We start from the raw sequence: 53,996 nt of genomic DNA on the forward strand, positions 1-53,996 counted from the left end.
CCTTAAGGTGGCACAATTCTTAGAAAGCCATCCGCAGATTCTGCAGGTATCCTATCCAGGGTTAGAGAGCAGTCCTTACTATAACCTGGCGAAAAAGTATTTCCCTAAAGGCCCTGGCGCAATACTGTCCATCCGCCTTAAAGGAGGCCTGGAGGCGGCCAAGAAGGTGTTGGAGAGGGTCCGCATCTTCGATTACATGGTAAACGTAGGAGATGCAAAGTCCTTGATCGTACATTCCGCAAGCTCCACACATTTTGGACAGTCAAAGGAACAAAGGGAAAAAGCAGGAGTTTATGATGATACCCTTCGTTTGTCCGTGGGCATTGAAGATGCGGAGGATCTTATCGAAGATTTGAGGCAGGCATTGGATTCTCTATAGAGGAATATTGGAAACAAAATCCATTAAAGTAATTCCCGGGACACGTTAGAAAATTCGGTGAATTCAAGGAGAAAAAAGTTGACAAATTCAGAATATACAATATACTTACTATAAAAGAAACAGACATTTCTTGCATTGGGGATGATGATGGATGTATATTGTGGCTTACCGCTTGTTAAATTTACTGAATGACTGTGAGTTTGGTTCTACAGAGGCGCATATCGCGAAAAGTCTGCTGGATATGATATATGAGGTTGAATTTTTACCCATTGACCAGGTCGCGGCAAAATGCCACATTTCCAAGTCAACACTTTCTAAATTCATAAAGCGCCTTGGCTTTGAGGATTACAAAGAGTTTAGGGATAATGTGAGGAATGAGAAGAAAAGAAGCAGATATACCGGAAACGAACAAAAATTGTCGATGAACGAGTTTATTGAAGCACAAGGAATAGAACGATATTTGAATGTGCTTTCCGGGGATATTAATAATTTCCTGTCCGGAATTAATATGGAGCAGATTCAAAAACTGGCAGAGGCTATTTATGAATATGATAAAATTGCTGCATTCGGAGCCGTTTATTCGGAAACGGTTGCTATGGATTTTATGTATATGTTTGCTGAGGAGAGGAAATATATAAAAACAAATCTTTTTGATATAAAGCAGGAACAATTCATTAATCAGGCAGACGAGGATACTCTGATTATTATATTCTCCAATTCAGGCCAGTATATTTATAGGGATGGGATGAAAGCCTTGAATTCATCCAAGTTATTTATCAAAAAAACGAAGGGCAGGATCGCGCTTATTACATCGAATAAAGAGGCGGCATCTGATCCCTGTATCACGTATCCGGTCTTATATCATTTAACCACGGTTGTGCAGAATCATCTGATGATTGAACGTATCGTCGTGGATTTAATTGTGGACAGCTATAGAAAAATCAGGAAAGAGAAAAGAGAAAAATAGTTAAATCGAGAAAAGACAGACTTTCATGAAGAGTCTGTCTTTTTTGTGAGAAATGACCAAATTATGTTTGAACAATTAAGGGGAAGTTGCTAAAAAAGTTTCCAAAAAGCGAAATTCAAACATTTTTAAAGTGTTTTTATTTATAATAAGTCTCAAGTTATTATGCATAATAAATTGTAAATTTCAGTCATGAAAGGAGTCAGAGATGTTCGAGGGTTATTAATGACCGTTAAATGATGGGGAGGGTGACATAGCCAATAAAAAGTTTTTGGAGACGTTAGGAGGAAGGGATATGTATTATATTATTGCTTCACATGGGGAATATGCTGTGGCTTGTAAAAAGAGCTGCGAAATGATTACCGGAGCAGCACCCCAGTTTTCAGTAGTGACATTTACAGAAGAAATGACGAAAGAATCGGTTGAGAATGCCTACAGGGAGATTATAGCGGAAAAAGGAGAAGAACAGTGTCTGGCGATTATTTCTGACATAAAGGGGGGAACGCCTTATAATGCAGCAATTACCATAAGACATGAGTATCCAACGATTGCACTGGTATCAGGATTATGTCTGGGTATGATGATTGCATTGAATATAGGTGATACGTTAGAGAGTGCGATCGAACAGTCAAGAGAAATAATTACCGGAGAAGGGGTATCCGCCGCAAAACAGCCAAAGGAAGCTGTTGGATCTGCTGAGCCGGTGGAAAATAACGGGATTGTGAATTTCAGGCTGGATGAACGTCTGATTCACGGCCAGGTGGCAACTTACTGGACACGTACCCTTGGCGTCACAAGAATTATGATAGTAGACAACGACATCTTGAGCGATGAGATCAGCAAAAAGGCTCTGCAGGCAGCGGTTCCTTCCGGTATCAGGCTAAGTGTCCTGTCAGTAGCTTCTGCAGCGAGGAAGCTGAACAAAGGTGCTTACACAGGACAGAGAGTATTCCTCATTGTAAGGAGGACGAATATAATCCGTGAACTGCTTGAAGCAGGGGTCAAAGTAAAAGAAGTAAACATTGGAAACATGGGAGTGAAAAACGGACGGAAACAAATATTTAAGTCCGTTTACTGCACGAAGGAAGAAATTAAGGATATTCAGGATATAGAGAAATCCGGCGTGTTAGTATATGCCCAGATGGTACCGAATGACGATAAGAAGAAATTTACATCTTTTATAAATTAAAAAGGAGGCATAGGGAATGGGAATTCAAGTGTGGCAGATAATAGTATTGACATTATTAGCTTTCTTTTTTATTTGTGAAGGCTTATCTACATCTATATTTGCAAACCAGCCGGTTATTATTGGGACGATCACCGGTATTGTTATGGGGGATATAGGAACCGGTCTGGCAGTAGGAGCGACTCTTCAGCTGATGATCCTTGGAGTAGGTACATATGGAGGGGCATCCATACCTGATTATGTGACTGGTGCGATGATTGGAACCGTATTTGCAATCACATCAGGAAAGGGAATGGAGTTTGGTATGGGACTGGCGGTGCCTGTAGGACTTTTGATGGTTCAACTGGACGTCCTTGCAAGATTTTCCAATGTGTTCTTTTCCAAGAGAGTCGAGGCTGCGATCGAAAGAATGGACTTTAAGGGGATGGCAAGGAATACATGGCTGGGAGCTTTTTCGTGGGGGCTTTCCAGAGCGATACCAGTTTTCCTGATGCTGATTTTCGGACAAAATCTTGTAAATGCCATTACAGAACATATGCCGGAATGGCTAATGAGCGGCCTGTCAGTTGCAGGAGGACTGCTTCCTGCAGTGGGTATTGCAATCCTTTTAAGATATCTTCCTGTTAAAAATTATATCGCTTATCTACTTATTGGATTCATTGCAGCAGCGTATTTAAAAGTGCCAATGGTTGGGGTGGCAATCATGGGAGTTGCACTGGCAATCATCGCATTTAAGCAGGAGGCGGCGAAAAACCAGAACGTTGTTGTAGTAAATCAGGGTGCAGTTCAGGAGGGATTGTTAGATGGAGAATATGAAGACTAATCAGGAAAAGATTACAAGCCAGGATATAAATCGTGTAAGCAAACGATGGATTCTGGCATCACAGATCACATGGAATTATGAAAAAATGATGGCAATAGGCTATCTGTATTCTATACTCCCGGTCTTGCGTAAATTATATAAAAAAGAAGATGACTTAAAAGCAGCAATGAGAAATCATGTGCAGTTTTTTAACACGACTCCCCATATGGGCGGATTTATACTGGGTATTGATATTGCCACAGAGGCGGAGGGAAGAAACAGCAGTACAGATGGGGTCGAAACAGCAAATGGCATTAAAACCGGTCTGATGGGGCCTTTTGCAGGCGTTGGCGATACCATATTTGGAGTCCTGATACCAACGATTTGCGGTTCTATAGCCGCTTATATGGGACAGCAGGGTAATGTAACAGGTGTCGTGATCTGGTTATTGGTTAATATAGCAATCATGGCATTCCGTTATTTCACAGTAGGTATTGGATACAGAGAGGGAACAAAATTAATTGCCTCAGCAAAAGATAAGCTGGATGCATTGACAAGTGCGGCAACACTGCTTGGCATTACCGTGGTCGGTGCTTTGATTCCGACTGTAGTAAACGCGAATATTACAGCAACTTTTACATCAGGAGATGTCACTTTGGCAGGACAGGACATTTTAGATCAGATCATGCCAAGCCTTGTTCCTGTTCTGATTGTAGCTGCAATCTATGTTTTACTTGGAAAGAAAAAGATGACCTCTACGAAGGCAATCTTAATTGTTATGGCGGCATCCATCATTTTTGCAGCAATTGGATTTTTAGGATAGACAGACAACATACCATTCCCGGCAGAGGGCAGAAAAGTTCCGGTCTGGGAATGGCAGAACATGAAATGATACAGTAAGGAGAGAGATTATGGGATTAGAGTTTTTTAACAAATCAAAAAAAATTATGGAACAACTGGAGGCAGCTGAACAGGAGCACATTCATGAGGCGGCAATGTTGGTTTCTGATTCTATCAGAAATGGAGGAATCCTGCAGGCATTTGGAAGCGGGCATTCCTATGCAGGTGCAATTGAAGTATGCGGAAGAGCCGGAGGATTGATCCCAAGCAAGCTTATCCGTGACAAGGCAGAAGGAATGTATGAGAGTGTGGAAGGAAATGCACCGTTTTTAATGCGCCAGGTGAACATAGGAGAGAATGATATTTTCATACTGATCTCTAACTCCGGCAGAAACCCGTTTGCAATAGAAATGGCTGATTACATAAAGAATAAAGGAAACAAGCTGATAGTAGTAACTGCGCTGGAGGTATCAAAAGGTTCAACCTCCAGACATTCTTCCGGTAAGCTTTTATATGAGTTCGCAGATGTGGTTTTGGATAACCATTCCACATTTGGGGATGCTGCCTTGGAAGTTGAAGGGCTGGACTGCAAAGTCTGCGGAACCTCTTCATTCAGCACATGCCTGCTTCTGCAGCAAATGATTTATGAAGCGATACAAGATATGATGGCAAAAGGATATGAGCCTCCGGTTTATAAGAGCGCTAATATTGACGGAGGAAGAGAGTTTAATAATGCTTTTGAACAGAAATATGCAGATAGAATCTGGCATATTTAAAAACAAAGAGTTATAACGGCGGTTGAAGAGGCTGACGGGTTTTTGGTAAAATGAAATTCTGAGAGTATGAGGTGATTATGAAACATTCGGTATTAGAAGTATGTGCAGATTGTGTGCAGTCTGCGGTAAATGCGGATAACGCAGGAGCAGACAGGATTGAACTTTGCAGCAATCTGGTAATCGGCGGTGTGACTCCTGGAATGGCACTGTTTAAGCTGGTAAAAAAATATACGGATGTAAAAGTCCGTGTCCTTCTGCGTCCCAGATACGGTGATTATTGCTATAATGCTTATGAATTTGAACAATTAAAAGAAGAAGTGCAGATGTACCGTGAATGTGGAGCCGACGGTGTGGTAATGGGAATCTTAAGTCCGGATGGGCGGCTTAATGAGGAAAGAATGTCCGAGTTGATAAAACTAGCCGGAAACATGGATACTGCACTGCACAGAGCATTTGATGCCTGCATAAACCCAATGGAAACGATGGAACAGGCAGTTTCTTTAGGAATGAATACCATTTTGACTGGCGGACAGTGTGGAAATGCATGGGACGGCAGAGATTTGTTAAAAGAGCTTTATGAGAAAAGTGCAGGAAGAATCGAAATCCTGGCAGCAGGAGGAATTAATGCTGAAGTAATGGAAAAGTTAATTCCGCTTACCGGAATCACCTCTTATCATATGTCCGGAAAAATTGAGGTGGACAGCATGATGACATATCGAAAAGCAGGAAATAGCATGGGGCTTCCTGAAAGAAATGAATATGCCCTTTGGCAGACATCAGAGGAAAAAGTAAGACAGGCTGTTCTGGTTTTAAAAAATATTTAGAATAAGGAAAGCGGAATAGAATTCCGGCAGGGGCTGTGTGCTGATTATTTAGCACACAGCCCTTTGAGTTAATAACAGATTGCGAATAAATGGCGATTCAAAGGATGTCGTAGACAGGATTGCTTTTTTATATAAATCTGAAAAAAATCAATTTAAATATACTGGATTTAAAGCGAAAATACCAAGTGGGATTCAGGAAATGTTTTCATATATAAAAAAATGACCATCTTTGCAGGAAATAAAATATTTGCTATAATAAAAATGACCATAGTTCAAGAAGCTCGTCGCGACGGATATATGGAGCTGCATATAAATGATACCGGAAAGAGGAAAAGGGATGAAAAAGCCTTCTAAATTATCTGTTCGTATGTTTCTGCTGTTACTGCTATGCGTGGTCATGCCTTTGGCAGGGACCTGTATTTACGTACGAGTCAGTATGGAACATTTCATCCAGGATAAGCTGAGTGAAAAAGTCATTCAGAACATCTCAAGAGGAGAGCGGAATATCTGTGATAATTTACAGAGCATTGCCGCTTTGACCAATGTCTTTGTCTATGACGAGGAGCTGCAAAAGCGCATCACAGATCCCAATACGTCTGAATATGACAACACGAAGTACTTTGACCAGATGATACATAAGCTGAGCATTGCCAGCGGATTTGATTTCGTTCAGGATATGAAGATCATTCTGTTCGATGATTACAGCAGGATTTACTCCAACTGGAGCATGAATTACCAGGATTACCAGTTTCTCCTGGATCAGGATTGGGTGAAAAAAAGCAGGGAGAATAATGGGCATATAGTATGGGCCATGTTTAATCCGGCCTATATCATTGGTGAACAGAAAGACCAGACCTATATTTCTCTGGCGAAATCCCTTCTAAAGGATTATTCGACGGGAAACGTCATAGGAACGCTTATCATCAGCATTGACCAGAAGAAATTCAGCGACCTTTTGATGGAATACGCCTATGCCGGTGACATGGCCTATGTCTGTGTGGGAGAAGGTACCGTGCTTTTGCAAAATGACGCCCAGGGGCTCATTCACGATGAGGATATCAGGAATCTATACCGGGAGACGGAGAAGAAAAAAAGCGGGAACCTGCGGTATCAGTCTGCAGGAGGAAACTTTCTTATAAGCTATTACACCATACCAAAGCCGTGGGTGTTTAACGATCAGCAGATGAAAGTTTTTCATTTTACCAATTATCAGGAAGTGACCAATCAGGTGGAAATGATCGGGCGCAGGATGAATCTGATCATCCTGATCGTCATATGCGCGCTGGTCTTGATTCTGTATCTTTCCATCAGGATGCTGGTAAAGCCCATTGTCAAACTCAGCGGCCAGATGGAAAATTATACGCTGGACATGGATTTAAAAGATATCGATATGAAGCGGTCCGATGAGATCGGCCAGTTAAACCGCTCCTTCCGGCAAATGTCCATTAACATCCGCCATTTGTTCGAAGAGCTTAAAAACGAGCATGAGATAAAGGAAAAATACCGGTATGAATCTCTGCGGGCTCAGCTAAATCCCCATTTTCTATTCAATACCTTATCAACCATCCGCTGGATGGCGATCATAAGAGGTGCGGACAATATCGTAGATGGAATCGACGCCTTGGCCCATATATTAAAATACAGTATGAGCAGGGAAAACTGCCTGGTAACGGTGGCGGAAGAGGTGGAGAACATCAGGAATTATCTTTATATCCAAAACTGCCGCTACGGAAATCATTGCAGGCTGGAAATGGATCTTGAGGAAGACATCTTGAATTTGAAAACAGCTAAATTCATCCTTCAGCCCATTGTAGAAAATGCTATCATCCATGGATATGACAAGGAAAGGGAGGAAATCCTGATCCGGATTTACGGATCGGCAGAGGAGGACAGCCTTAACATATATGTGGAGGATGACGGAGTAGGCATTTCTCCCAATGTCATCAGGCAATTTGAGGCCTCCAGAGAGGGCCGGATAAAGGAAAGCAAGCTGACAGGCATCGGAATCAAGAATGTGGATGAGTATATCCGAATTACCTTTGGCAATAAGTATGGGCTGACCATAGAAAGTCTTAAAACAAGAGGGACGGTGGTATTGTTCACACTTCCGGTAATCAGAGAGGAGAAGTCAGGGGATGAAAAGGGTGATGATTGTAGATGATGAGGTTTTGGTGCGCCTGGGAATCCAGTCATTGATCAAATGGGAAAACTATGGATACCAGATTGTCTGTGATGCATCGGATGGGGACGAGGCACTTCAAAAGATCAGACAGTACCAGCCGGATATCGTACTTACGGATTTAAAGATGAGCCCGGTGGATGGCTTTGAGCTGATCTCTGTGTGCAGGGAAAAATATCCTCACATCCAGTTTATTGTCTTAAGCAGCTATAATGATTTTGACAATGTAAGAAATGCCATGAAAATGGGGGCGTTTGATTATGTTTTTAAATTGACGGTGAAGCCGGAGGAACTGCTGAAAGTCATGGATGAAGCCACCTCCTCAGGAAAAGGGACCGACACAGTCCAGGAAGCCTCTGCACTGGCGGAACGGAATTTGGAAGTCATAAAAAGGGGATTGTTTAAAAGAATTTTAAACTCTGAAACCTTTTTGAAGAAATATTTAGAAGAACTGATGAGGCTGCCTCTTTCCGTAAATTTTGACCATCCATTCCATATCCTCTCCATTACCATCGATGATTTCAAGGTGGTAAGAAAAAAGGGGGATTTTATGGATTTGGAGCTCCTGATATTTACCATGGAAAATATCCTTAGTGAATTGTTCAACCGCCATCACCGTGCAGAAGTGTTCCAATATGGGGAATATGATTTTGCCGTGGCAGTAAATCCGGAAGAAAATCAGGACCATAAGGCCTTTTTTACAGCAATGGAGAAGGAGTTTGGCATCTTTTCCAGCTGTGCAAGACAGTATTACGGCCTGGAGGTAAGCGGAGCATTAAGCAGGGAATGTACGGGGATCAAAGGGTTAAAGGATGCCATTGCTCAAAACCGGGATACGCTAAACATGCGCTTTTTTTCGGAACCTGGAAAGCTTCATCCATACGGGAGGAATGTTAAGGAAGAGGCGGTTCTTCCGCCCGAGTTTCACAGCTCTGTTTTAGAACGTCTGGCGGCGGAACACGATTTTTTCGGGATGAGGAAGTTTCTGGAGGAATTATTTAAATTTCTGAATGAAAAGAACCGGTGGGAGCCTGAGGAAATCCGCTATCTTCTGAGAAGGGCCTATGGAACCCTGGCAGCCTCCTTTGCCCGCAGCCGAGCAGATATAGATCTGTTCCTGGATAAGAACGGAATAAACATGGAGGCTTCCATCAATGATTATACATATCTTGAAAAAATCAGACAATCCGTATTGGAATTGTTGGAACAGTATAAAAAGGAGTATGAGTCAAACAGCGGCAGAATATTGAGAAAAGAGGTTGCCGAAGCAAAGAGCTTTGTCCGGAGCCATATGAAGGAAGAACTCCAGGTTGCAGAAATTGCGGCTATGGTGAACATGAGCGGCAGTTATTTTTCCCACATATTTAAAAAAGAGGAAGGGATCAGCTTTGTGGAATATGTATACCGGGTGAGGATGGAGCATGCCAGATACTTACTGGAAAGCAGCGATTTAAAGGTAAATGAGATCGCAGATGAGGTTGGTATCTTTAATCCCAATTATTTCAGCACCCAGTTTAAAAAGAGCGTGGGACAGTCTCCTTTGGAATATCGCCAGGCCTGGTTAAAGAAAGCGGAGGAAAATAGCAGGATCTGAAAGAAAAATAGCAGGATTTTAAAGTATTGGTAAAAGAAGAAACCAGTGGAGCCGGAAATCGAAAGAATTGAAAGAAAGACAGCAGACAGAGGGATATCACTTGTCTGCTGTTTTTGCTATAGTATAAAAGAAATCAAAACTATTGGAGGAAGGTACAATGAGAAAATGGAAAAAGTTAGGGGCACTCGGCATGGCATCTCTAATGGCAATGTCAGTGATGGCCGGCTGCCAGAGCGGCCAGAAAACAGAACAGGTAACTGCGTCCTCGGAGACGGCAAAAACAGACGAATCAAAAACAGAAACGCCAAAAGCAGGAAATGGAGAACCTGTGGTTTTGCGGATGTGGGGAGGCGTTCCTGCGGAAGCAGGTCCTCAGGCTGTTTGTGATAATTTTAACCAGCTTTACAAGGACAAAGGGATACAGGTAGAGTACGAACGGTTTGTAAATGATGATACGGGAAATTTAAAGCTGGAAACAAATCTTCTCTCAGGAGACGGTGTGGACCTTTATATGACATACAGTACGGATGCACTGACTAAGCGTGCGGAAGGAAATATGGCACTGGATCTTTCGGAACTGATTGCCCGTGATGATTTCCAACTGACAAAATATTTCGGGACCCTGGCGGAGGCGTATTACATAAACGGAAAGCCTTATTCCATTCCTACAAAGCTGGATCAGTACGGAATCGTATTAAATGAAGACATGTTTGAAGCGGCTGGGATAGAGATCCCCACAGAATGGACGTTTGACGAATTCCGTGAGATCGCTAAAAAGCTGACTCATGGAGAAGGACAGGATAAGGTTTACGGCATGTTTTGGAATTCCCAGCAGGATCTGACCTATCTTTTCACTTACCTGGTGGCCCAGACAAGCGGCGGAGATCCTATGTATAAAAATGACAAGGAAACCAGCTTTGATGATCCTGTGGTGCTTAAATCCGTAGAACTGATCAATAACATGATGAATGTGGATAAAACATCTCCTACTCATACGGATTCTGTGACCCAGAAGCTGTCTCAGGAAAGCATGTTCCTGACAGGAAAATCTGCCATGACGGTGGGACCGTGGATTGTAAGAAGTATTAAGGACCAGGCCAGTTATCCTCATGACTTTAAGACGGCATTCGCTCCTTATCCGGTGGCGGAAAAAGGGCAGAGAAATTATACCCAGGGAGGCTATGGGGATCATCTGTGCATCAATCCCAAGTCCCAGAACATTGACGCCGCATGGGAATTTGCAAAATGGTACGCCACCGAGGGAATGCTTCCCGTAGTGGAAGGAGGCCGGGTGCCGGCTTCCAATACTTATAATGCCCTTGAGGTAACAGAGGCGTTTGTCATGGGAGCCGAGGATTATTTAGATGCGGAAACCACCCAGAAGATCCTCATAACACCGGCAGACAATTACGCGGTTCCTTCTATCATCAACCATATTGCAGAGGTAAAGAAAATCGCGGTGGAAGAACTGGAAGGGATCTTTATCGGAAAGCAGACGGCGGAGGAAGGCATGAAGAAGGCCAAAGCCAGAGCTGATGAGCTTTTGCAGAAATAATCAGAGAAAAAATTCCCGGGGCTGCTTTCCATTACCCGGCCCCGGGAAAATAAAAAGAAGAAAGGAGGGAACCACTGAACATGAAGAAAATCAGGCTTAGCAGACAGTTAAAGGTGGATTTAACCGGCTATGCTTTCATTCTGCCCAATATTGTGGGTGTTTGCCTTTTTACCTTATTTCCCATGATCTTTTCCCTGATCATCAGCTTTACAAGCTGGGATTATACCAAAGGGATCGGCAACTGGGATTTCATCGGCCTTAAAAATTTTGTTGATATGTGGCAGGATGAATGGTTTACCAGTTCCCTGATTAACACCATCATTTTTGCGGTAGGAGTGGTGCCGTTGACCGTTTTCCTGGCACTGGTTCTGGCGGTCATCATTGATAAATACTGCGTTGCCAGACTTCCCATGAGGCTGGCGCTTTTTATGCCCTACATATCCAATATCGTAGCGGTTGCCATTGTTTGGGTGATGATGTATTCCCCCTGGGGGCCATTTACCCAGATGGTGAAGTTATTTGGAGTGGAGAATCCTCCCCAGTGGCTTGGAGATACAACCTGGGCTTTGCCAGCGCTGATGCTCATGACTGTATGGTCGGGAGTGGGATATGCCAATATGATCTATACATCGGCACTTCAGGGACTTCCTCAGGATGTTTATGAGGCGGCGGATATTGACGGAGCAGGAGAGATTCAGAAATTCTTTAAGCTTACGATCCCGTTTTTGTCACCCACTACCTTTTTCCTGATCATTACTACGTTCATCACCTCGTTCCAGGTGTTTGCACCCATACAGATCATGACTAGAGGCGGCCCCGGAACGGCCACCAATGTGTTGGTTTACTATATTTATACCTCGGCCTTTACCTTCTACAAGATGGGATATGCTTCCGCCATGTCGTGGATATTGTTTTTGATCCTCTTTGGCATAACCATGTTCCAATGGGCAGGGCAGAAAAAATGGGTCAGCTATTAAGAAAACACCCTGCGGGTATACCTGTATGCCCAAAGGGTATGGGCAATAAAGAAGAAACACCCTGCGGGTATACCTGTATGCCCAAAGGACATGGGCAATAAAGAAGAAAGGAGGCGCCTGAAATGAAGAAACATCAACGGACCATCCTTAGGGTCCTGTTTACCGTAGTCATAGGGGCTTTGGCTGTCTCCATGGTTACCCCGTTTTTATGGATGCTTTCGGCATCAATGAAACTTCCCCTGGATGTCATGAAGCTGCCGATTGAATGGATACCAAAATATTTTTATCCTGATAATTACAAGAAAGTGTGGAATGTGGGAGGCCTGGCAGTCAGGGATTACCATTTTAGCCTGGCATACTGGAACTCCATAAAGATCGCCGTCATCAATTTGACGGGATCAGTGCTTACCAGCACGCTGGCAGGGTACGCCTTTGCAAAAATAAAGTTCAGAGGACGGAATATCCTCTTCCTGATCTATCTGGCGACTATGATGATCCCCAGTCAGGTGACCCTGATCCCCAAGTTTGTCATGTTTAATAAAATGGGGCTCACTGGAACCCATTTAACCCTGATTCTTCCGGGTTTGATCACCATTACAGGCACATTTCTCATGCGCCAGTATTTTATGCAGATCCCGGATGAACTGAGAGAGTCGGCAAGGGTAGATGGGGCCCACGAGTTTCTCATATGGCTAAAGATCATGGTGCCTATTGCTAAGCCCAATATGGCATCTCTTGCAATGGTGGTGTTCCTGTGGAACTGGAACAGCTATCTGGAGCCGCTGGTATTTTTAAGCGATTGGCGATTGTATACAATTCCTATTGCCCTTACGAATTTTATAGAAGAAAGTGTGACGGAATATAATCTGGTCATGGCGGCAGCGGCCTCTGCCCTGATTCCTGCTTTTCTCGTATTTTTACTGGGGCAGAAGTTTCTTGTCAAAGGCCTGGTGGCTGGCGCAGTGAAAGGATAAGGTTGAGAAAATGAAATATATAACGGAAAATAAAAGAGAAATACCTGTAATACGTGAGGTGGATGTGCTGGTGCTGGGGGCAGGGCCGGCAGGAGTCGGGGCAGCGGTTGCAGCGGCAAGAGAAGGCGCTGTGACCATGCTGGTGGAGCAGGCAGGAGATGTGGGAGGAATCGCCACGGCAGGACTTATGAGCCACTGGACAGGAAGTACGGAAGGGGGATTTTACGAGGAAATCCTGAGCCGTTCGGCAGAGTTTTCAGGGGGAGGCCGGCAGATCATTAATCCTGAGCGCTTAAAGACGGTTTTACTCCGTATGCTTATGGAGGCAGGGGTTAGTCTCAGGCTGTATACCTTTGCCAGTGATGTTATTATGGAGGGAAATGTGATAAAAGGAGTGATCCTGGAAAGCAAATCTGGCAGAGAGGCTGTTCTTGCGAAGATCGTCATTGACGCCACAGGAGATGGTGACATAGCCGCAAAGGCCGGGGCTCCCTATTTTATGGGCAGAGAAGGCGACGGACTCATGCAGCCGGCTACGATCATGTTTAAGGTCGCAGGCGTGGATGAGGAGCGTGGAGTTTTCCCTGGCGGCTTTGAAGAAAGCTTTGACCTTCCTGACGGGGATTTGCAGGAGCTTGGGAAGAAACACCTCCCCAGTCCGGCGGGGCATGTGCTCCTGTACAAGACAACACTTCCCGGGGTGGTCACCTGCAACATGACGAACTGCACCGGGGTGGACGGTACAAGGGCCGAAGATCTTACAAAAGCAACCCTGGTCTGCAGAGAGCAGATGGACGAGATCGTTGCTTTTCTCAGAAGATTTGTCCCGGGCTTTGAAAACTGTTATATCATCAGCTCCGCCTCCCTTGTGGGAATCCGGGAAACCAGGCATTTTAAGGGAGAAGAGACCATTCGTCCGCAGGATATCCTGGAGGCCAGGGTATTTGACAATTGGGTGGTAGCAAAGGCCAGCTTCAATTTCGACGTGCACAATCTGACGGGCAATGGACTGGATGAAACTGGCTGTCAAAAGCATTTTCCGCAGGAAAAAGGATATACCATCCCCTATGGCTGTTTCGTGCCTCTGGAAATTGATAATCTGTATCTGGCGGGAAGAAATATTTCAGGAACCCACATGGCCCATTCCAATTACCGCGTTATGCCTATCTGTGCCAATATGGGGCAGGCGGTGGGAATTGCGGCAGCCATGTGTGCCGATTCCGGTACGGCGCCGAGAGCCCTTGAAGTGAAAAAGGTTCAGAGCCGTCTCATAGAACTGGGGGTGAGCCCGTGAAAACATATCATTATGACTTTGTCGTAGTGGGGGGCGGTATGTCCGGCATCTGCGCAGCAATTGCTGCTGCAAGAAGAGGCGTGAAAACAGCTTTGATCCATGACAGACCAGTTTTAGGCGGTAATGCCAGCTCCGAAATCCGGATGCATATCTGTGGGGCTGACCATCACATGTCGGTTCCAAATGCCCGGGAAACAGGAATATTAGAAGAAATACTTCTGGAAAACAAGCGGAGAAATCCGGAGATGGTGTATCCGATTTTTGATTCTGTTCTATGGGAAAAGGTGCATTATCAGGAAAATCTGACCCTTTATTTAAATACACATATGACGGAGGTTCTGTGCGATGGTGACAGGATCGAGGCAGTATGTGCCCTGCAGATGACAACGGAGAAAACCTTCCGCATTCTCGGTACTCTGTTTTTAGATGCCACGGGTGACGGCGTTCTGGGAGCTAAGGCGGGAGCGGAGTACCGGATCGGAAGGGAAAGCAGCTCCCAATATGGAGAGTCCCTTGCTCCGGAAAAAGAAGACCCCTATACCATGGGGAATTCCCTCATGTTCAAGGCTCGGGATATGGGGCATGAGGTGCCCTTTATAAAGCCTTTTTGGGCCAATACCTATACTGAGGAGCAGCTTAGGCTGCGGGATCACAGCGATGTCACCTCCGGATACTGGTGGATCGAGCTGGGAGGCGGAGAACGGGATGTGATTTCCCATGGAGAAGAGCTTCGGGATGATCTGTTAAAGGCTGTATTTGGAGTATGGGATCATATAAAAAACGGCGGAGAACACGGTGCGGAGTGTATGGAACTGGAATGGGTGGGGTTTCTGCCTGGAAAAAGGGAAAGCCGCCGGCTCATAGGTGATTATGTGCTGACAGAAAAGGACTGTCTGGAGAGCCTCCGGTTTGATGACGCTGTAGCCTATGGGGGCTGGCCTATGGACATTCATACAGTAGAAGGCTTTTTAAATGAGAACGATGATCCAACGGTCTGGAACCAGGTAAACGGCATATATACCATTCCCTACCGATGTCTGTATTCAAAGAACATCCGGAACCTGTTTTTAGGAGGCAGGGCAATCAGCTGTTCCCATGTGGCATTTTCCTCCACAAGGGTTATGGGAACTTGCGCGGTCGTTGGTCAGGCGGTAGGTACGGCCGCTTCCATGGCAGTAAAAAGGAATCTGGGGCCGAGGGAAATCCTTGATTGTGTGGGGGAACTGCAGCAGGAGCTTTTAAAGGATGACTGCTATATCCCCTTTATTACCAACCAGGACCCTGATGATTTCGCCAGGCAGGCAGTGGTGACAGCAACTCACCATATTCCAGGATGTGAGCCGGAAAAGGCGGTAAACGGAGTGGCGAGAACGGTGAATGAAGAGTCAAACTGCTGGCGTGCTGCCATAGAAGACCGCCCTTCCCTGCTTCTATCCCTGCCAGAGAAGACGCCCATCCGGGAAATACGTCTGGTGCTGGACTCCAATTTAAGCAGGGAGATTACTCCTTCTATAAACCAGGGTGTGCTATCCAGACAAAAGTCTGGGCCGCCGTCTGAGCTTTTAAAGGAATATGAAGTTGACATCCTTCTGGAAGGTGAGGTTGTGGAGCATATGGCGGCCCAGTCCCATGGACAGAGGCTTCAGCAGCTCTTTATTGACGGAACGGTAGGAGATGCCATCCGGATCAGCCCAATTTCTACATACGGCAGCAGGGAAGCAGGGATCTTTGAAGTGAGGATCTATTCCTGCAAATAAATTTCTTGGCATAATTGAATTCTGGGTTTAATTGATTCCTTAGTATAATTGATTTCTTAGTATAATTGATTCCTTCGATTAATTGATTCCTCCCGCAAGGGTACTTGATTATTTTAGAAAAATTCAGTACACTTAATTCAAATCCTAACGTTCCCAGGGTAATTGTCATCGGTATCCGGTATCATCTTAAGGAGAATGAACCCTTAGGGGCCCTGAAATGAAATAAGATTTGGAGGCAATCAATGAGACCAACGAATGAGAAATTAAAACAAGCTATTTTGGATGCGGGGAAGCAGGAATTTTCAACTCAGGGATACCAGAAAGCATCCATGCGCAGCATCGCGAAATCAGCGGGGGCCACAACCGGTGCTGTCTATATTTATTTTACTGATAAGCAGGCGTTATTTCACGCACTTGTATCAGAGGCTGCAGAACAGCTTAAGGCTCAGTATAAGGAACAGCAGCGGCAGTTTTGGGATCTGGATGTGAATCGTCAGATCGAAAACCTGGATCAGCTTGCGAAACAGGATCAGAATTGGTTAATTGAATATGTTTATGATCACTTTGAAGCGTTTAAATTGATTTGTTGCTGTTCTGCAGGGACAGTTTATGAGAATTATATCGATCAGCTGGTCCAAATTGAAGTGGAAGCCAGTCTTACCTTTATTGAGGGACTGCAGGCGGAAAGAGGTAAATCGTTAAGGATCGATAAAGAGCTGATCCATATTGTCTCCAATGCTTTGTTTTCAGGCATTTTCGAAACGGTGATTCACGATATGCCTCGGGAAAAAGCCAGAGAATATATCGAACGGCTGTATGTTTTTTATGAAGCCGGTTGGTTTAAACTTCTGGAAATAGAATTATAATCAGAGCCGTGCGCGCTGATTCCCAGTGAGGAACGTGATATTTTATGATCTGCATCGCAGAGAATAGAATTTTACGTTCCTTTTTTTGAGTAAACGATAAGAAGGGCTTACCATTAAATCCCAATATTTTCATATTATTTCTTGACAAAAGTCATAATTAGAATTAAAATATCAGTGTTATCTAAAGAAATTGAGGCTCGGAGTATATGATTGCTCCGTTTTTTCACACACTGAAGTTAGTCATATCTAACTAAAATCAAATCAAAGGAGGTCACTGATAAAATGAGTAGAGGAATCAGCGGTAAACTGAGTATGAAAGATATCATTATAGCATCTGTTTTAGGGGTGATTTGCATTGCGATCCGCTTTCTTTTTATGATCTTAGGGGGCATTCTCCCTGTTGCCTGGTTTGCTTCCCATATGTTTGATGCTATTTTCATTGGCCCGGTTTATATGTTGATTGTAGCAAAAACCAGGAGAACAGGCCCGGTTTTTGTGATCAGCGTAGTCACGGGAATTATATTTATATCAGCGGCAATTTCAATCATTGTTTCAGAAATCATTGCTGGTATTTTAGCAGAACTGGCTCTTAGAAAAGGGCAATTTGAAAATAAATTCTGGATCATGGTTTCTTATGTTCTCTTTTCTTTTGGATTTATTGGTGATTTCTATTTATTGTGGTTCCACAAAGAGTCCTTTTTGAAATATTCGGAAAATTTTATGAATGCCGAATATCTTGAAGCATTAAGCCGGCTGGTCTCCGTACCGACAATGGTCTTTATTATCATCAGCATTCTGATTGGCTCTTTAGCCGGTGGTTTTTTAGGCTTTAAACTGATGAAAAAACACTTTGTGAAGGCAGGAGTTGCTAAGTAATGTATGGAAAGAGCAGGGGATTGGATCCCCGGATCGGCATGATCCTGATCATTTTGTCAGTGGTTATTGTATTTTCCCATACAAAACTGTACATAGAATGGATTTTTATGTCCGGCATTTTATTTTTAATGGATTGGTTCGGGGTCAGAAAAACCATGTTTCAGATTTTGATCAGTTATCTGGTCTTATGTGTCATACAGGTTTTGGTAATTCCTAATGTAAATGTCACCTTGGCCAGTATGATATCGGTATTCGTTTACTTTAAAATGATTTTTCCATGTGGTGCGGCCGTAGCCCTGTTTTGCGCAACAACGCCGGTCCGGGTTTTGCTGGAAGCTTTCCGGAGAATGCATATTCCATTATCTATTTCAGTATCGGTAGCAGTGTCTGCCAGATATTTCCCCACGCTGAAAGATGAACTGACTTCAATCTGGAATGCCATGCGTTTACGCAATATAAAAGGACTGGAGCAGAAAATAGAGAGTATGTATGTACCTCTTTTAATGAGCGCGGTAAAGACCGGTGAAGAACTGGCACAATCGGCCATTGTCCGGGGGATAGAAAATCCGGCCCCTAAGACTTCGATTGTTGAGATCCAGATCCGGTCATTGGATGTTCTGGCACTGATGTATTTCCTGGTGCTGGCAGTTGCTGCAATTTGGGTGTGGTAGAAATTCATGGGGAGACAAAATGATTCGTATTTGTGATGTGACGTTTACATATGAAGGAGAAGAAAAGGCCAGTCTGCTTCATTGCAGCCTGGAGGTTGGGCAGGGAGAGTTTGTTTTGCTCTGCGGGAAAAGCGGATGCGGGAAAACTACGCTTACAAAGCTGATCAATGGACTGGTTCCCACACAGATTCCTGGGACTTTAAGCGGCTCGGTGTGGATTAATAACGAGAATACGGCCGATCAGCCAACCTGGAAACTGTCAGAAACAGTAGGTTCCGTTTTTCAAAATCCCAGAACTCAATTTTTTAATTTAGATACGACCAGTGAAGTTGTATACGGAATGGAAAATAAGGGAGTTCCCAAAGCTGCCATTATGGAACGAATGCAACAGGTTGTGGCAGAATATCATCTGCAGCCATTGATGGAGAAAAGTGTCTTTGAGCTGTCAGGAGGAGAAAAACAGAAAATTGCCATTGCTTCCGCATATATGGAACAGCCGGAGATTTATGTGCTTGATGAACCTTCCGCTAATTTAGATCAGGAAGAAATACTGCGGCTGCAAGGATTATTAAAACAATTAAAAAAGCAGGGGAAAACCATTGTGATTGCGGAACACAGAGTCTGGTATCTGGCTGATCTGCTGGACCGGGCACTTTGGCTGGAAGAGGGGGCTATTGCAAAAGAATGGAGCCAGGATGAATTTAAGGCTTTGACCCCTGAACAGTGCTCAATATGGTCAATCCGTTCGGTTAATCCGGTGGAAGTTTATGAAGAATGGGTTCAGATCCAGAGCAGTGACGGTCTGATGGTGAAAAATCTTGCGGTTAAAAGAGGACAGCGTATTTTATGGAAAAACCTTTCTTTTACTGCATTGAAAGGAACCGTGGCAACTATTTGCGGCAAAAACGGAGTGGGAAAAACTACTTTGGTTCAATGTTTGTGCGGCCTTAGAACGTGTAAACAGGGTGAGCTGTATCTGGAGGGCAGGCGGATGAACCGGAAACAGCTTTGCAAAAACAGTTTTTTAATTATGCAGGATGTCAATCATCAGCTTTTTTCTGACAGTGTGCTGTCAGAAGCTATGCTTGGAAATGGTGCTTCGGAAAATGAGGCAATAGAAGTTCTGAACACCATGGGGCTGAGCGGGTTTTTAGAAAAACACCCTATGGCTTTATCAGGAGGACAGAAACAGCGGCTGGCAGTAGCCACGGGATGCTTAAGCCAGAAAGAAATCATTGTTTTTGATGAACCAACCAGCGGTCTGGACCTGGATAATATGAAACGGGTGGGAGACTTAATCAATATGTTATGTGAAAAGAATAAAATTGTCATTGTCATTACCCATGATTTAGAATTTATCAATTATTTAAGGGCAACAGTGGTTACAATCGGCTAAGCCGGTTGACAGCCATAATCGTTAGTTATAACTAGATAACTAAATGCAAACGACAAATTATGGTTCTAATCAGCAGTATCGGGACTGGATACAGATTGTAAAAGGAGATTTGATAAAAAAATAACAGAAACTCAAAAGGCGTTCAGAACCTTGCCGTAAGTATGGCATACCAGCAGGTATGTTATAAGGCGAGGGTTTGAACGTCTTTTATTTTTGGGGTGAAGAGTCAGGAGGAATTATGTGAATATTAAGCCGTTTCAAGAAGAATGGATGAGTGCTTATGAGGGTGGAGCAAAGTATAGCGCCTGGCAACTTCATTTTGAAGCACTTGGGGTTGGTTTGTTGGTCAAGCAAAAACGGTCATCAATCACAATAGCTTTATCAGAAGCTGGTGCATACATTGCGCCTCCAATGACCTTGGCAGAAATGAACCCTCAGATGGCCGCCAGAATGCCAGATGTTTTTTGTTCCTTCAACAATCATATATTATAGTGGAAAATGTCATAAAAACAAATGAAATATTAATATTTTTTATTTATTATATCATATATATGCAGTTATAATACTTATGGTTAATAAAAAATACTTAAAATGTTACAATTAAAAAGGAGGATATTTATGAAAAGGTTATTAAGTGTTTTACTGGCATCTGCCATGATCTTAGGTCTGGCAGCTTGTAATAAGGCGGAGAACGGTGCAGAACCTGCTCCGGCTACAGCGAATCGTACGGAAAGCAGTGAAAAGGAGAATACCACTGGAACCGTTACGGAGAAGCAGTCTGAAACTGTTGATAATAGCGCACTGAGCGGTAAGGTTGTTATTTATACCTCCATGTATGAGGACATCATTGAAAACATTGATTCCAAGCTGGAAGAAGTATTTCCTAACGTGGATGTTGAATTTTTTCAGGGAGGAACCGGTACGATCCAGCAAAAGGTTGCAGCTGAAAAGGATAGCGGCAAGCTCGGCGCAGATATCCTGATGGTTGCTGAACCTGCCTATGCATTGGAGCTTATGGCAGATAATTACTTACATCCGTATAAATTTTCTGAGACGGACAAGCTGATTGGAGAATATGACAAAGATGGTTATTGGTATCCGGTGCGTATTCTGAATATGATTCTGGCATACAATCCTGAGATTACGAATAAAGAGGATATACCGAATTCATTTGAAGATTTTGCGAAAGATACTGCAATGAAGAGTTCTCTTTCCATGAGCAATCCTCTTACCTCTGGCAGTGCATATGCATCCATAGTAGCACTTCATTCCAAATATGGGGATGATTATTTTAAAGAATTGGGCGCACAGCAGGTCATGGTAGAGTCTGGGTCTGTCGCTTTGACGAAACTGGAGACAGGCGAATGTAAAGAAGTCATGATTCTGGAAGAATCTGTTCTTAAAAAGAGAGAAGAAGAGGGCTCCAAGCTGGAGGTCATCTATCCTGCAGATGGTACCATATCAGTGTCATCTCCTATCATGATAATCAATGATGAGCACAGTGCGAATGGAAATGCTGCTGTGGCAGAAGCAGTAGAGGAATGGTTTTTGTCCGTAGAGGGACAGGAATATATCGTTAAGGGCTGGATGCATTCCGTTCGTACTGATTATCCAAGTGCACCTTATGATGCTCTTGCTACGGCAGATATTATCAAATCAGCAATGCCGATCGATTGGCAGAAGTGTTTAAACGAGAGAGAAGCTCTCCGTTCCTTATTCCAGGATAATGTTCAGATTCCTGAGAAGAAATAAGCAATAAGGAATTTAAATAAACAAAAAGTTATCCGATAGAATTGATGCAAGGTGCGGCTGCGCAGGATCTGCCGCACCTTCTACATAATCCAAAGGACGGTGACAGGAGTTGTCAAAAGATAAAAAATTTTATTTTGATATAAAATGGTTCATTATTCTTGGTATTATATCGTTTCTTGCCATATTTCAGCTATTTCCTTTGGGATATCTGATCTATCGCTCTTTATTCCCGGATGGAAGCTTTTCGCTCATGGGAATAGGCCGTATCTATTCAGTCCCCAATAATTTAAATTCTTTGCGAAATACATTGATCTGTGCAGGTGCAGCGATGTTTTTTGGAGTGCTGATCGCATTTCCCCTGGCTTGGCTGGTGGGAAGAACCAATCTATATTTTAAAAAGTTTTTCCGTACCCTGTTTGTTATGACCTATATGGTGCCTCCCTATGTAGGAGCTATGGCATGGCTGAGACTCTTAAATCCCAAAGTAGGCACTCTGAACGTAATGATCAAGGAAGTATTGCATTTAAGCGAGAATCCTTTCAACATATATTCCATTGGCGGGCTGATCTGGGTGCTGACCACGTTTTACTATCCATATGCATTTATAACGATCTCCCGTGCAATGGAGAAAATGGACCCCTCGTTAGAGGAAGCCTCACGCATTAGTGGAGCCTCACCCCTTGGAACCTTGCTTCGTGTTACTTTACCACTCATGATTCCAAGCATCATCGCCTCGGCTCTTTTGGTGTTTGTATCAGCAGCCAGTTGTTATGGGATTCCGTCAATCATCGGGGCACCAGGCAATATCTATACGGTGACGACAGCTATTGTAGATTATGTATCCATCGGTTCGGAACAGGGGCTGACCGACGCAACTAATCTGGCTGTATTTCTGATGGTTATGGCCCTTCTGATACTGTTTGTTTCTAATTTTGTGGTAGGGAAAAGAGATTATATCACAGTATCCGGTAAATCAACCAGACCGAATATTGTGGATTTGGGAAAATGGAGGTTTTTAATTACTGCCCTGGTATCAATTTTTGCGGTCATTGTGGTAGTGATTCCATTCGTTTCCGTATTTATGACCTCTTTTACTGTTAATATGGGAAAACCTCTCTTTGAAGCAGGCAATTTTACGTTCAAGAATTGGCATAAGATTGTTACAAATAAAACCATTGTCAGTTCTCTGAAAAATTCGGTATTGTCAGCGATTGGAGCAGCGAGCTTTGGAATGGTGGTATGTCTGGTAATGGCATATTTATTAAAACGTACTACCGTGAAGGGGAAGGAGATACCGGATTTTCTGATTACGGTAGGATCTGGAACTCCCAGCGTGGTTATCGCCTTAGCGCTTATCATGACGATGAGCGGAAAATTCGGCATCAATATCTATAATACCCTGACGATCATGATCATAGCCTATATGATTAAATATATGCTGATGGGGATGCGGACTGTGGTATCGGCGTTTTCGCAGGTGAGTCCATCCCTTGAAGAAGCAGCACAGATATCAGGTGCAGGCTGGATAAAACGGCTGGTTGATGTTGTATTCCCGCTGATTGTGCCATCTATCGTAGCCGGCTGGTTTCTTATTTTCATGCCTTGTTTTTATGAGCTTACCATGTCAAATCTGCTTTATTCCAGCAAAACCAAGACCCTGGGTGTAGCGCTCTATAAGTTTCAGACAGAGACCAGCCAGCAGACTGCATCCGCGATGGCTGCAGGGATATTATTGGTGGTAATTATCTTAAATGTAGTTCTGGATAAACTGACGAAGGGGAAGTTTTCAGTATAGGAGAGGAGCAGCAGAATATGTCTGTTATCAGTATGAATCAAGTTACCAAAAGCTTTGGTGACGTACAGGTTTTAAAAGAGTTCACACAGGAATTTAAGGACGGGGAATTTATCACACTGTTAGGACCTTCCGGGTGCGGTAAGACCACAATGCTGCGTATGATAGCGGGTTTTGAGAAGCCGACCACTGGCACAATCAAGATTGATGACCGGGTGGTAAACAGCACGGATACCTTTGTTCCTCCGGAAAAAAGAGAGATTGGGATGGTATTTCAATCCTATGCGGTATGGCCGCATATGAATGTGTTTAACAACGTGGCATATCCTCTCAGAATACAGAAGCTTCCAAAATCCGAGATAGAACAGCGGGTAAAAATTGCGTTGGAAACCGTACATCTGTCTCAGTATGCCGACCGTATGCCTTCTCAGCTGTCAGGAGGGCAGCAGCAGCGTGTGGCCCTGGGGAGGGCCCTGGTCGCTGAACCGAAATTATTGCTGCTTGATGAGCCTTTGTCCAATTTAGATGCGAAGCTGCGTGAAAGTATGCGCTATGAAATCAAAGAGATTCAGAAAAAGCTGAAGATTAATATTGTTTATGTGACTCATGACCAGATTGAAGCAATGACAATGAGCGACCGTGTATTTGTAATAAATAAAGGTGTGGTACAGCAGGTAGGTTCGCCTATTGATATTTATAGAAACCCTGCAAATCAATTTATTGCAGACTTCGTCGGTAAGGTGAATTTTCTGAAGGGTATATCAAAGGCCGGAGTGATTCAGTTAAAAGGTACAAACGCTGAATTGAAGTATGATGGAGAGCTGACAGGGGATGTGATTGTATCCGTGAGACCGGAGAATATCTCCATTGTGGAAACTGGAGAGCAGATTCGCGGGCAGGTGGAGACTACGTTTTTCCTGGGTGATGTGACTGATTGTCATGTAAGAGCAGGTGATGCAAGTATAAGGGTGATATCGGATTCCCATTCCTATGATACGTTAGAAACCGGTCAGGAAGTAAGGCTGAGTATAAAGGATTATCTGATTTATCAGGATATGGGAGATGATGATTTTAACAAGATATTGACATGAGAGTGAGAAAAGGAGGTTTGCCGGATGAGTCTCGATATGCAGGCCCAACATATAATAAGATTAGTAATAGCAGGGATTTGCGGAGGCGTGATCGGGTATGAGAGGCAGCACAGAGGCAAACCAGCAGGACTTAAGACCCATGTAATCATCGCAATGGCATCCGCGCTTATGATGCTGATTTCCAAGTACGGCTTCACTGATGTGACAGGTGCCTGGGTACGGGTAGATCCGTCACGGATCGCTTCTGGTGTAGCTACGGCCATTGGATTTCTTGGTTCGGGAATTATATTTTATAAAGATAAAAAAAGCGTCAGCGGTGTTACCACCTCGGCAGGCATCTGGGCTACGGTGGGAGTTGGTTTGGCAATCGGTGCAGGACAATTCCTCATAGGGATATTTACCGCCGCATCCGTATTATTTGTAGAATTAGTCGTAGGGCATCACATGTCAGCTGCACAAAAAAAGAGAGGAATGCAGTCAATGTATCTGGAGCTTCGGGCGAAACCGGCAGATATAGCAGATATAAAGGAATATATCCGTGAGAATGGCAAGATACTATCCTCGGAATACCATGCCGACGAGGATACAGATATGGGGATATTATCTATGTTTTTCGAAATAGCGATTGACAGCGCGGATATAATACCGGCTGACAGGGAGATAACGGTGCTCAAAATGACAGAAGGAAAACTGAAAAATGAGAATTAAGAAAGTACAGGAGAGAGCTAATTGCATCTCTCCTGATATTTTGTGGGTGACATTCCCACGATTTTTTTAAATTGGTTGCTAAAATAAGTAGTATCAGAATAGCCGACGGAATCAGCCACTTCATACACCTTCAGCCGCTGATCTTTTAACAACTGCATGGACATCTTGATCCGGTAATAGATCAGATAATCGGTAAAGGTATAATTTGTCTCTTTTTTAAATATTCTGCTTAAATATCCCTCACTGATATCCAAATATCGTGCTACAGTAGTAAGGCTGATATCTTCCCGGCAATGGGAATCGATATATTTGATTGCTCCTGCAATATATTTATTGAATGTATGCTCGGAAAGCGGGAGATTGGGAACGGAGAGCAATGTACTTTCACCTGATGATGCATGGATTTGATTTTTGATATTGTCTATCACAGTTTTAACGGAGTTTTCCAGGTCTCCATTTTTCAAAGGCTTTATGAGATAATCTTTTACCCCTAGTCTGAGCGCGCTTTGTACATAGTTAAAATCATTGTATGCAGTAAGCATGATGATATGGGATTGGCTGCCGGAATCCTTCAAGGCCCTGACCATTTCTGTACCGTTCATGCGGGGCATTTTCACATCGGTGATAATGATATCAGGAGAAAGGTCAAGAGCCATCTTTAACCCTTCTTCTCCATTGGCGGCTTCTCCGACCAGTACACATTCCAAGGATACCCAGTCAGTCGTCAATATAATTCCTCGCCTGACTGGAGTCTCATCTTCTATTACAATTATCTTATACATACATTAACTCCTTTTCACTGGGATATGTATTGTGACAACGGACCCGCCTTCTTTTAAATTACTAGCAGAGATATCATAGTTGTCAGCATAATATAACTTTAATATCTGTATGACATTATATAATCCCAGATGTCCGCGTTTCTTGACCACTTCTTTCTGATTCAGCCAATCCAGCATATCTGCATTGATGCCACTGCCATCGTCAGACACAGAGACTGATAAGATGTCTGCTTCGCCGCCTTTTTGTATTTCGGCATAGATACATATATAACCATTTTCAAATCCTTCCAGGCCATGAAGAATGGAATTTTCTACCAGAGGCTGCAATATCATCTTAGGAAGCAGGCAGTCATAAATTAATTTTGGTATTTCTTCCGCAAACACAAATTGTCCGGAAAATCGGATTTTTTGTATTTCCACATAATATCGAATAATCTCTAGTTCCTGACGCAATGTGACAAATGGCTGTGAAGAGATAGAGTGCCTGAGTATTAATGCCAGATTCTCTGCTAATGTAGTGACTTCATTGCTTTGGCTGATTTTCGAGAGCCATTTGATGGAATCAAGTGTATTGTATAAAAAATGTGGATTTAGCTGTGTCTGGTATAATTTCAGCGTGGTTTCGTCAAGGTTCTTTTGCCTGGTGACTGCAGATTTTATATATTGATCAAGCTCTGCTGCCATATAATTAAAGCTTTGGGAGAGCCTGCCAAGTTCATCCTTCCTATTTGTATGCATACGGATGCTTAAATCTCCTGTTATTACTTGCTTCATTGCCTGATCCAAACGATTGATGGGCCTTGATATGCTGCGGCTAAAAAACAAGGATACCACAAAACAGAGAAACAGGCATAGAAGTGTAATGACCATTGTGATCAAATACATCATATTAATAGAAGTTTTACTGATCTGCGCCTGCTTTTGTAATAATATAGCATAGTGATATTGAGAACTCTTATAACTCTGGTATATATAGCGTTCCGTATGATTTTTGCCCCGCCCATGATCCAGCATAGATACTATATTCGAATTGTCAGTAAGCGGGCGTGAAGTGTAGATAGGTTCCAATAAGGAATCAAATATCATCAGGCAGTCGGAGGCAATATAATCATTGCTTAAGAGATGTGCGAAGCTGTCTTTATTGAAATTTAAGACAATATATCCGGCTGCAGTACCCTGGCTGTTAAGAAGGGGCCGTGCGATTTGATATAATATATTGGTATTCCTGCTGACAAAAGAATCTGTCTTGTAATATACCGTATCAGAGGTGAGAGAGAGCTTCTTGAGAAGTCCCCAGTACAAGGGTAAAGCGGCCGGCACTTCTTCGTTATCAGAAGCTAATAAGAGGCAGCCATTCGCGTCATATAAGCTTATAGTCGCATAACCATAGATCTTATTAGCAGCCTGATATAATAAAATATATAAATCTTTTTGCAGATAAGGGTCTGCTGCTCCGGACATAAAACGGCAGGTGGTATCATCCTTTGTCAAATCCTTGAAGATATCTTCGCTGATGGAAAATATTTCATCCATATGACTTTTGATTTGGTCCATCTGTAATTCGAGTTCCGATTCTGTACGATGTATTAGAGATTCATCCAGTATGCGTACGATAAATATATTGGAAAATATAATTGGTATCAGCGATACCGCCAGGCAAGATAAAAAAATATGATATTTAAATGGAAGACTGAGAATAAATTGCTTCGTATTTTCACTACCTTTCAGGAATGTTCGTGTTAAAATGATTGTTCCATCCTATCAGCATGATCTTATACTGCTTCATGATCTCGTTAAAGGGAAGCGTAAACTGAGGCAGCTCTGAGAGAGGACGAAGGCCATCAGGGGCAGAAATATCTGTTCTAGCCGGACGCAGGTGGTTGTTGTCAGATAAAAACAAGGCTACATCTTCAGAAGAGATGAAGTCTATAAAAGACCTGGCAGTGTCGGTATTGTTGCATTCGTTACTTATGGCAGAGCCATAAGTAATGATAAATGTACCTTCATTGGGATAGATATAATTGATATCGGGATTATTCTTTGTCAGGCTATAGGCATTATCTTCAGAAGAAATTCCCAGATACATATGTCCTGTTTCAATAGAAGTATTAAGGGTCTGGTTAGAGTCGTATGTTTGATATTCAAGATTTTCTACCAGTTTTTTTGTATATTCACCGATATTGCCGATGATGTTGTTGGATATTAATAATGCATAAGCAGAAATTTCCGAATCATTGGGACTGATAAATGCGACCTTGCCTTTCCATTGATCTGACAACAGACTTTCAAAACCAGTAGGTACTTCCTCGGAAGTAACCAGCCGCTTGTTGTACATGATCACGACAGGCAGATGATAAAGAGGGATCCATGCTCCGTCATTTACAATCTCCGGGTTGCTGTCAAAGGCTGAGATTTCAACATGATAGGGTAACCACGCAGTACGATTAAGCTCCAGCATCACGGAATCTATTGCAAATACGACGTCAATAGTATTGGAGAGAGCACCTGACTGGATACAATCGGCAAGGTCAGTAGAGGAACCCGTGATTACTTTAATAGAAAAACCGGTTCTTTCCATGAATTCTTTGATAATGGGCTTATATATGGACTCATCGGCAGATGTAAAGACGATCAAATCTGCTTTTATATCTGAGGAAGAGTCGGTCTTGGTTTGACAAGCGCTTAAAAGCAGCAATACCGCTAAGTGCAGACAGATATATTTTCGTATTCTACTTGTACCGATGTGTATCCCCTCCCATTATCAATACAGATATCATAATATGACATAATATACTGCAGATCGCATAATCTTACATCCTTATTTTACCAAAGAGGGTCCTGTTTTGCAATCTGTTTGCCATTATTAAATAAAATGTATAACTTTGTCATATTAGCTGTTTTCCTTTGCCGAACTGCGTCAGGGCTGGATGGCTGACTGGGTTCAGAAAGAGCCAAAGCTTCATTATACAAAAATCGGCGGATGTCTGATCCATCCGCCGCCTGAAATGTTAACGATTTAACCTGTCAAATTATAATGATTGTTCCATATCCAGGATGTTTGCAGACAAGGTACTTCCCTTACGCAGCTCCTGACGTGCTGCCTGTATCAGGGAATCCATTTTTTCAAGCCCTTCTAACAAGCGCTTTTCTTCCTCGCTGGTGTCCAGTACTTTGCTGATTCCGCCGTTTTTTATAATGATCCGCTTGTCCGCCATAAGGGCCAGAAGGGGGTCATGGGTTGCCATTAAGACGATCTTATCGGAGGAGATCAATAGCTCAAGAGCCTTTTTACGGTCAATTCCGGCATTTTCGATTTCATCGATAAGAACAATGGGAGAAGAGCTTAAAATAGCAGTATCTGCGATCATCAGGGCTCTGGACTGTCCTCCGCTTAAACTGGTGACAGGAGTGGTCAAGTCAAATTTTTCACCTGCCAGATGATTGGCGGCAAGGATGATCTGTTCAATTACAGTCTGGGGGTTTTCCACCAGACGGCTTACGGCATGCATCCTTAAAAATTCTTCTACCGTAAGGTCCATGACAAAATTCATGTTCTGGGACAACTGCGCCACCAGCCGGTTGTTGGAGGAGAAACGCCATTTATTATCCGGTTTCCCGCCATTGATCAAGATGCTGCGGCCCGTAGGCGTATCCTTTTGTGCCGCCCATTCAATATCTGCCAAAAGGCGGCTTTTGCCGGACCCTGTAGGTCCTACGATGGAAATGATCTGAGAGGTTTCCGCCGTAAGCTCTGAAAATCCTTCCGGATTGCCGGATTTGTCATGACCCGGCAGAATTGTCATGGAAAGGACCCGGTTGCTTTTTTCAAGCCCCAGAAACGCACTCATCTGTTCTAAGTAAACAGGAAGATTGGACAGGAGCTTTTCCTTGTCAATGGCCTGGTCCTCTAATTCTTCCTCAGTAAAATGCTCTAAATATTCCCGGAAGGTCTTATCCCCATACCCGGCAATATCCAGCCTGTTTTGTTCAAAGTATGCGCTTACAAAGGGATATTCTTTAAGAAGCTGGTCTAAGCTTAATTCCATCATGTCTTATCTGCCCCCAAATTGATTTTTTTAACGTTTCCCATCTGAAATGCTTCTCCGATCCTTGTTTCTCCAAGACAATAGGAGCAGAGGGCGGAAGGCATGGGGAAGCGAAGCTGCATGCCCTGGACGGACTCGATGTTCTGGTTTTCATCATAGAGAAGGCTTCCCAGCTCGTAGGCTCCCTGCCCGGTTAAGCCGTTTACATGCATGGTAACGGCACGGGGGTTTATGGAGCTTACGCAGGAGGCGAAAACCTCACGTTCTGCCTGGGAAACGATATCCCCTTTTGTGATCACCACAAAATCAGCGGATTTTAACATGGGACCGATCTTTTTCGGGGTATTGATGCCGGAAAGATTGTCGATGACGCATACTCCCTTGATTTCCTTTAAATAGGGGGAACAGCGGTTGCAAAGACCGGCGGATTCTGTGATGAGTAAGTCCAGCTTTTCCTCATTGCCCCAATTTACCACCTCCTCAATATTGGAAGCAAAGAAATGGTCTGGGCATAAAGCACCGGAAAGTCCCTTTTTTACCGGTATACCGGCTTTTTCATAGGCAGCGTCGTCATCTGTATAAAGACAGTCAAATTTGACAACACCTACCTTTATATTTCTGCTCTGATAAGATGCGATGGTTTTTAATATCACAGACGTCTTCCCGGAGGAAGGGGGGCCTGAAACAATGATCAGATTCATAAAGCCTCCTTTTCCGCTGCCTGATAAAACAGCCGTTCTGTAGTCTTAATAAGCTCTCCGATATCATGGCTGTGAATATAATCCCAGCCAAGCCACATGAATTTCTGATCTGGTTTTAAGTGGTTGTCTACCAGCGGATTGGTAGAAGGAAATTTTCCGTTAGAGGAAAGGATTTCACCTATTTCTTTGGAATACAGGAAGTCCACAAATGGTTTAACCTTCTCCCTGTTCTTTGTACTTGCCAAGAGGAAAATCGGACTGATGATCGCACCATCCTTTGGCCATACGGGCCGGAGGGGACTTTTCTCATCTGCCATGCTGGCAAAAAAGTAAGGGGAAATCGTAACGGCAGGAACCTTATTTCCATCCTTAGAAATATGGGATTTTACCATCTGGGCCGGATGCATGCTGCGCAAAAGAGCCTTTCCCATTTTTTCAATGCCCTCATCCCCATAATACCGGTGGATGTGCAGCAAAAATGCGTTAAACATGTCCAAGTCCTTCATTGGCATGCTGACGCTGTTTTCAAATTCAGGCTTCATTAAATCCGCCCAGCTTTCGGGAAAAGGACGGTCTCCTAAAACAGCGGTATTTACCATGATGACCGCAGGAACAATGCCGATGATGGCATATTGGTTTCTGGGATCTTTTAAAGAAATGGCCTCATTGTCAAAATCAGGATTTATTTGCTTAATATCTGAAATATCTTCAAAGGTACCGGAATCCCGGTAGCGTCCCATAAGGCTTTTATCAAAAAACAAGTCAAAGCCAGCTGAAAGATAGAGATCTGATAAGGCATCAGCGTTGCCGTCTGCGGCAATGATCCGTTCCTTTACATCATCAAGCCCAAGGTTGGCAGATTTTAAATTGTAGTCTACCTTATAGTCCATGGAATCCTTCTGGGAAGCCATCCAGGCTTCGAACTTTTCCAAAAGAGGAAGGCGAATGGGGCAGGGGAGCACCCCTTCAATGCGGATATCGCCGCCTTCTTCTTTTTTCGTAGGGGTAAGCCCGGAAGTGAGGTCCGGCAGGTTTTGCTTAATGGTTTCTTCCAGTTTTTCTATGAAAAGTTCCTGATTGAGCTTTCGCATGGATAAGGCCATTTCCAGAGTGACCGTCTTACCAAGAGTGTTGCGCATGATTGGATTGTTTAATTGCTCAAAACCATTTGCAACAAACAGGCCGATCGTTTCGGGGTATTTTTCAGTTATATCGTAAATGGTGTCAGTAATTTTTATATAGTGTGCCATTTTTCTTCCTTTCTGTATGCGATGAAAGTCTGGTTTCTTTGATATGTTTATCATAACATATGATTTCCCATTTTGTTGTTGTAATTACAACACATGAGGAATCGTTATTGATACTATTTATTAAAAACCATATGATTACACCTGTTTTCCATGAAAGTCTTAAAGAATTTATCTGATTTTCCGCTGGTTTTGAATTTAGAGCTTATGATGGATTCGACTTCTGGAAAGTCCTGAAAACAACGTTTGTTTTCAATATATCGGTAAAAATCATAAAATTATGGAATGAAAAAGGGCTGATGGAATTATGATGAATTGAATGGTTTAAAGAACAGTACAAGGAGAAAGCATATGATCGTTTCATGGATGACAACAAACCAGTGTAATCTTAAGTGCAAGCATTGTTACCAGGATGCCGGCAGTAAAAAGGCAGATGAATTAACAACGGAAGAGGCCAAAAAGCTAATCGATGAAATTGCCAGGGCCGGTTTTCGCATTATGATATTCAGTGGCGGGGAACCGTTAATGCGCCCGGATATCTATACTTTGGTATCCTATGCAGCCGGTGCGGGCCTTCGGCCAGTTTTTGGCACCAACGGTATGCTGATTACAGAGGAAGCGGCAAAAAATTTAAAGAAGTGCAAGGCTGCAGTCATGGGAATCAGCCTTGACAGCCTGGATGAACAAAAACATAACCGTTTCAGGGGAGATGAAAATGCATACCGGCTGACCTTAGAAGGAATCAGGAATTGTAAAAAAGCCGGCCTGCCTTTTCAGATACATACTACGGTCATGGACTGGAATCAGGAAGAAGTGGAAGATATTATTGATTTCAGTGTGAAATCAGGCGCTGCAGCCAATTACCTGTTTTTCCTGATTCCGGTTGGCAGAGGGAGATTTTTAGAAGAAACTTCGCTGAAAGTCATGGAGTACGAAAGGCTTCTTCAGACTATCATGAAGAAGCAGAAGGAGGTTTCCATTGATATCAAACCCACCTGCGCCCCTCAATTTACAAGAGTTGCAAAGGAGTTGGAAGTTGATACCCGCTTTACCAGAGGATGTCTGGCCGGACTTTCCTACTGCGTGGTAAGCCCTGTTGGAAAGGTCCGTCCCTGTGCCTATATGGTTGAGGAAGCAGGAGATATCCGCAAGGAACCGTTTGATGAAATATGGAAAAACAGCAGCCTGTTTCAAACCCTGCGCACCCGGGATTACAAGGGGACATGCCGTGACTGCATTTACGAAGAAGAGTGCGGAGGCTGCCGTGCGCGAGCAGGATATTATCATGACGGCGATTATATGGCAGAAGACAGCTATTGCGCTTACGGAAAACAATTATGCAAAGAAGGTGCCTTGATAAATTGAAGAAAAAAACCATGGTGTATGCAGTGATGCTTTTTATGATAGTAAATATGCTTGCCGGGTGCGGCAAAAGGACAGGGGAACCGGCTGCCGTCATGCCGGAGGGATACTGTTTTACCGATGCTCTTGGGCAGGAGGTGACGGTCCGGAAACCGGAGCGTGTGGTTGCTTTGATGGGGAGCTTTGCAGAAGTCTGGTTATCAGCCGGAGGCAGGCTGGCCGGTGTAACGGATGATGCATTTGATGAAAGAGGGCTGGAACTTTCGGAGGAAACTGTATCCGTGGGGAAATATAACAGTCCCAATGTAGAAAAAATCATAGCCTTAAACCCGGATCTGGTTCTATTGTCATCCGAAACCAAGGAACATGCAGCGCTTAAAGAGGTTTTGAAACAAGCTGGCATTACAGCTGCCTATTTTAAAGTGACATATTTTGAGGATTATCTGTCCATGCTTAAGACCTGTACGGAAATAACCGGGAGAGAAGAGTTGTATGAAAAAAATGGGCTGGCTGTGAAAACAGAGATTGAGGAAATCCTTTCCAGGGCAAACGCTCAGGAGCCACCCTCTGTTTTACTTCTTATTACTTATTCCGGCGGAGCGGTGGCGCAAAATTCCAAGACTATGACAGGAAAAATGTTAAATGATCTGGGTTGTAAAAATATAGCCGACGAGAATCAGAGTCTGTTAAAGGAGTTTAACGTGGAAAGCATCATAAAAGAAGATCCGGACTATATTTTTGTGATCCCCATGGGTAATGACGATGCTCTTGCCATGAAGAATTTAAAGGAAAGCATTGAAAAGAATCCGGCATGGAATGGCCTGACTGCCGTTAAAAATAACCGATATATCCTTTTGCCAAAGGAAAAGTTCCTTTATAAGCCCAATGAAAAATGGGGAGAAAGCTATCAAACCCTTTGGGAGATTCTATATGGAAAGAAATAATAAGGCGCGGCTGCTTATCCTTTTGTCAGCTGCAGGGCTTTTGATTTCGGTTATGCTGGGATTGTGTCTGGGTACCAGTAACATCCGGCCATCTGTTCTCGCAGCGACCCTGTCTGCAGGAGAGCCTGATGATTTTTTATACCGGATTCTCCTTACGGTACGCCTGCCGAGAGTCACAGCTGCCCTGCTTTCAGGAAGCGCACTTGCAGTATCCGGTGCGATCATTCAGTCCGTGTTAAACAATCCTCTGGCAAGTCCTAATATCATAGGCGTGAATGCAGGAGCCGGACTTTTTGTTTTGCTGGCATCTGCATTTCTTCCGGCAGACCCGCTCCTCCTGCCTTTGTCGGCATTCTCCGGTGCGCTCCTTGCCTGTCTTCTGGTTCTTGCCATTACCATGACCGGCAGATTGTCAAGGGTCATGCTGGTATTAACAGGCTTTGCGGTTAACAGTATTTTCAGCGCAGGAATGAATACGGTTATGATTTTATATCCGGATGCCTACGTAGGCGTAGGAAATTTTCTGGTGGGAGGACTTTCCTCTGTTACTTCCAATGTACTTGTATATCCATCGGTTTTTATTGCCGCAGGCTTTATTCTGGCGTTGCTTTGTTCCAAGGGTTTAAACATTTTAAATCTTGGGGCAGACAGCGCAAAAACCCTGGGCATGAATGTAAATGCCTGCAGATGCATCTATTTGGCCATTGCAGCCATACTTGCAGGTGCGGCCGTCAGCTTTGCCGGGATGATCGGTTTTGTTGGTCTTCTGGTTCCCCATGGGGTGAAAATAATGATCGGGCAGGACAACCGGTATGTCATCCCCGCAAGTGCTTTGACAGGTGGTATCTTCGTAATCTTGTGTGATCTGCTTGCCAGAACCTTATTCCTGCCCTATGAACTGCCGGTGGGTATTTTGATGTCCTTTTTGGGAGGGCCGTTTTTTCTTTATCTGATTCTAAAAAACAGGCGGAAGGGATGATGGAAATTATGATCAGGCTTGAGGATGTGACTTATTCTTATAACAGGCAGCCGCTGATCCGTGGGATGGACTTAAATTTTGAAAAAGGTAAGATAACCACCATCGTCGGACCCAACGGATGTGGTAAAAGCACGGTGTTAAAGCTTTCTTCCCGGCTTTTGCATCCTGATAAGGGAAAGGTATTTTTAGAGAATAAGGAAATCGGCGGTATGAAACGGAAGGAGTTTGCCAGGAACGTATCCGTGCTGCTTCAAAGCAGCCACGTACCGGATATGGCAGTGGAAGATGCGGTGATGTCAGGAAGATATCCCCACCAGTCTCCGGTCAGTTTCTCTTCTGCTGAGGATAAACGGCTGACGGAATATGCCATGAAAATGACATGCTGCCAGTTTCTTCGAAATAAAAATGTGCGTCAGCTTTCCGGAGGAGAGCGTCAGCGTGTTTTTCTTGCCATGGTGCTGGCTCAGGATACGCCGGTTATTATTCTGGATGAACCCACAACTTATCTTGATATTAATGTTTCCTATGAAATTATGGAGCTTATCAGCAGTTTAAACAGGAAACTTGGAAAAACCATTGTTCTGGTTTTGCATGATCTCAATCTGGCTCTCAATTATTCAGACCGGCTGGCTGTGATGGAAAATGGGAGGGTGGTTGCTTATGAGGAAGCTTCGGACCACAGGGTACATAGCTGTATCAGTGATATCTTTAAGGTGGATATCCGGCGGCTGACGGAAAAGGGGAAGTCGTATTATTATTCATTTAAAATATAAAATTAAGCTGTAAAATAAAAAAGCGGTTCTGCAATGATAATAATGAACTGACCTCAATAAGTTAGACCAAAAAATCCAACTTATTGGGGTCACATCATAAAAACCATGAAGAATCGCTTTTTTATATATGATCATTTTTTCTATTCCTATATTGAATGGGAGTAAATCCCATTTTCTTACGAAAAACCTGTGTATAATAGCTTCCACTGGAAAAACCTATATTATGGGCTAATTCTGTAATACTTAAATCTGTATTATCTAATAGGTATAGACTTTTTTCAATTCTATAGTCTAATATATAGGCACTTATCGTTGCATTCATATATTTCTTAAAGAATCGGCAACATTCATTTGTACAAATGTTTATGGTACCGGCGATCTCTTCTAAAGATATCTTATTGCCATAATTATTATGTATGTATTCTAATATTTTCTTTAGCCGATTCAGCTCCTTTTCATTATAAGAACTTACTGATAATTCATCTTTTGATTTTTCAAAGCAATCATATAAATTCATCCATATGGAGGTTAAAAGTGTAAGCAGTTTTAATTCATTGATTTCTTTATTGATTAATTGCAAAGTATTAATCCCTGATAAAATTTCCAAGATATTTCTTGCACCTTGGTCATTGTCTAGCAGCAAAAGGTAAGAGAAAAACGGGTTTTTAACGATTTCATCTATATATTTTGTTTTAATACGACTTAATTCAAAGCCATAAATGAGCTTAGGTAAGAATGTGATGGATAAATACTTACATTCTTGCCTGTTATGCATTTTCCCGCTATGCATCATGTTTTGATTACAGAAGATTCCCTGTCCCTTTTTTAATAGAAGTTCAATACCATTGATTGTATATAGAATTTCACCTTCTATAATATATGTGAATTCTATTTCTGGATGCCAATGATCCAGAAAATAACCTCTGTCATATCTGGACAGCACTTCTTTACTGATTAAAATGGGATATTCTTTTGATCCATGCATTTTTAACTCTCTATGTTGATGATCAACTGAAATTTGCATAGGCACCTCAATTTAATGATAAAAACAATCAATATATGGATATTTTTTTAACATTAATATTATTATAATAGTTTCAAATGATTTGTCAATAAAACGTGTATTCTGTGAAATGCAATGATAAAAAGAATGGAAAATGTATTTCAGAGAATATGAAAATAAGAGGGATGGCAATAGAAAGGAAAAGAATGGAAGACATTGGTGTTAATAGTGAGAAAAAATATTGCCAGAAGCAGGCGATTATCTTTAACTCTTTTAACCAGATAATTACGAACACACTGACAGGTGATATTATGGTGCTGTTTCTAACCGATATTCTTTTATTTAAGATTGAAAATATCACCTTTATTTTATCATTAATACCTTTGGTTGCATTGGTGAGGCTTCCGCTGATATTCGTCTTGAGAGGGGGGAGTAAAGTGAAAATGATAGAAATCAGTATTATTGTAAAAGTAATTTTTATAGCAGTACTATTATCTGTTCCATGGAACTTGCTGGGGGTCTGGAAATATACTGCTTTAATAATTATTTATCAGATTTCCGCAGAATATGGCGTTGGTATATGCTGGCAGCCTTTAATGAGGGAAATTACAACAATTAGAGACAGAGGTCAGTTCTTTAGCCGTATGCGGTTCGTATTTATGTCACTGAACACAATATTTGTTTTTCTCCTGACTTTCTTTGTTGGTGATGTTATGAACAGCTTTCAATACAAAGTACTATTGTACGTATCATTATTTGGCCTTTCATTACAGTTTTATGCAATCAGAAAAATAAGCAGGAAACAGATTATCATAGATAATAATGATGGCAATAAAATTAGCAGACCATTCTTGCAGCAGCTAAGTGATAATAAGAAAATACTATGGGCGCTTATTTTAGACCTGTTATTTCTGTGCATTGGATTTACGCTGAATGTAGTTTATCTTAAAACAGTGCTGGGATATTCCTCAAAGCTGGTATCATTATATATAACATTAAACAATTTAGGTGGAACATTGATCCTTCCATTAATGGGCAGGGTCCTAGATAGGAATTTACAAAAGGGAAGCAGATACATATGCAGGCTGTATTTAATATATATGGTGGTTTTAATCATGCTCCCTGTAAATCTTTCAGGCAGTATGATAAATGTTGTATTTGTTACCATGTTTTCACTGCTAAGCGGAGTAATTGCATCTGGTGTATATCTTATGATGACAATTCTACAGCACAGCCTTGTGAAAACAGAAGATTCTTTGATGGTTCTCAACTTATATCAGATTATTATATATGCTGTTGCATTTGTATCTACGAATGTGTTTGGAAGCATTATAAATTATGCGAGTCACGTCAGGATTTCTATGATTTATTTATTTTCGCTGGATATATTTAAATGTGTTTATGTATTCCTTATAATGAGTTCCGTAGTAATTGTGAAAAAGGTATTTCATAAAATGTATGAATCTTAGGGATTAATTTCCTGTGATATATAAAAACTTGTCTGCCAAGGAAAATGGGGAATAACAAGAGACTATATTGGATCTGCCGAATTATAGAAAGTAGAAAAACATGCACTTTGAAAGTGAGGCTTGACCGCCTTCCGTTAAAAGTGCATGTTTTATTGACAGTTTTTCCGATAATTGCTTGCTGAAATTCCGTAATACTGCTTAAAGGCATAGGAAAAATGCTGGACAGATGAATAATTGAGCCGGTCGGCAATTTCTGAAATGTTTAAGCCGGCGTCGTTTAGATAAATTTTAGCCATGGACATCTTTGCCTCAGTCTTTTTCTGAAGAAATGTCTTACCATAGTATTCTTTTAAAAATCGTTCTGTCTGCCGGATGCTTAAGCCAAGGCGTGCGGCCAGGTTTTCTAAAGTAAGGGTCTCATATTCATAAAGAAAACTTTCTTCAACAATGATATATTTGCTGTCCACTAAATTGGACGGAGAAAAATGTACCTTTGACTGCCGCATGTTTTCATAATTGCGGACAATCTTCACCACACACTGCTGAAGCAGAGTTTCTACCTGAATCATATAACCGGTATACCGGTGCTCCAGTTCAAAGAAAATCTGCTGCATCAGCGGATATAACTCCTGGGTATCCTGACCGAACCAGAAATGGGTATGCTGGAATTTATATGCCACGGTTTCTGTTCCCAGATTCCCGGCACCGGAACTCTGGAGCTTGAAATAGATGCAATACTCTGTCATTGGATCATTTTTAATAGGGATCTGTTCATGCTCCACATGGGGACCGGTCATGTAAAGGGTATTAGGGGTAATATCGTAAACCTGGTCATCAATATAGACAGTTCCATGACCATAGGGAATGTAATGGATCTCGTAGCTGTTGTTCCCATGGCTGTGCCTGGGCATGGAACGTAGAAAGCGCTCGAACACAATGTTCAGAACAAGGAATGTTGTATCATTAATAGTAATCTTAATATTCAGATCAGTATATACCGTTCTCATAGCGTACCTCCTGTTTTCCGTTGCTATCACCAGTTTACCAAGAGAGGAGACCTAAGTCAAGATGTTCGAAAACACGACATTATCAGCCTTGGGTTGTCTCATAAGGCACTAATTATTTAGGGAAATATCTTTATAATTAAAGTCAGAACAAAAAAACCATCACATTTAAGGAGGAAGTACAATGGCATTAGTTACGTCGAAACAGATGCTGCTGGATGCACAGAAGGGTGGATACGCAGTAGGAGCATTTAATGTGGAAAATATGGAGATGGTAAAGGCGGTCATTGCCGCAGCTGAGGAGCTGCAGGCTCCGGTGATCCTTCAGACCACACCGTCTACTGTAAAGTATGGAACCTTGAAAACGTATCAGGCCCTGGTAGCTGCGGAGGCTGAAAAGGCCGGTATTCCGGTATGCCTCCATCTGGATCATGGAAGCAGCTTTGAGCTTGCGGTGCGGGCCATCCAGGCAGGTTATACATCGGTCATGATCGACGGCTCCCATGAGGACTTTGAACAGAATATCGCCCTTACTAAAAAGGTGGCAGAGGTTGCAAAAGCCTGCGGTGTTACGGTGGAAGCGGAGCTGGGTAAGGTGGGCGGAAAGGAAGATGATCTGGAAGCCGAGGGAGATACGAATACCGACCCGGCAGAGGCCAGGGAGTTCGTTGAACGCACGGGGGTGGATTCATTGGCAATAGCCATTGGAACGGCCCATGGATTCTATGCAGATACGCCTGTTCTGGACAAAGAAAGAGTTTCGGAGGTCAGGTCGCTGGTTTCAATCCCCCTGGTACTTCATGGTGCGTCAGGCTTAAGAGACGAGGATATCCGGGAGTGCGTGCAGAGAGGTATGTGCAAGGTGAATTTTGCAACAGAACTAAGAGTTGCCTACACAGATGCAGGTAAGAAGCTGATTGCAGAAAATCCGGATATGTTTGATCCCAAAAAACTGGGAGGCGTTGGAATGGAGGCTGTAAAGGAACTTGTAAAAAACCGCATCCTGGTATGCGGATGCGACCATAAGGCAAAATAGAAACAGGACGGAGAATGATATGGGACCATATTTATTGGGAATCGATATCGGTACAAGCGCCTGCAAGGTGGCTCTTTTTGACCAGGGAGGAAATGTTATTTCCTCTGCCAGCGAAGAATATGAGGTTTATTATCCAAAGCCAGGTTGGGCGGAGCAGAACCCGGAGGACTGGTGGACAGGGATTTGCCGCGGGATAAAAGGGGTATTGGAACAATCCAAAATCCCGGCAGGGCAAATTGCCGGAATCGGAATCGACGGGCAGAGCTGGGCGGCAGTAGCGGTTGACCGGGAAGGAAATGTTCTGGCTGATACGCCAATCTGGATGGATACCAGAGCAAACGATATCTGCAAGGAATTAAATGACAGGGTGGGAGAAAAAAGAATCTTTGAAATTTCCGGCAATTCTCTTCAGCCATCCTATACCACAGCTAAAATCATCTGGTATCAGAGAAATCTTCCTCAGGTGTATGAGCATACATATAAAATTCTCCAGTCTAACAGCTACATCGCATGTAAGCTGACTGGAAAAATGACGCAGGATGTCTCTCAGGGATACGGACTGCATTGCTTTGATATGCATACAGGTACCTGGAATCAGGAAATGTGTGAAGCGCTGGGTATCCCGGAAGGGATCCTGCCCGAGATCTATTCCTGCCATGAAGTGATCGGAACAGTGACTGACCATGCAGCGGCACAATCCGGCCTTGCTGCCGGGACTCCTGTCGTGGCCGGGGGTCTTGATGCTGCCTGCGGAACCCTTGGCGCCGGTGTGATCCATTCGGGAGAAACACAGGAACAGGGCGGGCAGGCAGGCGGAATGAGCATTTGTATGGATCAATATAAGGCAGATATGCGGCTGATTCTTGGTTACCATGTAATTCCCGGCCTGTGGCTGCTTCAGGGCGGTACAACAGGCGGCGGCGGAGTGATGCGCTGGCTAGAGCGGGAATTGGCTGATTATGAGAGAGAAGAAGGCAGGCGCTGCGGCAGAAGCTCATTGGATTTGTTTAATGATCTGGCGCAGGAAACTGCTCCGGGAAGTGATGGATTGATCTTTCTGCCTTATATGGCAGGTGAGCGCTCTCCTATCTGGAACCCAAAGGCAAAGGGTGTTTATTATGGCCTGGATTTCAGCAAGACAAAAGGGCATTTAATCCGTGCAGCCATGGAAGGCGTTGCCATGTCCTTAAAGCATAATCTGGAGGTTGCCGAGCATGCAGGCGCTAAGGTGAGTGTACTCCGGGCAATGGGAGGTTCTGCAAATTCCCTTTTATGGACACAAATCAAGTCGGATGTGACGGGAAAGCCCATTGCAGTTCCTTCTTCCGATACCGCCACCACCCTTGGCGCTGCCATTCTGGCTGGCGTAGGAGTAGGCGTCTATGGGAATTTTGAAGATGCGGTAAAGATAACAGTTAAAAATAAGCGCTACCATGTACCAAATCAGGACAATCGGGAGGTATATGACCGGAATTACCGGAATTATCTGGACATATACGATTCCTTACAGACAATTATGGAAAAGTAGGAGGATGAAAATGAAAGCGGCAGTAGTTTGTGCAAATGAAAATGTGAAATATCAGGATTATGAGGAACCGGTGGCAGGACCGGGACTGGTAAAAGTGAAAGTGAAAGCATCCGGCATATGCGGTTCTGATATACCCAGAGTACTGCATCATGGAGTCCACTATTATCCCATCGTGCTGGGACATGAATTTTCCGGTGATGTGGTGGAAGTAGGAGAGGGCGTTAAGAAAATTAAGGTCGGTGACAGAGTATCCGGAGCACCGTTGCTTCCCTGTATGAAATGTGATGATTGTCAGAATGGAAACTTTTCCCTCTGCAAGCATTATAGCTTTATCGGTTCCAGACAGCAGGGAAGTAATGCGGATTACGTCGTATTACCGGAGCAGAACGCGGTTGTGTTTGATAAGAGCATTTCCTATGAGCAGGGCGCCATGTTTGAACCATCTACTGTTGCCCTTCATGGGATTTTCCAGAATGAGTATAAGGGCGGTGAGTATGTTGCTGTTTTAGGCGGCGGAACCATAGGCATGTTTACGATGCAGTGGGCTAAAATATTTGGTTCCAGAAAAGTGGTGGTATTTGATATCAGCCATGAGCGTCTGGAGCTTGCAAAAAGGCTGGGATCCGATGAAACCGTCAACACCACAGAAGATGGCTATATGGAAAAGGCCATGGCTATCACTGATGGGAAAGGGTTTTCTTACGTATTTGAGACAGCCGGACAGATTCCCACCATGCATATGGCCTTTGAGCTGGCGGCTAATAAAGCCCATGTGTGCTTTGTAGGCACTCCCCACGAGGAACTTGAGTTTACTCCGGCCATGTGGGAAAATATGAACCGGAAGGAATTTTATCTGACCGGTTCCTGGATGTCATACAGTTCCCCATTCCCTGGAAAAGAGTGGAACCTGACTGCACACTACTTTGCGACTGGACAGCTTAAGTTCGATCCGGGTTTTATCTATAAAAAGGTTCCCATGAGCCAGGCACAGGAGGCCTTCCAGATGTTCAAGTTACCAGGCCATGTCAAGGGAAAAGTGCTGCTGGTAAATGAAGAATAGGAGGCAGCTATGATACTGACGGTGACACTGAATGCGGCAATTGATAAACGCTATGTAGTGGATGGGTTTTGCATAGGAGAAGTAAACCGGGTAAAGGAATGTACTTATACTCCTGGCGGAAAAGGACTGAATGTTTCCAAGCCGGCTGCTATTGCCGGTGCCCAAGTGGTTGCTACCGGTTTTATCGGCGGCCATGCGGGAAGCTATATTGAGGATTCATTAAAGCCATTTGGGATTAAAAGTGCATTCTGTCATTTAAAGGAGGAAAGCCGTTCCTGCATTAATATCTGGGATGAGAAAAATAAAATCCAGACAGAATTTCTGGAGCCGGGTTTTACAGTTTCAATGGAAGATTTCTGGCGGTTTACTGGGCAGTTTGAAGAATTGGCCAGACAGGCAGAGGTGGTGGCTATATCTGGAAGCGTTCCAAAAGGTCTTAATGGAACTGCATACCAGCGCCTGATAAAGATTGGAAAAGACCTTGGAAAAAAGGTGATACTGGATACCAGCGGATCGCTTCTTGAGATGGGGATAGAGGCCCGGCCAACCATGATTAAGCCAAATTTGGACGAAATCCGGATGCTGACCGGAAAGTCCTGTGACAGCCTGGATGAGATGATCCGGGCAGCCGGTGAGATCCATAGGCGTGGAGTGGAAATCGTGGCGGTTTCTCTTGGAAAAGACGGATCCTTCGTTGTTTGTGATACGGGAGTTTACCGGGCCACAGTGCCAAAGATCCATGCGGTTAATACGGTGGGGTGCGGGGATTCAATGATTGCCGGTTTTGCCCTGGGGCTTAGCCAGGGCCTGCCTGTGGAAGAAATCCTTAGAAAAGCCAGCGCTATTTCAGCAGCCGCAGCATTAAGGGAAGAAACCGGATATTACAGACTTGAGGATATGGAACGGCTGCTGCCGGAGATTGAAATATGCAGGATCGGGGGATGCAATGAATTATCAATTGGAGAATGACGATTTATGCGTGGAATTTACAACAAAAGGCGGAGGTTTGACCTCAATCAGGGACAAGAGTGGACGGGAATATTTATGGCAGGGAGACTCCCGGTATTGGAGCGGCCAGGCGCCTGTGCTGTTTCCCATCTGCGGAAGTCTGAGAGAAGACCAGGCAGTGACGGAAGATGGAACGCCGGTTCACATGCCAAGGCATGGCATTGTACGGAAGGAAGAATTTAAACTGGAATTCATTTTCAAAGACAAAATTTGTTTCTCCATTGAGGAAAATGAGTCTATGCTTGCTCAGTATCCCTATCAATTCCGTCTGTCCATCACTTATACGCTGAAGGAAAAGCAGATACAGGTAACCTATGGGATCTTGAACGGGGATACTGCAAATATGCCGTTTTTCATAGGAGGTCATCCTGCATTTAATTGTCCCCTGGACAGCGGTGAGGATTATTCCGACTATAAGATTGTTTTTGAACGGGAGGAAAATTGTACGGTTCCTGCTCCTGTGACAGAGACAGGACTGATCGATATGGGAAAAAGAACGGCCATGCTGGAAGGCAGTAATACATTACGCTTAAATAACGACCTGTTTAAAGAGGATGCAATGATCTTTGATCAGTTAAAATCCCGGAAAATACAGTACATCCACAGGCAGGAGCATAAAGGAATCCAATTGGAGTTTCCACAGTTTCCGTATCTGATTCTGTGGTCCTCGAACAACAACGGACCTTTTATTGCTATGGAGCCATGGTCCGGTCTTTCCACCTGCAGCGATGAAGACGATGTGTTGGAGCACAAGAGAAATGTATTGATTGCAGAACCAGGGCTTTTAGAAGAGTTAAGTTATACCATAACGATTTTATAATAAACAAGAAAAAATGAAGAGGAGAATAAACAGATGGGAGAATTTATTAATCCGGCAGATGTGCCGAAAGTAACACTGTATACGGGAGAGCAGATTCCCTGTGTTGGAATGGGAACCTTTGGTTCTGACCGTTTTACCCCGGAGCAGGTGTCCTCTGCGGTGGCAGGGGCAATCCGCTGCGGATACCGGATGTTTGACTGTGCCGCCTGCTACGGCAATGAGGACCAGATCGGAAAGGTATTCCAGGATGCGTTTGAGGAAGGCGTGGTGGATAGAAAAGAACTGTTTATCATGACAAAAGTGTGGAATGATATGCATGAGCGGGTAGAGGAATCCTGCATAAAGAGCATTTTAGACTTGCAGTGCGGCTATATGGACCTGTTCTTTATCCATTGGCCGTTTCCGAACTATCATGCCCCTCATTGTGATGCAGATTCCCGCAATCCGGATTCCAGACCCTTCAGCACAGAGGAATTCATCCGTACATACAGACAGTGTGAGGCTCTTGTAGAAAAAGGACTTATCCGCAACATTGGCATTTCCAATATGACCATACCGAAGCTGGAAGCAGTTTTGCCGTTGATGAAGGTTATGCCCGCCGCCTGTGAAATGGAACTTCATCCCTGCTTCCAGCAGCAGGAGCTGTTTGATTATCTTGTGGCACATAAGATTCAGCCTGTAGGCTTCATGCCCCTTGGTTCGCCTCAGCGTCCGGAACGGGATATGTGCCAGGAAGATATTGCAGACTTACAGCAGCCTGAGATGAAGAAAATCGCAGAGGCTCACGGATGCCATCCGGCCCTTATTGCACTCAAATGGGCCAGACAGAGAGGGCAGATCCCCATTCCATTTTCCATTTATGAAGCAGAGTATGTCAGCAACTTAAGAGCCATGACAGAAGATCCGCTTACAGAGGATGAGATGAAAACAATTGCAACCCTGGAGCGCAATAACCGGTTGGTAAAAGGGCAGGTGTTCCTCTGGGAAGGAGCATCAGACTGGCATGACCTGTGGGATGAGGATGGCTACATTGTAAAATAGGGAAAAGAAAGAGGAGCTGCCGGAGAGGAAGCTCCTCTTTCTTTTTGTGAGCCGTGGGGAGCATGTAATTTTGATACTGTTCTTTTTGCCGTAGATTATGTATAATGAAAAGGAAAAAGAGCGAAACGTTTCGCGGTCAGGAAAGGAAGACTATGGGCGCAACAATAAGAGACATTCAAAAGCTGACAGGGCTGTCATTGGCTACGATTTCCAAATATTTAAATGGCGGCAATGTTCTGCCGGAAAACAGGGCGGCAATCGGCAGGGCCATAGAGGAACTCCATTACGAAGTCAATGAAGTTGCCCGGGGCCTAAAAACAAGGCAGACCAGGATCGTAGGAGTCCTGCTCCATGATTTGAAAAATATTTTTGCAGGAACCATCATATCCCGGATGGAAGACATTCTCCGACAGCACGGATATGGGATGTTTCTTTGTGACTGCCGTGGAAATCCTGAATTAGAGGCGGAAGAGATACAGTTTCTCCTGGGCAAACAGGTGGATGGAATTATCACTTTTCCCACGTCTGAAAATTCCGGTTATTTAAAACCTGCCAGGGAACGGGGGATTCCTATTGTACTGATTGACCGGATTTTCGAAGATCAGGAATTTGACAGCGTGATTGTTGACAATGAAACGGCATCAAGGCTGGCGGTGGAGAAGCTGCTGGCATATGGACACCGCAGGATCGGAATGATCTGCGGGGATGAGCATTATTATACGGCCAGAAAGCGGCTTTATGGTTTTTGCGGGGCCATGGATGAACCAGGGGCAGAAGCCTGCATCCTGAAGGGAGAATTGACTGTTGGGCACGGGTATGAAGCCATGAAAAAAATGTTAAACATGAAAGAACGGCCGACAGCAGTGTTTTTAAGTAATTATGAGATTACACTTGGGGCCGTGATTGCTATGAATGAACAGAATGTTTCTTTTCCAAAGGAAATTTCCGTAATCGGGTTTGACAATATGATGCTGGCTCAGGTGGTGAAGCCTAAGCTTTGGATGATCACACAGCCCATGGAACAAATTGCTGTGAGGGCAGCTGAGATTATGATGGAACGGTTAAAGAACGGCAACTGCCGGGAACCACAGGTGGAAATACTCCAGACCATGCTGTCAGAGGGAGAGTCCATAGGAAGGATTGTTTGACGGGGGAAAACATGTATAAAGTATTGCTGGTGGATGACGAAATATTAATCCGGGAACGGATTTCTAAAAAAATCCCATGGGAGGAACTGGGCTACGAATTGGTTGGTACCTGTGAGAACGGCAGGGAGGCCATAGCATTTATTGACCGGGAACCGGTCAGCTTGATTCTCACAGATATCTGCATGCCCTATGTGGATGGGCTGGAACTTGCAAAGTATGTATATGAAAATGCCCAAAATACCAAGGTAGCAATTATTACGGGATATGAAGAATTTGAATATGCAAAAAAAGCGCTGGAATATCATGTGTTTTCCTATATATTGAAGCCTGTCACATCGGCTGAGCTGACGGAAAACTTAATGGAAATCCATAAGACTCTGGAGGATGAGAGGAATAATCAGCAGGTGCGTATCCGGTACGAAGACAGCTATCCATTGCTGGAAAACCAGTTTCTGCTTCAGCTGGCCCAGGGAAAGGTACCGGAGGAAGCCATAGGGGAAAAGCTGAGAGAATTTAAAATCAATTTTCGTGGAGACAGCTACTGTGCTGCAATTTTCTTTCCAAGAGAGCCGGTCAGCCGGATGGATTTGGAGCAAATGACGGAATTTACCAGGGCCAAATACCCGGAGGATGTTCTGGCCTTTCAAGGAAATGACGGAACCATGATTGCGTATATTAAGCGGTGCCGCAGCGACGATACGGATCATAATATGGCCCGCTTATGCCAAACGATGGTACAGGACATCAGCAGCAGATTAGGGATTGAAGTGTTCTGTCTGATGGGGATCGCTGTCATGAATTTAAACGGCTTAAATCTTTCTTATGAAAAAGCCTTGGGAATGAAGGAATACCTTTATCTGGAAAAGGAAACCCACGTATATGAATGGGATCAATACCAGAAATGCCGGTTTCAGCCAGATGCCGGATTTGAAAAAAATGACAGGGAAAAGAGATTGGTTCTTGCCGTCCAGAGCAATTTAAAGGAGGAGATACGACGGGAAGTCTCCTCGATCCGGGACGAATGCAGCGAGAAATGGCTTTCACGAACCAAGGTTGTAATTTTCTGTCAGAGCCTTATTTTGGCCGTGATGAATTCTTTGGAGCGTCTGAACATGGAGGATGCTGATCTTTTCCTAAAGGGGCAGGAGCTTCTTTCCGGCCTTTACGGATGCAGTTATATCTCTGAAATGGAAGAAAAGCTGCTGGATTTTTTTGATTCTGCGGCAGATATCATGAACAGGAACCGCAGCAGCTATGGAGAAGAACGGGCGGCAATGGCCCTTAATTATATCTCGGAGCATTATTCCGAATGCAGTCTTTCCCTTCAGGAGGTGTGCAGTAAGCTGGCGATCAGTGTCAGTTATTTCAGCTCCGCATTTAAAAATTATACCGGTATGACCTTTGTGGAGGCTCTGACAAAGGCCAGGATGGAAGCGGCTAAGGAACTGCTGAAAAACACAACCATGAAAACCTATGAGATTGCAGAACGCTGTGGGTATAGTGATTCCAATTATTTCAGTTCTATTTTTAAAAAGACTGTGGGGATTACACCCAGGGAATATGCAAAATCCGTAACCGGACAGAAGGGAAAAAATGATTAGGAAAATAAGGTTTAAAAGCATTCGTACCAGCATGATCATTTATTTCTCCTGCCTGGTTCTGCTGATTGTGACTGCATTCATGTTCTTTTCTATAAAATATACCAAAGAGAACCTGATGGAAAATTCCGAAGAGAACAGCCGCCGGTTGATTGAACAGGTAAACTTAAGCATCGAAAATTATGTAGATCATATGGAAAACATCTCTCATGTGGTTGTCAGCAACCGGGACATGCGGGAATATCTGTTTGGTGATGATGAAACCGGAGTGTGGCCTCATCTGAAGGAAGAATTCCAGACCATTCTTCAGGTGAGAAAGGATATTTACAATATTGCGATCCTTGGAAACAATGGCAGGTATTTTATCAATGGCGGAAACCGTGCGATGAATACCAGAGCACAGTTGGAAAAGAAGGAATGGTACCGGGAGGCAAAAGAGGCAGGAAGTGAAATTGTCATTTCCTCTTCCCATGTCCAGAATCTGGTGAAGGGAGATTATAAATGGGTGGTGACACTCAGCAGGGGAATCCAGAATCCCAAGACCCAAAAGGTGGAAGGACTGTTTATTCTTGATTTAAATTATGATGTGATCAATGACTTATGTGAATCAATCCATCTGGGGAATAAAGGATATGTATATATTGTGGATCAGAAAGGGGAAATCGTATACCATCCCCAGCAGCAGCTGATCTTAAGCGGGGTAAAAAATGAGCTGCTGAAAGAAGTTCTGAATCAGAAAACTGGAATCTCCTATAAAGATGAGAACGGGGAGAATAAGATTTATACCACCTTTCGCTCAGGAAAAACCGGCTGGACCATTGTAGGAGTTGTGTATACCTCTGAGCTGGTAAAAAGAGAACAGGCCATGAGAGCCATGTACATTGGCATGGCACTGGCGCTGATCGTCCTGGCAGGCGTAATTGCCATATTCCTGTCCGACAGCATAACAAAACCCATCAAGCAGCTTCAGGCAGGTATGAAGAAAGTGCAGGAGGGAAGATTTCAGCCGGTATACATTGATGCAGGAGGAGATAATGAGATTGCCAGCTTAAACCGGTCCTTTAACCGAATGACGGAACATATTGATGAATTGATGAAGAAGAATATGGCGGAACAGGTGGAAAAGCGGAAAAGCGAACTGAAAGCTTTGCAGTCACAGATCAATCCCCATTTTTTATATAATACTCTGGACTCTATCATCTGGATGATTGAAACCGATGATTCGCAGCAGGCCATAAAAATGACTTCCATATTGGCCCGGTTCTTTCGGCAGGCCATCGGGAATTCCGATGTGTTTGTCACAATCAGCCAGGAATTGGAATACACGAAAAATTATCTCTTAATTCAGCAGATGCGTTATAGGGATAAGGTAACCTTTGATATCCAGGTGAATTCGGATATACTGGAATGCCATATCATAAAACTGGTTATGCAGCCCCTTGTAGAGAATGCGCTGTATCATGGACTTAAGTATAAAGAAGGGTGCGGTCATATTTGGATCACAGGGTATCGTCTGGAAAATAAAGTTATCCTTAAGGTGATGGATGATGGAATAGGGATCGAAAAAGAGACTCTGCAGAATCTTTTCCGGAACAAAAATAAAACCGGCGGAAAACACAATGGAGTAGGGCTGGGTAATATACAGAACCGCTTAAAGCTGTATTACGGTGAGGAATATGGAATTTGGGTGGACAGCGAAAGGGAAATAGGAACGACCATTACCATTGAAATCCCCTTTCTGCTGCCGGAGCGCAAGGAGGATACAGATGAAAAAGCATAAAAATGGAATTGTTTTAGTGTTGCTTCTGTTGGCTGCTTCCTGTTTTGCCTTATCCCTGATTCGGCTGGGAGAATTCAGAGAGAATAAAAAGGTAAAGATTGTTTTTATTCCTAAGGTCATGGATGAAACAAATGATTTTTGGATGTCCATGATATCCGGCGCAAAAAGTGCGGCCAGGGAGTACCAGGCTGATATCGTCATCCTTGCTCCTCAAATTGAAAACGATTATGTAACACAGGAAAAATATATTGATGAAGCAATTAAGCTGAATCCCGATGTGATCGCATTGTCACCCATCAGATATTCGGAGATGACGGGTTCCGTATGGAAAATAAAGGAAGCCGGCATCAAACTGGTTCTGCTGGATTCCATGCTGGATGAGGATCTGGCAGAGTGCTGTGTCAGCACGGATAACATAGAGGCAGGAACCCAGATGGGCAACAAAATGCTGGATTATATGAAAGAGGATACGAAAATCGCCATTATGTCTTTTGTAAAAGCTTCTTCCACCGCCATTGAACGTGAACAGGGGGTCAGGAATGGACTAGGCAAATACGACAATCGGATTGAAACTGTATTATACAGCAATTCAGACTATGAACAGGCTTATGAGCAGACAAAGCAGCTTCTGGAAGAAAAGCCGGAAATCAATCTGATTGCCGGTTTAAATCTCTATTCCACAGTCGGAGTTGCCCGGGCCGTGCGGGAAATGGATCTGAAACATAAGATATATATTGTGGGATTTGATAATGATGTGGAGGGAATCCAGTATCTGGAAGAAGGGATCATTGATACGCTCATTGTCCAGAAACCCTTTAACATGGGTTACTTAGGAATACAAAAGGCCGTGGAAATCGCAAAGGGAAAGAAGGTAGAGAAGATCATATATTCTGAAACTGAGATCATTACGGTAGACAATATCTACACGGATGAAAACCAGAAACTGCTGTTTCCGTTTTAATCGAGAAAAAGTTTCCGTTATAACGGCATCATCAATCAAACAGAAGAAAGAAAAAGAGGAGTATTTTACGAAAAAGTAAAATATTCCTCTTTTTTTGTAAGATCCTCTATAGGAAAAAATATTGAAGAATATATAATGATAGAAGAAGGAGCGAAACGGTTCGCTCTCATAATCAGAGGAGATGGAAGGTGAAAATGTGGGCGACGTGATGCTTAGAATGAAGGGAATTGACAAGTCGTTTCCCGGTGTGCATGCACTGGATCATGTGGACCTGGAAGTGAAAAGCGGCGAGGTTCACGCGTTAATGGGTGAGAATGGTGCAGGAAAATCCACACTGATGAAAATACTTACCGGTATTTATTCAAAGGACTCCGGTACGATTGAGTTTGAAGGAAAAGAGATGGAGTTTACCACTCCAAAGGAAGCCCAGGACACAGGAATTGCCATTGTGCATCAGGAGCTTAATATGATGAATCATCTTACGGTCGCACAGAATATCTTCATTGGCCGGGAGATGATGAAGGGCGGTCTGATCGACGATTCCCAGTTGAACAGGGAGGCCAGGAAGCTGTTCGATAAACTGAACATAGATATTAACCCGGCGGAAATCATGGGGAACCTGACTGTAGGCAGGCAGCAGATGTGTGAAATTGCAAAGGCTATTTCCAGAGAAGTGAAGCTGATTGTATTTGATGAGCCCTCAGCAGCTTTGACAGAGGCAGAGATCGAGGAGCTGTTTAAAATCATCCGGGATCTACGGGCCAAAGGACTGGGAATTGTCTACATATCCCATCGGATGGATGAAATCAAAGTAATTACAGACCGGGTGACTATTATGCGTGATGGCAGTTATGTAGGAACGCTGGTCACCAGAGATTGCACCAAGGATGACATCATTAATATGATGGTAGGGCGTGTCATTTATGAGACGCCAAAGCAGGTGAGCAATGTTCCAGAGGACGCACCGGTTGTCCTTAAGGTGGAGAATCTAAATGCCGGAAGATTGGTGAAGGATGTCAGCTTTGAACTGCGTAAGGGCGAGATCCTGGGCTTTTCCGGTCTGATGGGAGCAGGAAGAACAGAGACGGCCAGAGTGATCTTTGGGGCTGATAGAAAAGAAAGCGGAGATATATTCATTAATGGAAAGAAAGCGGAGATAAAGACAACAGAGGATGCGGTAAAGCATGGAATCGGATATTTGTCTGAGGACCGCAAGCGGTTTGGCCTTGTCATCCAGAAAACCGTAGCCGAAAATGCAACTATGGCCTCCCTGCCTGATTTTACCCAGGGTCTGTTCATTGAAAAAGAAAAAGAACAGAGGGAAGCAGAACAATATGTGAAAACATTGAACATCAAGACTCCCAGCGTGAACCAGCTGGTAATGAACTTATCAGGAGGGAATCAGCAGAAGGTAGTTATTGCAAAATGGCTGATCAAAAACTGTGATATCCTGATTTTTGATGAACCGACAAGAGGAATTGATGTAGGTGCAAAAAGTGAGATCTATCATTTAATGAATGAACTGGTAAAGCAGGGAAAATCCATCATCATGATATCATCAGAAATGACAGAGATCCTTCGTATGAGTGACAGAGTCATCGTAATGTGTGAGGGACGTATCACAGGAGAGCTTCCCATTGAAGAAGTGACGCAGGAACGTATCATGACTGCGGCCACCTTGAGAAATTAATCCAGGAGGAGAAAGAGATGGAAAAACTGAAAAACAATCCGGTTGTAAAGGCAATCGGTACACAGAGACTGGTGGCATTGCTGGCACTGATTGTCATTTACGGGGTATTTGGCATAATGAATCCCCGGTTTGCCACCTACAATACCATGGTAAATATATTTGACGCATCGTATTATATCGGATTTATGGCGATTGGCATCTGCTTTGTAATTGCAACGGGCGGGATCGACCTGTCGATTGGTACTGTATTGACCATGTCAGGTCTGGTGGCCGGTTATCTGAGTGTAAACAAAGGTTTTCCAATGTGGCTGACAATCATTATCTGTATTCTCATCGGCATGATCTTTGGTGTGATAAACGGCTTGCTGGTGGCTAAAATGGGGCTGCCGCCTTTTATCGCTACCCTTGGCACGATGATGCTGTCAAAGGGAATCGGTTCCATTATCACAGGTGCCCAGTCAGTTACCTGGAAATCCGGCTCTGATCCTGAAGGCTGGTACCGCTGCCTTTTCAAGATAAAAACAGCAAGTGGACTACTGATCCCCACCGGCTTTGTACTTCTGATCGCAGCAGCCGTCATTATGGCCATCGTATTGAACAAAACGAAAACCGGCCGGTATATCCTTTCCCTTGGAAGCAATAAAGAGGCTACACGGCTATCCGGTGTTAATGTTGACAAGTATCTGATTATCGCATATATCATTAGCGGTACCTTTGCAGGAATCGCAGGACTTGCATATTCTACCATTTATTCAACCTTGCT

The 53,996-nt window shown here is 43.6% G+C and carries 48 protein-coding genes; 40 read left to right on the plus strand and 8 right to left on the minus strand.

Features of this window, described 5'->3' with window-relative positions; translation table 11 throughout:
- The 23 genes from RT269_RS15310 to RT269_RS15420 form a co-directional block, all read left to right on the plus strand.
- Nucleotides 1-379 (plus strand): PLP-dependent transferase (locus tag RT269_RS15310; RefSeq protein WP_313183813.1); only part of this gene is annotated, 379 nt, incomplete at its 5' end.
- A gap of 151 nt (nt 380-530) precedes the next feature.
- Nucleotides 531-1,346, plus strand: coding sequence for a MurR/RpiR family transcriptional regulator (locus RT269_RS15315; RefSeq protein ID WP_313183815.1), 816 nt, complete (start codon nt 531-533; stop codon nt 1,344-1,346).
- 292 nt (nt 1,347-1,638) lie between these two features.
- Nucleotides 1,639-2,532 carry a PTS mannose/fructose/sorbose transporter subunit IIAB gene (locus RT269_RS15320; RefSeq protein WP_313183816.1) on the plus strand — a complete coding sequence of 298 codons (894 nt, stop codon included), beginning with the start codon at nt 1,639-1,641 and terminating at the stop codon, nt 2,530-2,532.
- A 16-nt stretch (nt 2,533-2,548) separates the two neighbouring features.
- Nucleotides 2,549-3,352 (plus strand): PTS mannose/fructose/sorbose/N-acetylgalactosamine transporter subunit IIC, encoded by an 804-nt coding sequence (locus RT269_RS15325; RefSeq protein ID WP_312444407.1) that lies wholly within the window; start codon nt 2,549-2,551, stop codon nt 3,350-3,352.
- Nucleotides 3,333-4,154 (plus strand): PTS system mannose/fructose/sorbose family transporter subunit IID, encoded by an 822-nt coding sequence (locus RT269_RS15330; protein ID WP_313183818.1) that lies wholly within the window; start codon nt 3,333-3,335, stop codon nt 4,152-4,154. Before RT269_RS15325 ends, RT269_RS15330 begins: the two co-directional genes overlap by 20 nt.
- A gap of 88 nt (nt 4,155-4,242) precedes the next feature.
- A complete protein-coding gene (locus RT269_RS15335) occupies nt 4,243-4,947 on the plus strand; it encodes an SIS domain-containing protein (protein ID WP_313183819.1) in 705 nt (234 codons plus the stop codon).
- A 77-nt stretch (nt 4,948-5,024) separates the two neighbouring features.
- Nucleotides 5,025-5,771 (plus strand): copper homeostasis protein CutC, encoded by a 747-nt coding sequence (locus RT269_RS15340; protein ID WP_313183821.1) that lies wholly within the window; start codon nt 5,025-5,027, stop codon nt 5,769-5,771.
- A 337-nt stretch (nt 5,772-6,108) separates the two neighbouring features.
- A complete protein-coding gene (locus RT269_RS15345; protein WP_313183823.1) occupies nt 6,109-7,932 on the plus strand; it encodes a cache domain-containing sensor histidine kinase in 1,824 nt (607 codons plus the stop codon).
- Nucleotides 7,907-9,544 (plus strand): response regulator transcription factor, encoded by a 1,638-nt coding sequence (locus RT269_RS15350; protein ID WP_313183825.1) that lies wholly within the window; start codon nt 7,907-7,909, stop codon nt 9,542-9,544. Before RT269_RS15345 ends, RT269_RS15350 begins: the two co-directional genes overlap by 26 nt.
- A gap of 157 nt (nt 9,545-9,701) precedes the next feature.
- The gene (locus RT269_RS15355; RefSeq protein WP_313183827.1) at nt 9,702-11,099 is read left to right on the plus strand and encodes an ABC transporter substrate-binding protein; all 1,398 of its coding nucleotides are present in this window, start codon (nt 9,702-9,704) and stop codon (nt 11,097-11,099) included.
- 80 nt (nt 11,100-11,179) lie between these two features.
- Nucleotides 11,180-12,076 carry a carbohydrate ABC transporter permease gene (locus tag RT269_RS15360; RefSeq protein ID WP_313183829.1) on the plus strand — a complete coding sequence of 299 codons (897 nt, stop codon included), beginning with the start codon at nt 11,180-11,182 and terminating at the stop codon, nt 12,074-12,076.
- A 122-nt stretch (nt 12,077-12,198) separates the two neighbouring features.
- On the plus strand, nt 12,199-13,050 hold the full coding sequence (locus tag RT269_RS15365; protein ID WP_313183831.1) for a carbohydrate ABC transporter permease: 852 nt from the start codon (nt 12,199-12,201) through the stop codon (nt 13,048-13,050).
- 10 nt (nt 13,051-13,060) lie between these two features.
- On the plus strand, nt 13,061-14,344 hold the full coding sequence (locus RT269_RS15370) for an FAD-dependent oxidoreductase (protein ID WP_313183832.1): 1,284 nt from the start codon (nt 13,061-13,063) through the stop codon (nt 14,342-14,344).
- Nucleotides 14,341-16,101 carry an FAD-dependent oxidoreductase gene (locus tag RT269_RS15375; protein ID WP_313183834.1) on the plus strand — a complete coding sequence of 587 codons (1,761 nt, stop codon included), beginning with the start codon at nt 14,341-14,343 and terminating at the stop codon, nt 16,099-16,101. Before RT269_RS15370 ends, RT269_RS15375 begins: the two co-directional genes overlap by 4 nt.
- A gap of 242 nt (nt 16,102-16,343) precedes the next feature.
- Complete coding sequence (locus RT269_RS15380) at nt 16,344-16,967, plus strand: TetR/AcrR family transcriptional regulator (protein WP_313183836.1); 624 nt, start codon at nt 16,344-16,346, stop codon at nt 16,965-16,967.
- Nucleotides 16,968-17,249: 282 nt separating this feature from the next.
- Nucleotides 17,250-17,843, plus strand: coding sequence for an MptD family putative ECF transporter S component (locus RT269_RS15385; RefSeq protein WP_313183837.1), 594 nt, complete (start codon nt 17,250-17,252; stop codon nt 17,841-17,843).
- Complete coding sequence (locus tag RT269_RS15390; protein WP_313183839.1) at nt 17,843-18,514, plus strand: energy-coupling factor transporter transmembrane component T family protein; 672 nt, start codon at nt 17,843-17,845, stop codon at nt 18,512-18,514. The genes RT269_RS15385 and RT269_RS15390 overlap by 1 nt, the downstream gene beginning before the upstream one ends.
- Nucleotides 18,515-18,533: 19 nt before the next feature.
- The gene (locus RT269_RS15395; protein WP_313183841.1) at nt 18,534-19,910 is read left to right on the plus strand and encodes an ABC transporter ATP-binding protein; all 1,377 of its coding nucleotides are present in this window, start codon (nt 18,534-18,536) and stop codon (nt 19,908-19,910) included.
- Nucleotides 19,911-20,150: 240 nt separating this feature from the next.
- Nucleotides 20,151-20,402, plus strand: a complete 252-nt coding sequence (locus RT269_RS15400; RefSeq protein ID WP_313183842.1) for a hypothetical protein — start codon at nt 20,151-20,153, stop codon at nt 20,400-20,402.
- 126 nt (nt 20,403-20,528) lie between these two features.
- Entirely contained in the window at nt 20,529-21,662 is a 1,134-nt protein-coding gene (locus RT269_RS15405; protein ID WP_313183843.1) for an ABC transporter substrate-binding protein, read from the plus strand.
- A gap of 109 nt (nt 21,663-21,771) precedes the next feature.
- Nucleotides 21,772-23,457, plus strand: coding sequence for an ABC transporter permease (locus tag RT269_RS15410; RefSeq protein WP_313183845.1), 1,686 nt, complete (start codon nt 21,772-21,774; stop codon nt 23,455-23,457).
- 17 nt (nt 23,458-23,474) lie between these two features.
- On the plus strand, nt 23,475-24,545 hold the full coding sequence (locus RT269_RS15415; RefSeq protein WP_313183847.1) for an ABC transporter ATP-binding protein: 1,071 nt from the start codon (nt 23,475-23,477) through the stop codon (nt 24,543-24,545).
- Between the two features lie 24 nt (nt 24,546-24,569).
- Nucleotides 24,570-25,253 carry an MgtC/SapB family protein gene (locus RT269_RS15420; protein WP_313183848.1) on the plus strand — a complete coding sequence of 228 codons (684 nt, stop codon included), beginning with the start codon at nt 24,570-24,572 and terminating at the stop codon, nt 25,251-25,253.
- A 17-nt stretch (nt 25,254-25,270) separates the two neighbouring features.
- On the opposite strand, the gene RT269_RS15425 is transcribed toward RT269_RS15420, so the two are convergent.
- From RT269_RS15425 to RT269_RS15450, 6 genes are all read right to left on the minus strand, one after another.
- Complete coding sequence (locus RT269_RS15425) at nt 25,271-26,035, minus strand: response regulator transcription factor (RefSeq protein WP_313183850.1); 765 nt, start codon at nt 26,033-26,035, stop codon at nt 25,271-25,273.
- Nucleotides 26,036-26,038: 3 nt separating this feature from the next.
- Nucleotides 26,039-27,589 carry a sensor histidine kinase gene (locus RT269_RS15430; RefSeq protein WP_313183852.1) on the minus strand — a complete coding sequence of 517 codons (1,551 nt, stop codon included), beginning with the start codon at nt 27,587-27,589 and terminating at the stop codon, nt 26,039-26,041.
- Between the two features lie 163 nt (nt 27,590-27,752).
- The gene (locus tag RT269_RS15435; RefSeq protein WP_313183854.1) at nt 27,753-28,670 is read right to left on the minus strand and encodes an extracellular solute-binding protein; all 918 of its coding nucleotides are present in this window, start codon (nt 28,668-28,670) and stop codon (nt 27,753-27,755) included.
- 394 nt (nt 28,671-29,064) lie between these two features.
- Complete coding sequence (locus tag RT269_RS15440; RefSeq protein WP_313183855.1) at nt 29,065-30,084, minus strand: ATP-binding cassette domain-containing protein; 1,020 nt, start codon at nt 30,082-30,084, stop codon at nt 29,065-29,067.
- Nucleotides 30,081-30,782: a GTP-binding protein gene (locus RT269_RS15445; RefSeq protein ID WP_313183856.1), complete on the minus strand. Its 702-nt coding sequence runs from the start codon at nt 30,780-30,782 to the stop codon at nt 30,081-30,083. Before RT269_RS15445 ends, RT269_RS15440 begins: the two co-directional genes overlap by 4 nt.
- Nucleotides 30,779-32,032, minus strand: a complete 1,254-nt coding sequence (locus RT269_RS15450; RefSeq protein WP_313183858.1) for an ABC transporter substrate-binding protein — start codon at nt 32,030-32,032, stop codon at nt 30,779-30,781. Before RT269_RS15450 ends, RT269_RS15445 begins: the two co-directional genes overlap by 4 nt.
- A gap of 348 nt (nt 32,033-32,380) precedes the next feature.
- Here RT269_RS15450 and nirJ2 point away from each other — a divergent pair, with 348 nt between their 5' ends.
- The 4 genes from nirJ2 to RT269_RS15470 are packed head-to-tail and all read left to right on the plus strand — an operon-like array spanning nt 32,381 to nt 36,087.
- On the plus strand, nt 32,381-33,394 hold the full coding sequence (gene nirJ2 / locus RT269_RS15455; protein WP_313183860.1) for a putative heme d1 biosynthesis radical SAM protein NirJ2: 1,014 nt from the start codon (nt 32,381-32,383) through the stop codon (nt 33,392-33,394).
- Nucleotides 33,391-34,335 carry an ABC transporter substrate-binding protein gene (locus RT269_RS15460; protein WP_313183862.1) on the plus strand — a complete coding sequence of 315 codons (945 nt, stop codon included), beginning with the start codon at nt 33,391-33,393 and terminating at the stop codon, nt 34,333-34,335. The genes nirJ2 and RT269_RS15460 overlap by 4 nt, the downstream gene beginning before the upstream one ends.
- Nucleotides 34,322-35,314, plus strand: a complete 993-nt coding sequence (locus RT269_RS15465; protein ID WP_313183863.1) for a FecCD family ABC transporter permease — start codon at nt 34,322-34,324, stop codon at nt 35,312-35,314. Before RT269_RS15460 ends, RT269_RS15465 begins: the two co-directional genes overlap by 14 nt.
- On the plus strand, nt 35,311-36,087 hold the full coding sequence (locus tag RT269_RS15470; protein ID WP_312448357.1) for an ABC transporter ATP-binding protein: 777 nt from the start codon (nt 35,311-35,313) through the stop codon (nt 36,085-36,087). The genes RT269_RS15465 and RT269_RS15470 overlap by 4 nt, the downstream gene beginning before the upstream one ends.
- Nucleotides 36,088-36,208: 121 nt before the next feature.
- Here RT269_RS15470 and RT269_RS15475 read toward each other — a convergent pair whose 3' ends face one another.
- Nucleotides 36,209-37,111 carry an AraC family transcriptional regulator gene (locus RT269_RS15475; RefSeq protein WP_312448356.1) on the minus strand — a complete coding sequence of 301 codons (903 nt, stop codon included), beginning with the start codon at nt 37,109-37,111 and terminating at the stop codon, nt 36,209-36,211.
- A gap of 164 nt (nt 37,112-37,275) precedes the next feature.
- Here RT269_RS15475 and RT269_RS15480 point away from each other — a divergent pair, with 164 nt between their 5' ends.
- Nucleotides 37,276-38,559, plus strand: a complete 1,284-nt coding sequence (locus RT269_RS15480) for a hypothetical protein (protein ID WP_313183865.1) — start codon at nt 37,276-37,278, stop codon at nt 38,557-38,559.
- 149 nt (nt 38,560-38,708) lie between these two features.
- Here the strand turns inward: RT269_RS15480 and RT269_RS15485 are convergent, their stop codons facing one another.
- Nucleotides 38,709-39,566 (minus strand): AraC family transcriptional regulator, encoded by an 858-nt coding sequence (locus RT269_RS15485; protein ID WP_312504045.1) that lies wholly within the window; start codon nt 39,564-39,566, stop codon nt 38,709-38,711.
- 181 nt (nt 39,567-39,747) lie between these two features.
- Here RT269_RS15485 and RT269_RS15490 point away from each other — a divergent pair, with 181 nt between their 5' ends.
- From RT269_RS15490 to RT269_RS15545, 12 genes are all read left to right on the plus strand, one after another.
- Nucleotides 39,748-40,599: a class II fructose-bisphosphate aldolase gene (locus tag RT269_RS15490; protein WP_312448350.1), complete on the plus strand. Its 852-nt coding sequence runs from the start codon at nt 39,748-39,750 to the stop codon at nt 40,597-40,599.
- Nucleotides 40,600-40,618: 19 nt separating this feature from the next.
- Nucleotides 40,619-42,127, plus strand: coding sequence for a xylulokinase (locus RT269_RS15495; RefSeq protein ID WP_312448349.1), 1,509 nt, complete (start codon nt 40,619-40,621; stop codon nt 42,125-42,127).
- Nucleotides 42,128-42,137: 10 nt separating this feature from the next.
- Nucleotides 42,138-43,187 (plus strand): galactitol-1-phosphate 5-dehydrogenase, encoded by a 1,050-nt coding sequence (locus tag RT269_RS15500; RefSeq protein ID WP_313183867.1) that lies wholly within the window; start codon nt 42,138-42,140, stop codon nt 43,185-43,187.
- Between the two features lie 9 nt (nt 43,188-43,196).
- A complete protein-coding gene (gene pfkB / locus RT269_RS15505) occupies nt 43,197-44,156 on the plus strand; it encodes a 1-phosphofructokinase (protein WP_313183869.1) in 960 nt (319 codons plus the stop codon).
- A complete protein-coding gene (locus tag RT269_RS15510) occupies nt 44,134-45,015 on the plus strand; it encodes an aldose 1-epimerase family protein (protein WP_313183870.1) in 882 nt (293 codons plus the stop codon). The genes pfkB and RT269_RS15510 overlap by 23 nt, the downstream gene beginning before the upstream one ends.
- A gap of 33 nt (nt 45,016-45,048) precedes the next feature.
- Entirely contained in the window at nt 45,049-46,056 is a 1,008-nt protein-coding gene (locus RT269_RS15515) for an aldo/keto reductase (protein WP_313183871.1), read from the plus strand.
- 152 nt (nt 46,057-46,208) lie between these two features.
- Nucleotides 46,209-47,204, plus strand: a complete 996-nt coding sequence (locus tag RT269_RS15520; protein ID WP_312504053.1) for a LacI family DNA-binding transcriptional regulator — start codon at nt 46,209-46,211, stop codon at nt 47,202-47,204.
- 11 nt (nt 47,205-47,215) lie between these two features.
- The gene (locus tag RT269_RS15525) at nt 47,216-48,805 is read left to right on the plus strand and encodes a response regulator transcription factor (RefSeq protein WP_313183873.1); all 1,590 of its coding nucleotides are present in this window, start codon (nt 47,216-47,218) and stop codon (nt 48,803-48,805) included.
- Nucleotides 48,798-50,582, plus strand: coding sequence for a cache domain-containing sensor histidine kinase (locus RT269_RS15530; RefSeq protein WP_313183874.1), 1,785 nt, complete (start codon nt 48,798-48,800; stop codon nt 50,580-50,582). The genes RT269_RS15525 and RT269_RS15530 overlap by 8 nt, the downstream gene beginning before the upstream one ends.
- Complete coding sequence (locus tag RT269_RS15535; protein WP_313183876.1) at nt 50,569-51,543, plus strand: substrate-binding domain-containing protein; 975 nt, start codon at nt 50,569-50,571, stop codon at nt 51,541-51,543. The genes RT269_RS15530 and RT269_RS15535 overlap by 14 nt, the downstream gene beginning before the upstream one ends.
- Before the next feature lie 196 nt (nt 51,544-51,739).
- Nucleotides 51,740-53,233: a sugar ABC transporter ATP-binding protein gene (locus RT269_RS15540; RefSeq protein WP_312448374.1), complete on the plus strand. Its 1,494-nt coding sequence runs from the start codon at nt 51,740-51,742 to the stop codon at nt 53,231-53,233.
- Between the two features lie 17 nt (nt 53,234-53,250).
- A partial coding sequence (locus RT269_RS15545) for an ABC transporter permease (protein ID WP_313183878.1) occupies nt 53,251-53,996 on the plus strand: 746 nt, incomplete at its 3' end.

This window comes from Lacrimispora sp., from assembly GCF_032078915.1.
Lineage (GTDB): Bacteria > Bacillota > Clostridia > Lachnospirales > Lachnospiraceae > Lacrimispora.

Excerpts from the sequence above, each read along its gene's own strand:
- RT269_RS15430 (WP_313183852.1), bottom strand. The coding sequence starts at position 27,589 with ATGGACCAAATCAAAAGTCATATGGATGAAATATTTTCCATCAGCGAA.
- RT269_RS15490 (WP_312448350.1), top strand. The coding sequence starts at position 39,748 with ATGGCATTAGTTACGTCGAAACAGATGCTGCTGGATGCACAGAAGGGT.
- RT269_RS15315 (WP_313183815.1), top strand. The coding sequence starts at position 531 with ATGTATATTGTGGCTTACCGCTTGTTAAATTTACTGAATGACTGTGAG.
- RT269_RS15355 (WP_313183827.1), top strand. The coding sequence starts at position 9,702 with ATGAGAAAATGGAAAAAGTTAGGGGCACTCGGCATGGCATCTCTAATG.
- RT269_RS15320 (WP_313183816.1), top strand. The coding sequence starts at position 1,639 with ATGTATTATATTATTGCTTCACATGGGGAATATGCTGTGGCTTGTAAA.
- RT269_RS15335 (WP_313183819.1), top strand. The coding sequence starts at position 4,243 with ATGGGATTAGAGTTTTTTAACAAATCAAAAAAAATTATGGAACAACTG.
- RT269_RS15470 (WP_312448357.1), top strand. The coding sequence starts at position 35,311 with ATGATGGAAATTATGATCAGGCTTGAGGATGTGACTTATTCTTATAAC.
- RT269_RS15450 (WP_313183858.1), bottom strand. The coding sequence starts at position 32,032 with ATGGCACACTATATAAAAATTACTGACACCATTTACGATATAACTGAA.
- RT269_RS15325 (WP_312444407.1), top strand. The coding sequence starts at position 2,549 with ATGGGAATTCAAGTGTGGCAGATAATAGTATTGACATTATTAGCTTTC.
- RT269_RS15390 (WP_313183839.1), top strand. The coding sequence starts at position 17,843 with ATGTATGGAAAGAGCAGGGGATTGGATCCCCGGATCGGCATGATCCTG.
- RT269_RS15475 (WP_312448356.1), bottom strand. The coding sequence starts at position 37,111 with ATGCAAATTTCAGTTGATCATCAACATAGAGAGTTAAAAATGCATGGA.
- RT269_RS15515 (WP_313183871.1), top strand. The coding sequence starts at position 45,049 with ATGGGAGAATTTATTAATCCGGCAGATGTGCCGAAAGTAACACTGTAT.
- RT269_RS15360 (WP_313183829.1), top strand. The coding sequence starts at position 11,180 with ATGAAGAAAATCAGGCTTAGCAGACAGTTAAAGGTGGATTTAACCGGC.
- RT269_RS15445 (WP_313183856.1), bottom strand. The coding sequence starts at position 30,782 with ATGAATCTGATCATTGTTTCAGGCCCCCCTTCCTCCGGGAAGACGTCT.
- RT269_RS15330 (WP_313183818.1), top strand. The coding sequence starts at position 3,333 with ATGGAGAATATGAAGACTAATCAGGAAAAGATTACAAGCCAGGATATA.
- RT269_RS15425 (WP_313183850.1), bottom strand. The coding sequence starts at position 26,035 with ATGTATAAGATAATTGTAATAGAAGATGAGACTCCAGTCAGGCGAGGA.
- RT269_RS15525 (WP_313183873.1), top strand. The coding sequence starts at position 47,216 with ATGTATAAAGTATTGCTGGTGGATGACGAAATATTAATCCGGGAACGG.
- RT269_RS15385 (WP_313183837.1), top strand. The coding sequence starts at position 17,250 with ATGAGTAGAGGAATCAGCGGTAAACTGAGTATGAAAGATATCATTATA.
- pfkB (WP_313183869.1), top strand. The coding sequence starts at position 43,197 with ATGATACTGACGGTGACACTGAATGCGGCAATTGATAAACGCTATGTA.
- RT269_RS15420 (WP_313183848.1), top strand. The coding sequence starts at position 24,570 with ATGAGTCTCGATATGCAGGCCCAACATATAATAAGATTAGTAATAGCA.
- RT269_RS15395 (WP_313183841.1), top strand. The coding sequence starts at position 18,534 with ATGATTCGTATTTGTGATGTGACGTTTACATATGAAGGAGAAGAAAAG.
- RT269_RS15510 (WP_313183870.1), top strand. The coding sequence starts at position 44,134 with ATGAATTATCAATTGGAGAATGACGATTTATGCGTGGAATTTACAACA.
- RT269_RS15380 (WP_313183836.1), top strand. The coding sequence starts at position 16,344 with ATGAGACCAACGAATGAGAAATTAAAACAAGCTATTTTGGATGCGGGG.
- RT269_RS15485 (WP_312504045.1), bottom strand. The coding sequence starts at position 39,566 with ATGAGAACGGTATATACTGATCTGAATATTAAGATTACTATTAATGAT.
- RT269_RS15465 (WP_313183863.1), top strand. The coding sequence starts at position 34,322 with ATGGAAAGAAATAATAAGGCGCGGCTGCTTATCCTTTTGTCAGCTGCA.
- nirJ2 (WP_313183860.1), top strand. The coding sequence starts at position 32,381 with ATGATCGTTTCATGGATGACAACAAACCAGTGTAATCTTAAGTGCAAG.
- RT269_RS15495 (WP_312448349.1), top strand. The coding sequence starts at position 40,619 with ATGGGACCATATTTATTGGGAATCGATATCGGTACAAGCGCCTGCAAG.
- RT269_RS15520 (WP_312504053.1), top strand. The coding sequence starts at position 46,209 with ATGGGCGCAACAATAAGAGACATTCAAAAGCTGACAGGGCTGTCATTG.
- RT269_RS15500 (WP_313183867.1), top strand. The coding sequence starts at position 42,138 with ATGAAAGCGGCAGTAGTTTGTGCAAATGAAAATGTGAAATATCAGGAT.
- RT269_RS15535 (WP_313183876.1), top strand. The coding sequence starts at position 50,569 with ATGAAAAAGCATAAAAATGGAATTGTTTTAGTGTTGCTTCTGTTGGCT.
- RT269_RS15440 (WP_313183855.1), bottom strand. The coding sequence starts at position 30,084 with ATGATGGAATTAAGCTTAGACCAGCTTCTTAAAGAATATCCCTTTGTA.
- RT269_RS15345 (WP_313183823.1), top strand. The coding sequence starts at position 6,109 with ATGAAAAAGCCTTCTAAATTATCTGTTCGTATGTTTCTGCTGTTACTG.
- RT269_RS15405 (WP_313183843.1), top strand. The coding sequence starts at position 20,529 with ATGAAAAGGTTATTAAGTGTTTTACTGGCATCTGCCATGATCTTAGGT.
- RT269_RS15365 (WP_313183831.1), top strand. The coding sequence starts at position 12,199 with ATGAAGAAACATCAACGGACCATCCTTAGGGTCCTGTTTACCGTAGTC.
- RT269_RS15530 (WP_313183874.1), top strand. The coding sequence starts at position 48,798 with ATGATTAGGAAAATAAGGTTTAAAAGCATTCGTACCAGCATGATCATT.
- RT269_RS15340 (WP_313183821.1), top strand. The coding sequence starts at position 5,025 with ATGAAACATTCGGTATTAGAAGTATGTGCAGATTGTGTGCAGTCTGCG.
- RT269_RS15415 (WP_313183847.1), top strand. The coding sequence starts at position 23,475 with ATGTCTGTTATCAGTATGAATCAAGTTACCAAAAGCTTTGGTGACGTA.
- RT269_RS15480 (WP_313183865.1), top strand. The coding sequence starts at position 37,276 with ATGGCAATAGAAAGGAAAAGAATGGAAGACATTGGTGTTAATAGTGAG.
- RT269_RS15350 (WP_313183825.1), top strand. The coding sequence starts at position 7,907 with ATGAAAAGGGTGATGATTGTAGATGATGAGGTTTTGGTGCGCCTGGGA.
- RT269_RS15370 (WP_313183832.1), top strand. The coding sequence starts at position 13,061 with ATGAAATATATAACGGAAAATAAAAGAGAAATACCTGTAATACGTGAG.